Annotated in this window: 45 protein-coding genes and 1 pseudogene (2 of these 46 cut by a window edge); 32 read left to right on the top strand and 14 right to left on the bottom strand. The window is 67.3% G+C overall.

Translation table 11 applies throughout. The features are described from left to right. The 5 genes in view from IE157_RS01675 to IE157_RS01695 are tightly spaced (at most 40 nt apart) and all read left to right on the top strand, a layout consistent with a single transcriptional unit that may run on beyond the window. A protein-coding gene (locus tag IE157_RS01675) for a hypothetical protein (protein ID WP_131332413.1) crosses the window boundary here: on the top strand, window positions 1–242 show its 3' portion. 19 nt of this gene lie to the left of the window's left edge; the window shows 242 of its 261 coding nt (coding positions 20–261); its start codon lies off the left edge, out of view; the stop codon is at window positions 240–242. Between the two features lie 3 nt (window positions 243–245). Continuing rightward, the gene (locus IE157_RS01680) at window positions 246–1586 is read left to right on the top strand and encodes a glycosyltransferase family 2 protein (RefSeq protein ID WP_064846680.1); all 1341 of its coding nucleotides are present in this window, start codon (window positions 246–248) and stop codon (window positions 1584–1586) included. Continuing rightward, window positions 1583–2233 carry a family 16 glycoside hydrolase gene (locus tag IE157_RS01685; RefSeq protein ID WP_193518936.1) on the top strand — a complete coding sequence of 217 codons (651 nt, stop codon included), beginning with the start codon at window positions 1583–1585 and terminating at the stop codon, window positions 2231–2233. Before IE157_RS01680 ends, IE157_RS01685 begins: the two co-directional genes overlap by 4 nt. A gap of 40 nt (window positions 2234–2273) precedes the next feature. After that, window positions 2274–2822: a hypothetical protein gene (locus IE157_RS01690; RefSeq protein WP_193518937.1), complete on the top strand. Its 549-nt coding sequence runs from the start codon at window positions 2274–2276 to the stop codon at window positions 2820–2822. Window positions 2823–2827: 5 nt separating this feature from the next. Further along, window positions 2828–3475, top strand: coding sequence for a DUF2334 domain-containing protein (locus IE157_RS01695; RefSeq protein WP_318281329.1), 648 nt, complete (start codon window positions 2828–2830; stop codon window positions 3473–3475). 197 nt (window positions 3476–3672) lie between these two features. On the opposite strand, the gene IE157_RS01700 is transcribed toward IE157_RS01695, so the two are convergent. Both IE157_RS01700 and IE157_RS01705 read right to left on the bottom strand, forming a co-directional pair. After that, on the bottom strand, window positions 3673–5199 hold the full coding sequence (locus IE157_RS01700) for a catalase (protein WP_193518939.1): 1527 nt from the start codon (window positions 5197–5199) through the stop codon (window positions 3673–3675). Window positions 5200–5271: 72 nt separating this feature from the next. Next, on the bottom strand, window positions 5272–5775 hold the full coding sequence (locus IE157_RS01705) for a Fur family transcriptional regulator (protein WP_260856717.1): 504 nt from the start codon (window positions 5773–5775) through the stop codon (window positions 5272–5274). A 525-nt stretch (window positions 5776–6300) separates the two neighbouring features. Between IE157_RS01705 and IE157_RS01710 the strand changes: the two genes are divergently transcribed. From IE157_RS01710 to IE157_RS01735, 6 genes are all read left to right on the top strand, one after another. After that, window positions 6301–8289: a type I restriction-modification system subunit M gene (locus tag IE157_RS01710; RefSeq protein ID WP_193518940.1), complete on the top strand. Its 1989-nt coding sequence runs from the start codon at window positions 6301–6303 to the stop codon at window positions 8287–8289. Next, on the top strand, window positions 8286–9632 hold the full coding sequence (locus IE157_RS01715) for a restriction endonuclease subunit S (RefSeq protein ID WP_193518941.1): 1347 nt from the start codon (window positions 8286–8288) through the stop codon (window positions 9630–9632). The genes IE157_RS01710 and IE157_RS01715 overlap by 4 nt, the downstream gene beginning before the upstream one ends. Further along, complete coding sequence (locus IE157_RS01720; RefSeq protein ID WP_193518942.1) at window positions 9629–12778, top strand: type I restriction endonuclease subunit R; 3150 nt, start codon at window positions 9629–9631, stop codon at window positions 12776–12778. The genes IE157_RS01715 and IE157_RS01720 overlap by 4 nt, the downstream gene beginning before the upstream one ends. A 61-nt stretch (window positions 12779–12839) precedes the next feature. Next, the gene (locus IE157_RS01725; protein ID WP_318281253.1) at window positions 12840–14081 is read left to right on the top strand and encodes a heparan-alpha-glucosaminide N-acetyltransferase domain-containing protein; all 1242 of its coding nucleotides are present in this window, start codon (window positions 12840–12842) and stop codon (window positions 14079–14081) included. Window positions 14082–14200: 119 nt separating this feature from the next. Continuing rightward, entirely contained in the window at window positions 14201–14686 is a 486-nt protein-coding gene (locus IE157_RS01730) for a helix-turn-helix domain-containing protein (RefSeq protein WP_144940753.1), read from the top strand. A gap of 6 nt (window positions 14687–14692) precedes the next feature. Next, on the top strand, window positions 14693–15355 hold the full coding sequence (locus IE157_RS01735; protein ID WP_193518943.1) for a PIN domain-containing protein: 663 nt from the start codon (window positions 14693–14695) through the stop codon (window positions 15353–15355). A gap of 74 nt (window positions 15356–15429) precedes the next feature. On the opposite strand, the pseudogene IE157_RS01740 reads toward IE157_RS01735, so the two are convergent. After that, window positions 15430–15822 (bottom strand): annotated as a pseudogene (locus tag IE157_RS01740) (pyridoxal-phosphate dependent enzyme); the annotation flags it as partial. Window positions 15823–16748: 926 nt separating this feature from the next. Between IE157_RS01740 and IE157_RS01745 the strand changes: the two are divergent. The 4 genes from IE157_RS01745 to IE157_RS01760 are packed head-to-tail and all read left to right on the top strand — an operon-like array spanning window position 16749 to window position 21878. Next, entirely contained in the window at window positions 16749–17957 is a 1209-nt protein-coding gene (locus IE157_RS01745; protein WP_193518944.1) for a TAXI family TRAP transporter solute-binding subunit, read from the top strand. Further along, on the top strand, window positions 17954–20203 hold the full coding sequence (locus tag IE157_RS01750; protein WP_193518945.1) for a TRAP transporter permease: 2250 nt from the start codon (window positions 17954–17956) through the stop codon (window positions 20201–20203). The genes IE157_RS01745 and IE157_RS01750 overlap by 4 nt, the downstream gene beginning before the upstream one ends. After that, window positions 20200–21006: an enoyl-CoA hydratase/isomerase family protein gene (locus IE157_RS01755; protein WP_193518946.1), complete on the top strand. Its 807-nt coding sequence runs from the start codon at window positions 20200–20202 to the stop codon at window positions 21004–21006. The genes IE157_RS01750 and IE157_RS01755 overlap by 4 nt, the downstream gene beginning before the upstream one ends. Further along, window positions 21003–21878 carry a 3-hydroxyacyl-CoA dehydrogenase family protein gene (locus tag IE157_RS01760; RefSeq protein ID WP_193518947.1) on the top strand — a complete coding sequence of 292 codons (876 nt, stop codon included), beginning with the start codon at window positions 21003–21005 and terminating at the stop codon, window positions 21876–21878. The genes IE157_RS01755 and IE157_RS01760 overlap by 4 nt, the downstream gene beginning before the upstream one ends. Before the next feature lie 6 nt (window positions 21879–21884). Here IE157_RS01760 and IE157_RS01765 read toward each other — a convergent pair whose 3' ends face one another. Next, a complete protein-coding gene (locus tag IE157_RS01765; protein WP_193518948.1) occupies window positions 21885–22808 on the bottom strand; it encodes a LysR family transcriptional regulator in 924 nt (307 codons plus the stop codon). Between the two features lie 122 nt (window positions 22809–22930). Between IE157_RS01765 and IE157_RS01770 the strand changes: the two genes are divergently transcribed. From IE157_RS01770 to IE157_RS01785, 4 genes are all read left to right on the top strand, one after another. Beyond that, a complete protein-coding gene (locus IE157_RS01770) occupies window positions 22931–24205 on the top strand; it encodes a CaiB/BaiF CoA transferase family protein (protein WP_193518949.1) in 1275 nt (424 codons plus the stop codon). A gap of 72 nt (window positions 24206–24277) precedes the next feature. Beyond that, window positions 24278–25480: an acyl-CoA dehydrogenase family protein gene (locus IE157_RS01775; protein ID WP_085106248.1), complete on the top strand. Its 1203-nt coding sequence runs from the start codon at window positions 24278–24280 to the stop codon at window positions 25478–25480. 135 nt (window positions 25481–25615) lie between these two features. After that, a complete protein-coding gene (locus IE157_RS01780; RefSeq protein ID WP_193518950.1) occupies window positions 25616–27193 on the top strand; it encodes an ATP-binding protein in 1578 nt (525 codons plus the stop codon). Window positions 27194–27206: 13 nt separating this feature from the next. Beyond that, window positions 27207–27629 carry a helix-turn-helix domain-containing protein gene (locus IE157_RS01785; protein ID WP_193518951.1) on the top strand — a complete coding sequence of 141 codons (423 nt, stop codon included), beginning with the start codon at window positions 27207–27209 and terminating at the stop codon, window positions 27627–27629. 98 nt (window positions 27630–27727) lie between these two features. Here IE157_RS01785 and IE157_RS01790 read toward each other — a convergent pair whose 3' ends face one another. Continuing rightward, on the bottom strand, window positions 27728–29608 hold the full coding sequence (locus IE157_RS01790) for an FAD-dependent monooxygenase (RefSeq protein WP_193518952.1): 1881 nt from the start codon (window positions 29606–29608) through the stop codon (window positions 27728–27730). Between the two features lie 439 nt (window positions 29609–30047). On the opposite strand from IE157_RS01790, the gene IE157_RS01795 reads away from it, so the two are divergent. Further along, window positions 30048–31253, top strand: a complete 1206-nt coding sequence (locus IE157_RS01795; RefSeq protein WP_318281254.1) for a phosphatase PAP2 family protein — start codon at window positions 30048–30050, stop codon at window positions 31251–31253. A gap of 57 nt (window positions 31254–31310) precedes the next feature. Here IE157_RS01795 and IE157_RS01800 read toward each other — a convergent pair whose 3' ends face one another. Beyond that, a complete protein-coding gene (locus IE157_RS01800; protein ID WP_193518953.1) occupies window positions 31311–32126 on the bottom strand; it encodes an MBL fold metallo-hydrolase in 816 nt (271 codons plus the stop codon). Window positions 32127–32256: 130 nt separating this feature from the next. Here IE157_RS01800 and gluQRS point away from each other — a divergent pair, with 130 nt between their 5' ends. Beyond that, a complete protein-coding gene (gene gluQRS, locus IE157_RS01805) occupies window positions 32257–33186 on the top strand; it encodes a tRNA glutamyl-Q(34) synthetase GluQRS (protein WP_318281255.1) in 930 nt (309 codons plus the stop codon). Between the two features lie 112 nt (window positions 33187–33298). Then, window positions 33299–34837, top strand: a complete 1539-nt coding sequence (putP, locus tag IE157_RS01810; RefSeq protein WP_193518955.1) for a sodium/proline symporter PutP — start codon at window positions 33299–33301, stop codon at window positions 34835–34837. Between the two features lie 104 nt (window positions 34838–34941). Here the strand turns inward: putP and IE157_RS01815 are convergent, their stop codons facing one another. The 4 genes from IE157_RS01815 to IE157_RS01830 form a co-directional block, all read right to left on the bottom strand. Further along, entirely contained in the window at window positions 34942–35910 is a 969-nt protein-coding gene (locus tag IE157_RS01815; protein WP_193518956.1) for an L-lactate dehydrogenase, read from the bottom strand. A 331-nt stretch (window positions 35911–36241) separates the two neighbouring features. Continuing rightward, window positions 36242–37177, bottom strand: a complete 936-nt coding sequence (locus tag IE157_RS01820) for an HpcH/HpaI aldolase/citrate lyase family protein (RefSeq protein WP_193518957.1) — start codon at window positions 37175–37177, stop codon at window positions 36242–36244. 488 nt (window positions 37178–37665) lie between these two features. Further along, window positions 37666–40380, bottom strand: a complete 2715-nt coding sequence (hrpB, locus tag IE157_RS01825) for an ATP-dependent helicase HrpB (RefSeq protein WP_193518958.1) — start codon at window positions 40378–40380, stop codon at window positions 37666–37668. Window positions 40381–40416: 36 nt separating this feature from the next. Continuing rightward, window positions 40417–41430, bottom strand: coding sequence for a sugar phosphate isomerase/epimerase family protein (locus IE157_RS01830; protein ID WP_193518959.1), 1014 nt, complete (start codon window positions 41428–41430; stop codon window positions 40417–40419). A gap of 213 nt (window positions 41431–41643) precedes the next feature. On the opposite strand from IE157_RS01830, the gene iolC reads away from it, so the two are divergent. The 8 genes from iolC to IE157_RS01870 all read left to right on the top strand — a co-directional run bounded on the left by iolC (window position 41644) and on the right by IE157_RS01870 (window position 51685). Beyond that, window positions 41644–42618, top strand: coding sequence for a 5-dehydro-2-deoxygluconokinase (iolC, locus tag IE157_RS01835; RefSeq protein ID WP_239319160.1), 975 nt, complete (start codon window positions 41644–41646; stop codon window positions 42616–42618). Continuing rightward, window positions 42615–43547, top strand: coding sequence for a Cgl0159 family (beta/alpha)8-fold protein (locus IE157_RS01840; RefSeq protein WP_193518960.1), 933 nt, complete (start codon window positions 42615–42617; stop codon window positions 43545–43547). Before iolC ends, IE157_RS01840 begins: the two co-directional genes overlap by 4 nt. Before the next feature lie 17 nt (window positions 43548–43564). Beyond that, the gene (gene iolD, locus IE157_RS01845) at window positions 43565–45493 is read left to right on the top strand and encodes a 3D-(3,5/4)-trihydroxycyclohexane-1,2-dione acylhydrolase (decyclizing) (protein WP_193518961.1); all 1929 of its coding nucleotides are present in this window, start codon (window positions 43565–43567) and stop codon (window positions 45491–45493) included. 9 nt (window positions 45494–45502) lie between these two features. Beyond that, on the top strand, window positions 45503–47008 hold the full coding sequence (locus tag IE157_RS01850; protein ID WP_193518962.1) for a CoA-acylating methylmalonate-semialdehyde dehydrogenase: 1506 nt from the start codon (window positions 45503–45505) through the stop codon (window positions 47006–47008). A 249-nt stretch (window positions 47009–47257) separates the two neighbouring features. Next, window positions 47258–48172 carry a sugar phosphate isomerase/epimerase family protein gene (locus IE157_RS01855; protein WP_167318123.1) on the top strand — a complete coding sequence of 305 codons (915 nt, stop codon included), beginning with the start codon at window positions 47258–47260 and terminating at the stop codon, window positions 48170–48172. Window positions 48173–48291: 119 nt separating this feature from the next. Next, complete coding sequence (locus tag IE157_RS01860; RefSeq protein WP_193518963.1) at window positions 48292–49272, top strand: Gfo/Idh/MocA family protein; 981 nt, start codon at window positions 48292–48294, stop codon at window positions 49270–49272. Window positions 49273–49320: 48 nt separating this feature from the next. Then, window positions 49321–50202 (top strand): sugar phosphate isomerase/epimerase family protein, encoded by an 882-nt coding sequence (locus IE157_RS01865; RefSeq protein WP_193518964.1) that lies wholly within the window; start codon window positions 49321–49323, stop codon window positions 50200–50202. 25 nt (window positions 50203–50227) lie between these two features. After that, window positions 50228–51685: a sugar porter family MFS transporter gene (locus IE157_RS01870; RefSeq protein WP_193518965.1), complete on the top strand. Its 1458-nt coding sequence runs from the start codon at window positions 50228–50230 to the stop codon at window positions 51683–51685. A gap of 72 nt (window positions 51686–51757) precedes the next feature. Here IE157_RS01870 and IE157_RS01875 read toward each other — a convergent pair whose 3' ends face one another. The 4 genes from IE157_RS01875 to IE157_RS01890 form a co-directional block, all read right to left on the bottom strand. Then, on the bottom strand, window positions 51758–52969 hold the full coding sequence (locus tag IE157_RS01875; RefSeq protein ID WP_193518966.1) for a Gfo/Idh/MocA family protein: 1212 nt from the start codon (window positions 52967–52969) through the stop codon (window positions 51758–51760). A 184-nt stretch (window positions 52970–53153) separates the two neighbouring features. Further along, the gene (locus tag IE157_RS12765) at window positions 53154–53687 is read right to left on the bottom strand and encodes a sulfite exporter TauE/SafE family protein (protein WP_318281256.1); all 534 of its coding nucleotides are present in this window, start codon (window positions 53685–53687) and stop codon (window positions 53154–53156) included. A 237-nt stretch (window positions 53688–53924) separates the two neighbouring features. Then, window positions 53925–54815, bottom strand: coding sequence for a 5-deoxy-glucuronate isomerase (iolB, locus tag IE157_RS01885; protein ID WP_167318117.1), 891 nt, complete (start codon window positions 54813–54815; stop codon window positions 53925–53927). Between the two features lie 144 nt (window positions 54816–54959). After that, window positions 54960–55697: a GntR family transcriptional regulator gene (locus IE157_RS01890; RefSeq protein WP_167318116.1), complete on the bottom strand. Its 738-nt coding sequence runs from the start codon at window positions 55695–55697 to the stop codon at window positions 54960–54962. A 158-nt stretch (window positions 55698–55855) separates the two neighbouring features. Between IE157_RS01890 and IE157_RS01895 the strand changes: the two genes are divergently transcribed. Both IE157_RS01895 and IE157_RS01900 read left to right on the top strand, forming a co-directional pair. Beyond that, entirely contained in the window at window positions 55856–56806 is a 951-nt protein-coding gene (locus IE157_RS01895; RefSeq protein ID WP_064846661.1) for a 1,4-dihydroxy-2-naphthoyl-CoA synthase, read from the top strand. A gap of 10 nt (window positions 56807–56816) precedes the next feature. Next, window positions 56817–57671: the 5' portion of an AMP-binding protein gene (locus IE157_RS01900; protein ID WP_193518967.1), read on the top strand. Its footprint extends 366 nt past the window's final position; 855 of the gene's 1221 nt are visible here — the first part of the coding sequence; its start codon is at window positions 56817–56819; the stop codon falls past the right edge of the window.

Genomic DNA, 57671 nt, shown 5'->3' on the forward strand with positions numbered 1-57671 from the left:
CGTTCCTGCAGGGCGGCAGCCGCGTGCTGTTGATGATCGCCATGGTGCTGTTCCTGGCGTACCTGCTGTTCTTCCTCAGCACGGTGTCCATCGCGAGCGCCATCACCACGTGGCACCAGATCCGGCGCAGGCCCCGTCAGGCCGCGCACCCGCGCGAGATGGCGCCCGTGACCGCCGCCGAGGACCAGCCGTACCAGGAGCTGCCCGCGCGCGGTCGGCACGCGCTGAAGGTGAAGGGCTGAACCGTGATCCTGGTCTTCGGTCATCGTATCGACCTCATCCTGGTGCTCGCCGTGGTCCTCGTGGCCCTGAGCGTCCTGTACGGCATGTTCATCCTGGTGCTCTCCCGCTTCGAACCGCAGCGCTCGCAGCACCGTAGGGTGAAGATCGCCACCGTCCCCGGCCACCACAAGGTGGTCTTCGTGATCCCGTGCCTCAACGAGGAACGCGTCCTGCGGCCCAGCCTCGAGCGGCTCGTCGGCTTGGACCACCCGGACCTCCAGATCATGGTGATCGACGACGGTTCCGACGACGGCACGGCCGAGATCGTGCGCTCGTTCCCGGACCCGCGCGTGCACCTGTTCCAGCGCACCCTGCCCCACGCCCGCGAGGGGAAGGGCGAGGCGCTCAACGCCGCCATCCAGTACCTGCGCACGAGCGATCTGATCGCCGGGACGTCTCATTCTGACGTGGTCGTGTGCGTCATGGACGCGGACGGACGTCTGGACCCGCACGCCCTGGACGACGTCATGCCCCTGTTCAAGGACAACCGCCTGGGCGCGGTGCAGATCGGCGTGCGGATCAACAACCGCCAGCAGAACCTCCTGGCCCGGATGCAGGACCTCGAGTTCGTGCTCTACACCCACGTGTTCCAGCGGGGCCGCCGGCACCTGGGCAGCGTGGGACTCGGCGGCAACGGCCAGTTCGTCCGGCTCTCCGCGCTCGACGGGCTGGGTGTGTCCCCGTGGTCGCGCAGCCTCACCGAGGACCTGGATTTGGGCGTGCGACTGCTCATGGACGGGTGGCAGACCGAGTTCGTCTCCACCGCGTCCGTGCACCAGCAGGGACTCGTGGACGTCAAGCGCTGGGTCAAGCAGCGCACCCGGTGGTTCCAGGGCCACCTGCAGTCCTGGAACCTGGTGCCGTGGGTGCTGCGGGACCTCACCGGCAGCCGCCGGGCGGATCTCTTGTACCACCTGACGAGCCCGTTCCTATTGCTGCTTACGTCCTTCCTGTCCCTGGCGTTCGCCTTCTGGGTGCTGGACCTCGCGGTCGGGATCGTCACGGGTCACGCGGTGGTTTCCGGGTGGTGGCTCTCGTCCTACCTGATCGCGTTCGGACCCGCGCTGCTCTACGGGCTGGTGTACTGGTCGCAGGAACGTCACAGCGGTCTGAACCCGGTCAAGGCCGTGGGCCTGGTCCACCTCTACGTGCTCTACGCCATGCTGTGGTACGTGGCCGGCTGGAAGGCCGCGTGGCGCGCGGTGCGCGGCCACAACGGCTGGGCCAAGACGGAACGCGTGGTCGAGAACCAGGAGCAGGTGGACTCCTCGGCCCGGGAGCTCACGGTGGAGGCCCATGCATGAGGAAACGCGGCGTCGTCGTACTCGTCGCGACGATCGTGCTGGTGCTCGCGGTGATGGCCGTCATGAATAACCTGTGGCGCGTGCAGCCGTGGGCGGACGGGGAGGTGCACGGGCGCTGGCAGGTCATGTACACGGGCTACGGCACCGTGAAGGGCAACGACCGGCAGGTGCTGCTGGAACCCCACACGGCCGAGGCCGCCATCGTGACCCACGGGGCGCTCGTGCACACGGTGGAGGACTACGACGACGCCGACTTCGCCGTCACGGTGCGCACCGAGGAGCAACTGCGCCGTAATGACGAACCCAATGCGTGGGAAGTGGGCTGGGTGCAGTGGAACCTGCGTGACAACGACCACTTCTACGCGGTGGCGCTCAAACCCAACGGCTGGGAGATCTCCAAGCAGGACCCGGCCTACACGGGGGCGCAGCGGTTCATCGCGTCCGGTGGGGACCGGACCTTCCCGGTGGGCAGGGACTACCGGGTGGAGATCACGCAGGACTGGCCCAGGATGACGGTCACGGTGGACGGGACCGAACTGGCCACCGTCACGGACGAGGAGACTCCCTACCGAGGTGGCGCGATCGGGTTGTACACGGAGGACGCCAAGGTCCTGTTCCACGATTTCGAGATCATGGGGCAGGGCTGACGGGATCGTCCGCGCCGGGCTGGCGCGGGGTGCGCACGGCGTGCTCTTCGACAACACCGGTGCCGCCGCGGACGCCAACGCCATGCACGCGATCGCCACGGGCAACCTGCTCACACACTTCGGGAGGACCGAACTCAAGCCGGTGGCCGACTACACGGACGCCATGGTCGAGAACTACGACGCCGCGGTGTACATCGGCGCCGACCACCGCGTCCCGCTCCCCCAGGCCTTCCTGGACGACGTCCGCTCTACCGACAAGCCCGTGATGTGGTTGGGCCGCAACATCGAAGCCCTCGCGGGTCCCGACGGCGCGCAGAACGCCCAGTTCCGGGACAAGTACCGCCGGGACCCCCGCGCCGCGACCACGGTGGACAGTTCCAAGGTCACCTCGGTCGAGTACCAGGGCGAGAAGGTGCACCGGGAGACCCAGGGTGCCCCTGAGATCGTGGTCCCGTTCACGGGCACGAACGACAAGGTGGAGGTCCTGGCGACGTCGCAGTGCACCGAGCGCGGTAAGCCCGCCTCGTGCACGCCGAACGGTTCCCCGGAGGCCCCGTGGGCCATCCGCTCCGGAACCTCACCTATTTGACCGAGGTGCCCCTGGACTACATCGACGCGAACGACGTGTACCTGGTCTACACGGATCTCTTCTACGACCTCGTGGGTTCGGACGCCCCCGCGGTGAAGCAGGCCGCGGTGCGCCTGGAGGACGTGGGCCCGGAGTCCAACCCGAAGGACCTGCGCCGCGTGGCCCAGGACGACGTGGACGAGTGGAAGGACCGCCTGGACGCGGGACGCCCCGTGATGGAGCACGCCGGTCTGGGTGAGCCCACGATCTTCGAGACACCGCACTACGGCGGTTCCGTGAACTCGTACGTGGCCATGGCCCAGGAGTACGACGCGCGCTACGAACAGGGCGACTACTACGCGGGCATCCTCACGGGGCAACCCTCCGAAGCCGGTAAGTCCTACAGCCAGCAGTTCCCATTCACGGTGAGCGATATCTACGGCGGAACGGTGTACCCCGAGAACCTGGGCAACATCACCGAGGGCGAGCAGAACAACCATGCCGCCCGCACCCCGGAGTTCCTGGTCTCACGGGCCAATGCGAACCTGACCGTGCGCGAATCCACCGCGAGCTTCTTCTTCCACCCGTACCTGGACATCGAGTACCTCAAGAAGACGGTCACCGGCATCAAGAAGCTGGGGTACGAGTTCCGACCGGTCACGGAGCTGAAGTAGCGTCCGGGTCCGCGCCCCCGGGCGGGCACCCTGGACCCAGAACGCGCGAACACCCGGCCAGGATCACTGACCGGGTGTTCGCACGCGTGTGAACGTCAGGGGTGGGCGGCCCCCGGCGGCCGGGAGCCCGGCACGGTGGTCATCCCACCGCGCCCGGACCCACCGAACTCACCCGGGGTCCGTTCACCCCCGGAGCGTTACTCGCTGATCTCGGAGTTGCTCGTAGGGTCCTCGTCCACGCCCATGCCCGGAACCTCGGGGCTGGCGGCGTTGGACTTGACGGCCTCCTCGATGCGCTGACCGATGTTCTCGTCCACGTTCTTCCAGTACTGGAAGGCGTTGGAGAGCACCGGCTCCGCGACACCCTCGAGGGCGCCGGCCACGGTCTGCACGAACCGCGCGCGCTGCGCGTCGTTGAAGACCTCGCGGATCAGGGTGCCCGGCTGACCGAAGTCGTCGTCGTCCTGACGCAAGGTGTAGGCCTCGCGGACCAGAGCGCCGTCGTCCTCCCAGCCATTGTCCACGGGGCCGGTCTCGTCCGACCAGGAGTCACCGAAGGAGTTCGGGGCGTACACCCGCCGGGCACCGCTGTGGTGATACGTCATGCTGCCCTCGAAGTTGTAGGTGTGCACCTCGTTGATCGGGCGGTTGACCGGCAGCTGCTGGAAGTTGGTGCCGATGCGGTAGAGCTGGGCGTCCGCGTACGCGAAGTTGCGGCCCAGCAGCATCTTGTCCGGGGAATTGCCGGTGCCAGGAACCATGTTCGCCGGGGAGAACGCGGCCTGCTCGATCTCCGCGAAGAAGTTCTCCGGGTTGCGGTTCAGGGTCATGGTGCCGACCTTGTGCCGCGGGTAGTCCTTCTGGGGCCAGACCTTGGTCAGGTCGAAGGGGTTGAAGCGGTAGGTCTTGGCCTCCTCGTACGGCATGATCTGCCAGTACAGGTCCCACTTGGGGAACTCGCCGTTCTTGATGGCGTCGAAGAGGTCGCGGCGGTGGACGTCACCGTCGGCACCGGCCAGGCGCTCGGCCTCCTCGTTGGAGAGGTTCTCCACACCCTGCTGGGAGATGAAGGCCCACTTGACCCAGAACTTCTCGCCCTGCTCGTTGACGAGCATGTAGGTGTGCGAGCTGTAACCGTTCATGTGACGCCAGGTCTTGGGCAGACCGCGCTCGCCCATGAGGTAGGTGACCTGGTGTGCGGACTCGGGGTTGTTGGTCCAGAAGTCCCACTGCATGGTGCCGTCACGCAGGCCGGAGTCCGGCAGGCGCTTCTGGGAGCGGATGAAGTGCGGGAACTTCATGGGGTCGCGCACGAAGAACACCGGGGTGTTGTTGCCCACGAGGTCGAAGTTGCCTTCTTCGGTGTAGAACTTCAGGGCGAAGCCACGGACGTCACGCCAGGTGTCCGGGGAGCCCAGCTCGCCGGCCACGGTGGAAAAGCGAGCCAGCATCTCGGTCTTCTTACCCGGCTGCAGGAAGTCCGCCTTGGTCCACTGCGAGACGTCCTCGGTGATCTCCAGGGTGCCGAACGCGCCCGCGCCCTTGGCGTGGGGACGACGCTCGGGAACGTTCATCCGGTTGAAGTGCTGCAGGGTCTCCACCAGGTGGTGGTCGTGCAGCACGATGGCTCCGTCGCGGCCCGTGGTCAGCGAGTTGCGGTCGCTGACAGCGGGAATGCCGGCCTGGGTCGTGGACCCGGTGGCGTGCGGGGTGGGTTCCGTCATCGCGTACTCCTTGATGGGGTTGGGATGGGTGGGTGAACCGGTGACCCGGATGGGTTCCCGGAGCTCAGGGGTCTAGACGGGCACCGCGGTCGCACCGGCCCGCTGGGCCGAGCAGTCGGAACACACGCCTTGGTAGACGACATCGGCCACGTGGATGCTCATCCCGTGGGTCTCGCTGGGGGTCAGGCACGGTGCATGCCCCACGGCACAGGCCACGTCCTCGATGCGTCCACACACCGTGCACACGGCATGGTGGTGGTTATCGTCGACCCGGGTTTCGTACCGTGCCGGGGAGTTCGCCAGGTCCAGCTGGCGCAACAGTCCGGCGTCCGTGAGCGAGTGCAGCACCACGTAGATGGACTGCACCGTGATCTCCGGCAATGCCGTGCGCACGTCCGCGAGCACCTCGTCCGCGGTGGCGTGCTGGTGGCGCTCGAGCGCGTCCAACACCGCCAGTCGGGGCTTGGTGACCCGCAGTCCGGCCGCCCGGATCCGATCGGTCCACGGCACGGGAACGACGGCGCCGCCGCCGTTCTCCCGTTCCCCGGGCTGATCGGTCAGAGTGGTCGAGGTCATAGCTTCACTATGTCATGTTTTGAGTTACTCATCAAAAGGTTGCGGGGTGTGCCGGGTGGCGGGAGGGTGAACCCTCGGGGAGGGCGGCTTCCCCCTCCTCACCCTCTGGCGCCGCGGCAAACGCTCTCCACTACATCCATGCCGCGATCCGCACGGTTTTTCCTTGTTTTCTGGTCGTTCTGCACCACAGATGTTTCCACCCACTGTCCGGCGGCGCGTCCGTTCGCGCGGGCCATCGACGACGCCGCCCGCGGCCTCCGCGGCGCCGAACTGCGGGCGGCCGTACTACCTGTCCGGGTGCTTCACGGCAAGGTACAAACCCGCGAGCCCACAGAGAGTCTCCAACAGGGGCAGGTCACACTGTCACCAGTTCGTGCAACAGACCCATTTGGTTCCGCTGGTTGGCCGGCACCAGATCCGGGAACCTTCAGCTCACAAAAGGCGGCGAAGAGAACAGCTTCTCATTGCCCCCCTCGTAGACTGCACGGTAGACCCCCGCACCACCGAGTAAGGCAGCCACCCACCGTGTTCAACCACGCGTCCTTCATCTGGGGTGCCGCAGACATCCTGCGCGGCACCTACAAGCAACATCAGTACGGGGATGTGATCCTGCCGTTCACCGTCCTGTTCCGCTTGGACGCGGTGCTCGCCCCCAGCAAGGAGGATGTGCTAGAGGCCATCGGCCCCACCTACGTGGACACCGAGCCGCCCCTGGCGATGATCCGCAACCGCACCAAGCAGGCCGGCAACGAGCACACGTACAACTTCTTCAACCGCTCCCGCCACACCCTCAAGACTTTGCAGGGTGACCCCGACAACCTCGAGGAGAACCTGCGGGACTACGTCAACGCCTTCTCGGAGAACGTGCGCGAGATCTTCCAGAAGTACGAGTTCGAGCAGACCATCTCCGGCCTCGCCCAGCACGATCTGCTCCTGCAGGTCCTGCAGCACTTCACCAAGGCCAACCTGCACCCGGATGCGGTGTCCAATGAGCAGATGGGTCACATCTTCGAGGAACTGATCCGCAAGTTCGCGGAAGCGTCCAACGAGACCGCGGGTGAGCACTTCACCCCGCGCGAGGTCATCGACCTCATGGTCACGCTGCTGCTCCACGACGACGAGGATCTCACCACCCCCGGCATCGGCCGCGACGTCTACGACCCCACCGCGGGCACCGGCGGCATGCTCTCCGCCGCCGAGAACAAGATCAAGCAGTTCAACAGCGAGGCCTGGGTCAACCTGCTCGGCCAGGAGATCAACCCCGCCTCTTATGCAATCTGCAAGGCGGACATGGTGGTCAAGGGCCAGCCCATCGACAACATCGTCCTGGGCAACACCCTGACCAACCCGGCATTCGAGAACCGCACGTTCCACTACTGCCTGTCGAATCCACCGTTCGGCGTGGATTGGAAGCAGCACCGCAAGACCGTGGAGACCGAGCACCAGATCGCAGGGTTCGCCGGCCGCTTTGGCCCCGGCCTGCCCCGCGTCTCGGACGGCTCGCTGCTGTTCCTGATGCACCTGATCTCCAAGATGCGCGAACCCAGCGCCACGGAGGAGAACCAGTCGGCCGGCCGCGCGGCCATCGTGCTCAACGGCTCCCCCCTGTTCACGGGCGGTGCCGGCTCCGGGGAATCCAACATCCGCAAGTGGGTGCTCGACAACGACTACCTCGAGACGATTATCGGTCTGCCCACGGACATGTTCTACAACACCGGCATCTCCACCTACGTCTGGATCCTGTCCAAGGACAAGGCCCCCGAACGCCGCGGCAAGGTCCAGCTGATCGACGCCACCGGCATGTTCGTGAAGATGCGCAAGTCCGTGGGCTCCAAGCGCAAGGAGCTATCCGCGGACAACATCGCCGAGATCACCCGGGTCTACGAGGCGTTCGCCGAGTCGAAGCACTCCAAGATCTTCCGCACCGAGGACTTCTTCTACCGCACCATCACGGTCGAGCGCCCGCTGAAGGTCAACTTCGCGTTCACCGCCGAGCGCATCGAGCGCGTCATGGCCTCCAGGCCCGTCGCCAAGCTCCCCGACGACGACGCCGTCGCGCTCCGTTCCGCTCTCCACGCCCGGTCCCAGCGCGCGGCCGGAGAGGTCAGTACCAATAAGAGCGCGTTCACGTCGGAACTTCTCGACGTCCTGGCCGAGGCCGGGCTGCAGGTGAAGCCCGCGGTACTCAAGTCCATCGTGACCGAGCTGAGTGAGCGGGACGAGGACGGGGAGCTGCAAACCAACCGCGTCAGGGACCCGGAACCGGACCCCACGCTGCGCGACACCGAGAACGTCCCGTGGGACCAGGACATTCACGAGTATCTAGAGCGCGAGGTCAAACCCTTCGTCGCCGATGCCTGGATCGACGAGTCCAAGACCAAGGAGGGCGCGGAAATCCCCTTCACGCGCCACTTCTACGAGTACGTTCCGCCCAGACCCCTGGAAGAGATTGACCGCGATCTAGAGGAGGTCCTCGGACATATCCGTGCACGACTGGAGGAGGTCAAGGGGTGAAAACCAACAGCTTTAACGAAACTGTCACAACGCTTGCCGCCCACCGCGAGTGGGCCACCACGCCGTTGAAGTTCACATTCCGCCGTAGCAAGCGACTGGGAAATGGGTCCGAGCAATTGCTATCAATCTATCGTGACCATGGCGTCATCCCCAAGGACAGCCGTTCCGACAACTTCAACAAAGCATCAGACGACCTCAGCAAGTACCAGAAGGTTGATACCGGCGATCTGGTTGTAAACAAGATGAAAGCCTGGCAAGGATCGGTTGCCATCTCAGACCATACTGGCATCATCAGCCCTGCCTATTTTGTCTACCGTCCCACACTTACGACAGGCATGAACGCCAGATATTTGCACTACCTTCTTCGCTCAGGCCTCTATTTCCAGCACTACGGCAGCATTTCGACGGGCGTGCGACCCAACCAATGGGACCTCGATCCCGCCGCTTTCGAGCGCACCCTCCTGCTCCGGCCGCCCACCGCACAACAGGCCGCGATCGCGGACTACCTCGACCACGAGACCGCCGAAACCGATGCATTCATCACTGATCAATCCCGGTTTATAGATCTAATTGAAGAGCGAACGTCTGTACTTATCGAGACGATTATCACCGGCAAGCAGCTAGGCACCACTCTCCGTAAGGAGTCGGGGTCCGCTTGGATCGGTGAGATTCCGAATCATTGGGAGATGGAGCGGATTAGCTGGCTCTTCTCAAACGTTGGGTCAGGCACCACTCCGGCATCGGATGACGTGGATTCCTTTAATGGGACAATTCCCTGGGTGACCAGCAGCGAACTGCGAGAGACTGGCGTTTCAATTACGAAAAAATTAGTGTCGGATGAGGCAGTAAGGAAGTATTCTGCGCTTCGAGTTCATCCCGCAGGTTCCCTAATGATTGCGATGTACGGAGCTACGATTGGGCGGCTCGGGTGGCTCGAAGTTCCTGCAACTGTCAACCAGGCAATTTGTGTGTTTTCAGATTACCGTAAAGGCCCGTCCAGGTATCCGTTTTTTGCTCTTCTGGCTGCTCGCCGGCACCTTCTTACACTTGCTTCTGGTGGTGGCCAACCGAACATCAATCAAGACAAGCTTCGCTCACTCCGAATTCCCATCCCCCCAGAGCATGAGCAAACTGACATTGTACGTTCCCTCGACAAATCGCTCCGTGACGCAACACAACTTGCACGCGAGGCCAAAATACTCATTGACCTAGCCCGCGAGCGCCGTGCTGCCCTCATCACCGCGGCGGTGACCGGGCAAATCGACGTCACCGCTAAGAACAAGCCCGCGGCGGAGCAGCTCGAGGACGACGTCGCGCAGGGCCTGCACAGGGAGTACGCATGAGTGCACCGCATCAGGAAAAACCATTCCAGAAGGAGATCGCGGAGTACCTGGAGGGGCACGGGTGGTCCCACTCCCCCAACTCCCAGGGCTACGACAAAGAACGGGCGCTGTTCCCCGAGGACGTTCTCGGCTGGCTGCAGGACACGCAACCGGAGCAGTATGCCCGGATCGTTCCAGAGCATGGCGATGACGCCGCCCGAGCCAAGGGCGAGCGCCGGATTCTGGATCGCCTGGCATCTCAGCTGGGGCAGTCGGAAAAGGCCGGCGGTGGCACCCTCAATACGCTTCGTCGCGGTTTCTCGGTCCCCGGGGCGCAGAAGTTCAGCATGCTCACAGCCCCGCCCGCAGACAACCGCAATCCCCGGATCACGGAGCGCTACGCGAAGAACCGGGTGCGGGTGGTGCAGGAGGTCGGCTACTCGACGCGGAAGAGCGACCGGATCGACCTGGTGCTGTTCCTCAACGGGCTGCCCGTGGCGACCGTCGAGATCAAGACGAACTTCACGCAGTCGCTGCAGGCGGCCATCGAGCAGTACAAGACGGACCGCACGCCAGCCGGTGAACCGCTGCTGACCCCGCATAGAGGTGCACTGGTGCACTTCGCACTCACCGAGAACGACGTCTACATGACCACCCAGCTCAGAGGCGCGGACACATTTTTCCTGCCCTTCAATCAGGGGCATGACAACGGAGCTGGCAACCCGCGGTCGCAGGACGGCGTGGCCACGTCCTACTTCTGGGAGCACATCCTGGACAAGGACACGTGGATCACGATCCTCACGAAGTTCGTGTACGTGAACCACGAGAAGAAGACCGATCCCCGGACGGGGCGGGTCACCGAGTCCAGCCAGATCCGCTTCCCTCGCTTCCATCAGTGGCGCGCGGTCACCAAGCTCACCGAGGCCGCCAGAGAAGACGGACCCGGGCAGAAGTACCTCATCCAGCACTCCGCAGGTTCCGGCAAGACGGACTCGATCGCCTGGACCGCCCACCGCATGGCGTCCCTGCACACACCGGAGGGCGAGAAGGTCTTCGACACCGTGTTCGTCATTGCGGACCGGCAGGTGCTGGACCGCCAGCTCCAGGACGCGGTGGATCAGCTGGTCGTGACCACGGGAACCTTCGAACCCATCACCTCCGGTTCCGAGGGCTCCAAGACCGAGCGCCTGCTGGAAGCGTTGCGGGCGGGCACGCAGATCATCGGCGTGACCCTGCAGACCTTCCCGCACGCCCTCGCCAAGATCCGGGAAAAGGGCGGGACATTCGAGGGCAAGCGCTTCGCGGTGATCGCGGACGAGGCGCATTCGTCGCAGACGGGGGCCGCGGCGTCGTCGGTCAAGGACCTGCTGTACCGCAACGACCCGACCGCGGCGCAGACGGGCGAGGAGACCGAGCTGGAGCCGGGCGCGGACCAGGACGCCCTGGTCCAGATGGCCGCACAGGCGGACGACGGTCGTCGGATCAGCTATTTCGCGTTCACCGCAACCCCCAAGGCCAAGACCCTGGATCTGTTCGGCACCCCGGGCCCGGACGGTAAGCGACAGGCGTTCGACCTGTACTCCATGAAGCAGGCCATCCAGGAGGGGTTCATCCTGGATGTGCTCAAGAACTACACCACGTACGAGATGGCCGCGCGGATCGCCCTCAAGGGTGCGGACCCCGAGACGGTGCCCGAGGGCAGGACGGGGACTGCGGCGTCGTCGACCGAGGACGAGGTGGACGTGCGCAAGGGGACGCGCGCGTACATCGGGTTCGTGGAGCTGCACCCCACGAACGTGGATTCCAAGGTGGACGTGATCCTCAAGCACTATCAGCACACCGTGAAGAAGGAGCTGGGCGGGCGCGCGAAGGCCATGGTGGTGACGGGGTCGCGTGCGTCCGCGGTGAAGTACCAGCGGGCGTTCCAGAAGCACATCGAACGGGAGAAGCTGCCGCTGCAAACCCTCGTGGCATTCTCGGGCTCGCTGCCGGATCCGGATGTTACCGCGATCGGTAACACGGCCGTGCCCGAGGTGACCGAGGCGTCCATGAACCCGGAACTGCGCGGGAGGGACCTGGCCGGGGTGTTCGGGCAGGAGGACCAGAACATCCTGATCGTGGCGAACAAGTACCAGACGGGCTTCGACCAGCCGCTGCTCACCGCCATGTACGTTGACAAGCAGCTGTCCGGGATCGCCGCGGTGCAGACGCTGTCGCGGCTCAACCGGCGCGCGGACGGCAAGAAGAACACGTACGTGCTGGACTTCGTCAACGACCCCGCCCAGATCCTGGCGGCGTTCCAGGACTACTACGAGGACGCGCGCATCGAAACCGATTCGGACCCGGACCTCGTGGCCAAACAGATGACCAAGCTGGATGCCGCCAACATCTACACGCCCGCAGAGGTCGACCGGGTGTGGGCGGCGTGGTCGGACAGGAACGGCAAGCGCGGCGCGCTGACTTCGGCGCTGGTGCCGGCGGTCGAGCGGTTCACCAACCGCTGGTCCCGCGCCGTGTACGACGACGACGCCGCAGCGCGCGACGAACTCGACGAGTTCCGTTCCCTGCTGGGCCAGTACACGACGTCCTATGCGTTCTTCTCCCAGATCCTCAACTTCGGGGACACGTACTACCTCAAGCTCTCGGTGTTCGCGGACCTGTTGGCGCGACTGCTGCGCGAACAGCTGGACGGCGGCGAGCGCGAGACGGTGACGGCGGACGACGTCGTCCTCACTCACTACCGGCTGGAGAAGCAGCGGGACGAGGACCTGCAACTGGAAGACGGCGAGGCACGGGGCTTGCAGGGCATGACCGAGGCCGGTATGACCCGCCAGCAGGAACGCGAGCGGGCGGCCAAGGCCGAACTGGTGGAGAAGGTCAACAGATTCCTCGGAGGCCTGGATGCCAGCGACGAGCACAAGGTGAGCACCGTGGAACTACTGGTCCGCGAGGCCGCCGAGAACACGGACCTGCAGCAACAGGCGCGCAACAACACCAGGGCGGACTTCTCGCATTCCCCGCAGGTGCGTCTTGTGCTGGAGGATTCCGTATGGAATCAGAACCGCCAGTCCGAGGCGATCGCCAAGCGGCTCCAGGAGCTCCCACCCACCGATCTGGTGGAACTGGCCATGGCGTTCGATTTGTGGGAACGGTCGCGGGCAGGGTAGGGCTTATCCCTGAAAGCACGTGTTAGGGGGCCGCGAGGCCGGGGGGAACTCAGGAGGACGAGTGAATTCGACACGACGCGGTGGCACGGGGGACGTGGCAACCGCAACGGACGGGGCGCCGCGCAAGCGGCGACTGGTGGGGATCGATGCCGCCCGGGGGCTGGCACTGATCGGGCTCATGGCCATCCACCTGCTGCCCGCGTGGAACGAACAGACCGGGGAGGCCAGCTGGTCCTGGCGGTTGTTCTCCGGGCACTCGGCGGCCCTGTTCGCGCTGTTGGCCGGAGTGGGCCTGGCGCTGGGCTCCGGCGCCCGGCAACCACGCGAGGGGCGAGCCCTGACCGCTGACCGGGTGAGTGTCCTGGTCCGCGCCCTGCTGATCGTCACGGTGGGCATGACCGTCAACGCCGCGATGCCGGAGGACCCTCCCGCCTACAACATCCTGTTCTACTACGGCATGTTCTTCATCCTGGCCATCCCGTTCCTGCATGCCCGCCCCAAGACGCTGTTCATCTGGGCCGCCGGGTTCGGGATCCTCTCGCCCCTGCTGATGCAGCGCATGCTGGATGTCCTGCCGGAGTGGTGGTATTACAACCCCACGCTGCCCAATGTCCTCAGCAACCCCGCGGGCACGCTGTCTCAGCTTCTGCTGACCGGCAACTACCCGGCGCTGCCGTACATGACGTACCTGCTGGTCGGGATGGGGCTGGGCCGCTTGGATCTGCGAGCAGTGCGCACCCAGGTCCGCTTGGTGATCGTGGGCGTCGCGCTCACCGTGTTGGCCCAGCTCGTGTCCGCCGTGCTCCTCTACGGCCTCGGGGGCTACTCCGTATTGCAGGAGACATCGCGCTTAAGCGAGTCCACGCTCGACGAGATCCTGGTGTGGGGTACCGACTCGCTACCGACCGACACCGGGTGGTGGCTGGCCATCACGACCCCGCATTCCAACACGCCGCTGGCCATTGCGGCCAGCCTCGGACTGAGTCTGGCGGTGCTGGGGGTGTTCCTGCTGATCAGCCAGAAGATCGGGGACTGGCTCGTGCCGTTGTCCGCGATGGGATCGATGACCCTTACGCTCTACTCGGCGCACCTGCTGGCGCTGTCCCTCGAGCTGCATTACGACTCCCCCTACCTCTGGTACCTCGTGCACGTACTGGTGGCCGTCGTCTTCGCCGTCATCTGGCAGCGGACTCTTGGGCAGGGACCGCTCGAGCGGGTGGTCGCCTACTGCGCGAAGGGGACGCGCCGCCTCGTCGCCGGGCAGGGCGGCAATGCCACTCCTGGAAAGACCCGCAACTCCTAATTGGCGCCAACCTTGTCCCGCGGTACCCGCTCTGGCGTTCGACATATGGGAGCGGCTGCGGCAGAGCGAGGTGGAGTGATGACATTTTGAATATTTCGAATAGCCAGTAGGGTAGAAACATGACAACCGCCCCGCTGGATCGCTCAACTGTCGCACCCACCCCGGCTCATGAGGAAGAACTGAAAGCCCTCGCGGCCTTCCTCGAGGCCACGCCCTCGGCACAGGGCCGCGGGATCCCATACCTGGTGTCTCCGACCGGAGCCACACAGCAGATCCCCGCTGAGGTCTACTCCCTGCTCACACACGTCGTGGACGCGCTTGCCAACAACCGCGGCGTCTCCGTGGTACCGACCAACGCGAAGCTGACCACCCAGCAAGCTGCTGATCATCTGGGAATTTCCCGGCCAACACTGGTCAAGCTGCTGGAGCAAGGTGATATCCCGTTCACCAAGGTCGGAAGGCACCGCAGAGTCCTGCTGACTGATCTCATTGCCTATGAAGAACGTCTCGAGAAGACACGCCGCGAAGGTCTCCGACAGGCAACTCACGAGGCAGCGAACCACGGCACATACTTCGACATCCCGGCAGACCCGGCCACCCGGTAAATCCCCATGTCGTTCCCGGTGGTTCTCGATGCATGCGTGTTGATTCCCATGCCTATCGCAGATCTACTACTGCGTCTGGCCACGGCCAAGCAATTCAGGCCGCTTTGGTCGGATGAGATTCTGAACGAGGTAGAGCGCAATCTGGTGAAGAAGCTTCACAAGGACCCGCACAGCGCTCGCACACGCGTGAACGCCATGCGGGACTTCTTCCCCGACGCTCTGGTCGAGAACTACGAGAGCCTCGTGCCCGCCATGACCAATGACCCCAAGGACAGACATGTGCTGGCGGCAGCGGTCCGTTCAAGAGCCGAGCTCATCGTGACATCCAACCAGAAGGATTTCCCGACGACCGCCCTCAAGCCCTATGACGTTGCGGTGCGGTCTCCGGATGACTTCTTACTCGACCAGTTGGATTTGGACCCTTCAACCGTGGTCCGCATCGCCAAAGAAGTGGTGGTTGACATGCGGAATCCGACGATCACGTGGAATGGGTACCTCGAGGGTCTCGCTCGCGCCGGCTTGCCTCTATTTGTTACGGAACTCGAAAAGCGGACCGCAGGAGTCGACGAGAAGCCAGTTCCAAGGGACACCCCACAATGCGGACTCCCCATCCTCATCGTCCCGGCCGTCGCTACGCCGGCGCTCACCCCAGTTCCCCGCTCCCCATGAAGCCCTCCAACCGCTCCAGGTACGGGGCGATGTCCAGCCCCTCCCCCGCGAGCCACTCGTCCGATGGTCCGGGCGCTCCACGAAATGGCAGCGACCGCCGTGCAGCTCGATCAGGCGGATCTTGTCACGGCTGGTCCCCTGGGCCATGACGGCGATGAACGGCACCCCGATCAGCCGTGCAAAGTACGCCTCGGACACCGCCGTGGACCCGCTCGACGCCTCGATCACCGGCCGCCCCCTGCGCACCCACCCGTTGCACAGCGCGTGCAGGAACAGCGAGCGCGCCAGGCGGTGCTTGAGCGAGCCTGCGGGATGCGTGGACTCGTCCTTGTGGTACAGGTCCACGCCCCACTCCTCGGGCAGCGGCACCGATAGCAGGTGCGTGTCCGAGACCGGTTGCCCTCCGCCCGCACCTTCGCCACGGCCTCGGCGCACCATCGCCGGGCCTCCGCGTCGAAACGGTCGATGTCCTCCTCGGGCGCCACCGCCGCCAGGACGTCCGGCCCGTACGCCGCCAACCGTTCCCGGCACACCCCGCACGGGCTCAGCACGACGACGCTGCCATCCGCCCTGCGGTGCACACACCGAGGCCACCACCCTGAGGTCCAACCGGTGGGCGGCACAGTACGGTTCGATCTCGTGGCACACCTCGACCGCGGCATTCGGCATGTCCGGGGCGGTTCCGGTGACCACGGTGCCGTCCTCGAGCAGCATGGCCGCCGCACCGTGCTCCGACCCGTCCGGAAACCGGGTTTCGAGTAGTGCCTTGCACTCGGTCACAACGTAGTCCAGAGCGGAAGTGTCCATGGCCGGAGCCTATCGGGGAGCGCGCCGCACGGGTCGATTGGCCACTCGGCCAGAGTTGCCAGCGGTGCGACCACGTTCCGACGCCGGCCCGGCGGACGATCGAACCCTCGAACCGACCGAGGTGACGGTCGCACGGTGGAGCTGCAGCGGCGTCGTCTCCTCGCGGACCTGCGTGTCCACCAGGCCGCGATGCGACGTCGCGAGAGCGAGACCCCGCCCACTGCCTGACATCTGAGGCACTCTCGAGCCACCGGGTGCACTTTCAGGCGCGTCGAGGCCAGGAATACCCGCTGTTCGTGGCTTCAACGTGCCTCACAGTCCGGGGGCTGGCCAGAACGTGCCTCAAAATGCGCACGTTGGCCCAAACGTGCTCCAGAGTTCGAGGACTGGCAGGGACCCGCCGCCGTCACCGTGACGCATTGCCCCACCTGACCCTCGGCGATACTGGTTAGGCATCAATCGACCGGAAAGTGTCGTGGGTCACGCAATTGACGGTATGAATGTACCCACCGGTCGAACCGGCCCCCGCGCACCCTGCGGCGGCGTTGGGCCGGTGGGTCCATCGCATCACTCCCGTGGAGGCACCATGACACGAACCCTCAGCCGACGATCGTTGCTAGCCGCAGCGGCGTCGTTGCCCGTGATCGGGGGCCTGTCGGCCTGCGCGGGAGGCCCGCGCGCGACCGACCGCACGCATCAGCTGGTGTGGTCCACCTACGGCGTGGGCACCGGGACGTACAACGACCTCGCGGCGGTCGCGAACACCCTGACCCAGCGCACGGGACGGCAGATCCGGTTGATGACCTCGGACACCGGCATCGGGCGCCTGGCCCCGCTGATCAACGGCACGGCCCAGTACTCGCGCACCGGGGACGAGTACTACTACGCGTTCGAGGGCAATGACGAGTACTGTTCCGAGCAGTGGGGCCCGCAGGCGCTGCGCCTCGTGTGGACTCCCCCGGGCAACTACGGGGTGCTGGTGCGCAAGGACAGCGGCATCGAGACCGTGGCGGACCTCAAGGGCCGCAAGTTCCCCAAGCTGATCGCGAGCACGTCCATCAACCGCAAGATGGAGGCGATCCTCAACTACGGCGGCCTCACAGGCAAGGACGTCCAGATGGTGGACGTCACCTACAGCGGCCAGATCGAGGCGCTGAAGACCGGTCAGATCGACACCCTCTACCAGAACGTGGTGGGCGCCAACGTCTCCGAGCTGGCCTCCCAGTACCCCATCCGCTGGCTGAACCTGGGCGGCGGCACGCCCTCCCAGTACGCCACGTGGAAGGAGCTGGCGCCGATGGTCAAACCCGGCGAGTTCTCCAAGGGTGCGGGCCTGGCCAAGGGGGAGACGGCGGTGAACATGCAGTACACCATCCCGGTGGTCGCCCGCGCGGACCGCCCCGCGGACGAGGTCGCCGCACTGGTCGCGGACATGGACCGGTACTACCCGGACTACAAGGACACCACCCCAGACGCCCACCGCTTCGGCACGGACCAGATCCAGCTCACGCCCCTGGTGATCCCGTTCCACGACGCCATGGTGGAGTTCCTCACCAGCAAGGGCCGCTGGAGCAAGGACCTGCAGACCCGCCAGGACGCCCTGCTGGAGCGCGAGCGCCGCATGCACGAGGCCTGGCCCGCGTTCTGGCAGGACCACAAGGACCGTGAGGACCCCAAGTCCGCGCGCAAGGAATGGGTGGACTGGAAGAAGGCCAACCTTCCCGAGCTCCCGGACACCCCCGGCACCCTGCCCGGCACGTCGTCCACCACCGCACCCTCCGGAGGCCACGCATGAGCACCCCGTACCAGCCTGCCGACGCCGTTGGCTCCGCCGATGCCGTGACTCCCGCCGGCACCGCCGGGCCCACCACCGCCCCCGGACCGGCCATCGACCCCCGCACCGGCGCTCCGCTCACCGCCACGCACCCGCACGAGGGCGGCGACACCGCCCAGCCCACCATGCCCTCGGACGTCTCCCTGCACGACGCGAGCCCGCGGCTGACGCCGTTCTGGCGCACCCTGGTGATCGTGCTGACCGTGGTGGGCGTGCTGCTGACCATGAACCAGGTGTTCTTCTGGAACGTGGGCGGGGTGACCATCCCCACCAACTCGTTCCTGTACCTGCTGATCGCGGTGTTCGTGCCGATCGTGTTCATCGTGTCGCCCCTCCGCAAGCACGTCCCCGGGGCCGCGGTGCGGCAGCGCCGGGGTGTGCCCTGGTACGACGTCCTGCTGCTGCTGGCCGTGATGGGCACCAGCGCGTACTTCGCGGTGCACGGCATCGAGATCCAGGAGTACGGCTGGCAGTACATGGCCCCCACCCTGGCCACCGTGCTGAGCTTCGTGTTCTGGGCCCTGATCCTGGAGACCCTGCGCCGGGCCGCCGGTCTGGTGGTGCTCGTGATCGCGTTCCTGTTCTCCGTGTACCCGCTGTTCGCGGGGATCATCCCGCTGTCCTTCCTGCAGGGCATCTCCTACGACCTGCCCACCCTGGCCCAGGTGCACACCATGGGCGTGGACAGCGTGCTGGGCCTGCCCCTGCAGACCGCGGGCACCATCCTGGTGGGCTTCCTGCTGTTCGGCGTGGTGCTGCAGCACACCGGCGGTGCGGACTTCTTCCACGAGCTGTCCATGGCCGTGTTCGGCCGCTACCGCGGCGGCTCCGCCAAGGTGGCCGTGGCGAGCTCCGCGGCCATGGGCATGATGAGCGGCTCGGCGGTGTCCAACGTGCTGACCACGGGACCCATGACCATCCCGGCCATGAAGCGCTCCGGGTTCAGCGCCCGGGTGGCCGGGGCCGTGGAGGCCACCGCGTCCTCCGGCGGCTCCATCACTCCGCCCATCATGGGCACCGCGGCGTTCCTCATGGTCTCCTTCGTGGGCGTGCCGTACACGAGCATCCTGGTGGCGGCCACCATCCCCGCGATCCTCTACTACCTGGGCATCTTCCTGCAGATCGACGGCTACGCCGCCCAGCGCGGACTGCGCGGCACGCCCAAGAACCTGCTGCCGCGCGCCCGCCACGCCCTGGCCATGGGCTGGCCCTACCTCGGCGCCCTGGCCGTGCTCACGGCGCTGCTGTTCACCACTGACTCCGAGGCCCGGGTGCCGTACTGGGTGGTGGCCATCCTGCTGCTGATCGCCCTGGTCAAGCCCAGCGTCAGGTTCGGCCCCCGCCAGTGGGTGGACATGGGCGTGGACGTGGGCAAGACGCTGGCGCAGATCGTGGGCATCATCGCGGGCGTGGGCCTGATCCTGGGTGGGCTGACCGCCACGGGCGTGGCCCTGTCCCTGTCCCGCGACCTGGTGGCCCTGGTGGGCGACAACGTGGTGCTCATCCTGATCGCCGGCGCCGTGGTGTGCTTCATCCTGGGCATGGGCCTGACGATCTCCGCCGCGTACGTGTTCCTCGCCATCGTGATGGTCCCGGCCGTCACGGCCCTGGGCGTGGACCCGATCGCCGCACACCTGTTCGTCATCTACTGGGCGTCGGTCTCCTACATCACCCCGCCCGTGGGGCTCGCGGCCTTCGCGGCGGCCGGCATCTCCAAGGCCTCGCCCATGGCCACGTGCTTCTCCGCGATGAAGCTCGGCGCCGTGAAGTACGTGGTGCCGTTCGGCTTCGCGCTCAACCCCGCACTGGTGGCCCAGGGCGAGCCCGTGCACATCGGGCTGGCCTTCCTCTCCAGTCTCGTGGCGGTCTACGCGATCGCCGCGTCCATGGGCGGCTGGCTCACATTCGTGGAGCGGCAGCTGCCCATGGGCCTGCGGGTGGTTCTCGCCGTGGGCGGATTCATGATGTTCTTGCCTGGAGCCCCGGTCACGCTCATCGGTCTGGCACTGGTGGTCGCGGCCGCGGTGCTCGCGCGCCTGCGCCGGCCGCGCGCCGTCGTCGACCCCGAGACCGGGCAGATCACCAGGGTGCCGGAGGGAGCCGAGGTTCCCGACGCCGCCCGCGGCACGCACGGCGCGCACGGCACCGGCGGTGCCCCCGCGGGTGCGCACGCCCCGCACGAGAACACGAAGGAGAACGCATCATGAGCGCAGAGAACACCGACGTCCTGACCGTGGACGTCACGGACGGGATCGCCCTGGTCACCGTGAACCGGCCGGAGGTGCGCAACGCGATCAACGCGACCGTGCTGCGGGCCATCACCGAGACCCTCTCGCAGCTGGCCGAGAACGACGACGTGCAGGTGCTGATCTTCACCGGCGCCGGGGACAAGGCCTTCGTGGCGGGCGCGGACATCAACGAGCTCGCCGTACGCACGCCCAAGGACGGGCTGAAGGCCACCATGCAGGGCGTGTACGAGAAGGTGGAGCAGTTCCCCAAACCCACCATTGCAGCGGTGAACGGCTACGCATTCGGCGGCGGGCACGAGCTCGCCCTGGCATGCGACATCCGCGTGGCCTCCACGAACGCGCAGTTCGCGCTGCCCGAGACCGGGCTGGGCATCATGCCCGCCGCGGGCGGCACGCAGCGCCTGGCCAAGCTCGTGGGCCTGGGCCGGGCCACCGAGATCGTGCTCACCGGGCGACGTGTGAAGGCGGACGAGGCCCTGGACATGGGGCTGGTGACCCAGGTGGTGGAGCCGGACGAGCTGCTGGTTACCGCCCGCGAGACGGCGCAGGCCATCATGGCCAAGGGCCCGCTGGCCATCCAGCTGGCCAAGACCGTGATCCGCCACGGCTTCGACGTGGACCACCAGACCGGGATCCTGTTGGAACGCCTGGCCCAGTCCGTGCTCTACAGCAGCGCCGAGAAGGCCGAGGGAACCACCGCGTTCCTGGAGAAGCGGACCCCCGATTTCCACAGTGCAGCACAGAAGGACGTGAGCAAGTGAGCGAGAACCCCCTGAAGGAGATCCAGCACATCACCGTGATCGGTGCCGGGGCCATGGGCTCCCAGATCGCCATGGTCTGCGCCCTCGCCGGGTACGACACGGACGTGGTGGACATCAAGCAGGAGGCCGTGGACAAGGCCTCCGAGCAGCTGCACTCCCGCATGGACCGTGACGTCAGCAAGGGCCGGCGCACCCAGCAGGACGTGGACGCCGCGTTCGAGCGCCTGATGTTCTCCACGGACCGGGACGCGTGCGCCGCGCAGGCGGACTTCGTGATCGAGGCCGCCGTGGAGGACCTGACCATCAAGCGTCAGGTCTTCGCGGAGCTGGACGCGGTGTGCCCCGAGCACACCATCCTGGCCACCAACTCCTCGAACATCGTGTCCTCGCGCGTGGCGGACGCCACCCACCGGCCGGAGAAGGTGTGCAACGTGCACTTCTTCAACCCCGCGCTGGTGATGAAGTGCGTGGAGGTGGTCCCCCACGAGGGCACCTCCCGTGAGACCGTGGAGACCGCCATGGAGCTGGCCCGCTCGATCGGCAAGGCCCCCGTGGAGCTCAAGAAGGAGGTTCCGGGCTTCGTGGCCAACCGCCTGCTCGGCGCCCTGCGCACGGAGGCGCTGAAGCTCTACGAGGACGGGGTGGCGGACTACAAGGACATCGACGTGGCCGCCAAGACCGCCCTGAACCACCCCATGGGCCCGTTCGAGCTCATGGACATGGTGGGCATCGACGTGGTCTACCTGATCCGGCTGGCCGAGTACGAGCAGACCGGTGACCCCGCGTCCCTGCCGGCCGAATCCATCAAGGCGAAGTACGAGGCCGGTGACTACGGCCGAAAGACCGGCCACGGCTGGTACGACTACGAGTAGGACCCGCTAGGTTCCAGGGACCTCTGCGGCCTGGCCGCGGGGGTCCCCGTAGAGGTTCTGGGCCAGGCGCACCACGGCACGCAGCGCGGGGTTGGGGTCCGCCGCGCGCCACATGAGCTGCACGTCCAGGGGGCGCTGCGGCTGGGCGAGGGGCCGGAACACCACGCCGTCCGAGGCGACATTGTCCCGCACGGTGTCGAGGCTCAGGGCGCAGCCGATCTGGGCGGCCACGAGCACCGCCAGGGTCCACGAGTCCGGCGCCACCTGGGCCACGCGTGGCACGAAGCCCGCCGCTGTGGCGAGGGAGGTCAGCCGGTTCTGCAGTGCGGCCCCCGGACCCGAGGGCAGGATCACCCAGGACTCCTCGGCCAGCTGTGACATCTCCACCCGGGGCGCGTCCGCCAGCGGGTGGTTGCTGGGCAGCACCACCATGATCTCCTCGTGGCCCAGCACGGACGAGCGCAGCTCCGAGGGGATGAAGTCCCACCGACCGATGGCCACGTCCAGGGAGCCGCCCAGCACCTTCTGCATGGCGGTGTGGGAGAACTGCGAGCCGTGCAGCTCCAGGTGCACCCCGGGGCGGTGGGTGCGCACGTGGCGGGCCAGCTCCCCCACCTGCCGGTTGATGGACGCTCCCGCGAACCCGAGGCGCACGCGCCCGGTCTCTCCGGTCATGGACTTGGCCACCGCGGTGCGGGCCTGTTCCGAGGCCGCCACCAGCTCGCGCGCGGGCTCCAGGAGGGCCGCCCCGGCCGGGGTGAGCGAGACCTGCCGAGTGCTGCGCTCGAACAGCTGAGCACCCAGGGACTTCTCGATGCTCTTGATGAGCCGGCTCAGGGGTGGCTGCGCGATCCGCAGGTTGGCGGCGGCGCGCCCGAAGTGCAGTTCCTCGGCAACCGCCAGGAACGCCTTGGCTTCGTGGACTTCCATGGGCGGAGCCTACGTGATTGTTGCCACACGCGCATCAGTCCCCCGCTCTTCTTGTATTGGACAGAACCTAATGACGGTGATTGTGTGGGATGAAACACATTCCCCGTCCCAGTGGAGCGTTCATGTCCCTCACCCAGGATCCTGCGACCTCCGGGCCGCTCAGCGGAGTGGTCGTCGCGGACTTCTCCCGCGTGCTCGCGGGGCCTTACTGCACCATGCTGCTCGCGGACATGGGCGCCACCGTGGTCAAGGTGGAGAGCCCCACCGGGGACGACACCCGCGGGTACAAGCCGCCTAGCCGGGACGGGGTGGGCACCTACTACCTCTCCGTGAACCGCAACAAGCACTCCATCGTGCTGGACCTGCGCGATCCGGCGGACCTGGAGACCGCCTACGGGATCATCGACGCCGCGGACGTGTTCATAGAGAACTTCAAGCCCGGCGGGCTGGCCCGCTACGGGTTGGATCCCGAGGCCGTGGCCGAGCGGTGGCCCGGGCTCATCCACACGAGCATCACCGGATTCGGCACGGACCGCGGCGCACACCTGCCGGGCTACGACCTGCTGGTCCAGGGCGTCTCGGGCTTCATGTCCGTGACCGGCTCCGCGGACGGCCCACCCCAGCGGGCGGGCGTGGCGATGTTCGACGTCCTCACCGGGCTGCACGCCGCAGTGGCCATCCTGGGCGCCCTGCACGAGCGGGACGTCTCCGGCAGGGGCCAGCACATCCACCTGGATCTGCTCTCCTGCGCGCTGTCCTCCCTGGTCAACCAGACCACGGGCTACGCGGCGTGCGGCAACGACCCCCAGCGCATGGGCAACGACCACCCCAGTCTGTTCCCGTACGGGCCGTTCCCCACCGCGGACAAGGACCTCATCATCACGGTGGGCAACAACCCCCAGTTCCGGCGTTTCGTCACGGTGCTGGGCCTGCCCGAGCTCGCGGAGGACCCGCGCTTCGACACCGTGGAGAACCGCAACCAACACCGTGAGGAGTTGCGCCCGCTGCTCAACAAGGCGCTGTCCTCGGACACCGCCGAGGTGTGGGCGTCCCGGTTGCAGGCGGAGGGCCTGCCGTGCGCCCCCATCCTCACCATCCCCGAGGGCGTGGAGTACGCGGCCTCCCTGGGCCTGGACCCCGTGGTGCAGGTGGGCGAGGGCGACGAGGCCGTGCCCCTGATCAAGAACCCCGTGACCTTCAGTCGCACCCCGGTGCGCTACGACAAGGCCCCACCCGCCCTCGGTGCGGACGGCACCGATGTCATGGCCTGGCTGCGTTCCCGTCGCGCCGCCCACGACGACGCTCCCGCACCGGACCGCGCGGCCGTCGGTGCAGTGCCCGCCGCCGCGCACGACGGCGCCGCCGGTTCCCCGGGCGCGGCCCCGAACCGCGCGTAGCCCCTCCCCACACCAGAATCTCGCACCGCAGCGAGGCGGAGCCCCGCCTCCCGGCCACCGAAAGGACCCGTGATGAGCGAACTGCTCGAGAACCCCGACTTCTTCCTGCTGGACCAGGAACTCTCCGCCGAGGAGATCGCCCTGCGCGACCGCGTGCGCGCCTACGGCCAGGAGCACGTGCTGCCCGCGATCAACGCGTTCTGGGAGCGCGGCGAGCACCCCCTCCCCGCGTTCAAGGGCCTCGCCGACCTGGGGGTCGTGGGAACGTTCATCGAGGGCTACGGCTGCCCCGGACTCTCCCGCCAGGCCGCCGGGCTGGTGGCCCGTGAGATGGGCCGGATCGACGGCTCCGTGAACACGTTCTTCGGCGTGCACTCCAACCTGTGCATGGGCAGCATCTACATGCTGGGCAATGAGGAGCAGCGCCAGCGGTGGCTGCCCACCATGGCGAAGATCGAGACGACCGGTGCGTTCGCGCTCACCGAGCCCACCCACGGCTCGGACTCGGTGTCCCTGGAGACCTCCGCGCGCCGGGACGGGGACCACTGGGTGCTCAACGGGCACAAGCGGTGGATCGGCAACGGCCACGCCGCGGACGTGATCGTGCTCTATGCCCGGGACGAGGCGGACGGACAGGTCAAATGCTTCGTGGTGGAGAAACAGGAGGACGGCGAGTACCCGCAGGGCTACCTCCCCACCGTGATCGACGGCAAGATCGGCAAGCGCGCCATCAACCAGGCGGACATCGTGATCGAGGACCTGCGGATCCCCGAGGAGAACCGGCTGGAGAACTGCCACAGCTTCAAGGACGTTAACAAGGTGCTCAAGGCCACCCGCGGCGGTGCCTCGTGGGAGGCCGTGGGGCACGGCATGGCGGCGTTCGAGATCGCCGCGAACTACGCCCTGGAGCGTGAACAGTTCGGGATGCCGATCGCCAGCTACCAGCTGGTGCAGGAGCGGCTGGCCACCATGCTCTCGGACCTGACCTCCATGCAGCTGCTGTGCACCCGCATGGCGCAGTTGCAGGAGCGCGACCAACTCACGGACGCCATGGCCTCCATGGTCAAGATGACCACTTCCCGCAAAGCCCTGGCCATGTGCCGCACCGCCCGGGACATGCTGGGCGGCAACGGGCTGTTGCTGGAGTACCACATCGGCCGTCACCTCACCGACATGGAGGTGGTCTCCACGTACGAGGGCACCGACTCGATGCAGGCGCTCATCGTGGGCCGGGAGATCACCCGGATCTCGTCCTTCACGCGCACGCGCAGCTGACGGGTCCGGGCTGGTGGGTACGCCGTAAGGGTTCGTGAGTTCTGTTCCGGGCCTCGCCGCGAGAAGATGATGGGCATGGTTAACCGCGTAGGTAGTCAGTCCTTTGCGACGAGCAGTACCGCTTCGACCTCATTCGTGGGACGTCGCAGGGAACTGAAGGAAGCGCGGGCCACGGTGTCCCGCTCGCGGTTGACGACCCTCACGGGTCCCGGAGGCGTGGGCAAAACCCGCCTGGGGATAGAAGTCGGTCAGCGCTTGCAGACCCATTTCCGCGACGGTGCGTGGATGGTGGATCTGGGATCCCTCAACCCCGGTGCCCCCATCAGCCCGATAGTCGCCTCCGCCCTGGCCATTCAAGACCAGTCGAATCGCGGGGCGCTGGAACGAGTGACGGACTACCTGAAGGACAAGGAGTTGTTGCTGTTCCTCGACAACTGTGAACACGTGCTGCCCGGAGCCGGGGAGTTGGTGGACCGTGTCCTGGCCACGGCCCCGGGGGTGAGGATCCTCACCACCAGCCGTGAGCCCCTGAGCATGGCCGGCGAGGCGATCTATCCCGTGCCTCCCTTGGCGACACCCTCCGTGGAGGACGACCATGCGGTTCAGGACCTTGAACGCTTCGAATCGATTGCCCTGTTCGTGGACCGTGCACGGAACGTGGTGGGTGACTTCGCGATCACTCCCGAGAACCAGAGGGCCGTGATCGAGTTGTGCACGCGCCTCGACGGCATGCCACTGGCCATCGAATTCGCCGTTGCGCGGTTGCAGAGCATGTCCGTGACCCAGTTGCTCGATCGCCTGGACCAGCGCTTCCGATTGTTGAGCCGCGGGTCTCGCACTGCTCAACCCCGGCACCGGACACTCCAAGCGTTGATCGACTGGAGTTACGAGCTCTGCACCCCGGAGGAGCAGGTGCTGTGGCAACGGCTGTCAGTCTTTCCCAGCAGTTTCGATCTGGAAGCCGCCGAGGAGATCTGCAGTTTCGATGGTCTCGTCCCGGATCTCGTTCTGGACTTGTTGGATCGCCTCGTGGCCAAGTCCATCCTGCTCACCGAACGCAACGGGGAGGCAGTGCGCTACCGCCAGCTCATGACCGTGCGTGAATACGGCGCCGACCGGCTGAACGACGGCGCGGCCACTGAGCTGCGCCGTCGTCACCGGGATTGCTTTCTTCGCCGGGCGGAAACCATGGTCGAACAGTGGTCTACTCCGCGCCAGGGTGAGTTCATCCTGCGCGCTCGCACGGAACGCCCCAATTCCATGGCGGCATTGCAGTGGTCCGTAGCCACCCCCGGTGAGATCAACGCTGCTGCCCGCCTGGCGGTAGCGTTGCGTCACCACTGGGTGTCGGACGGTTACCTCAGCGAAGGACGTTTCTGGCTCGACCGTGTCCTGGGCGAGTACGACGACGCCCCGGAACGACACGAACGAGGATCCGCGTTGTGGGTGGTCGCCTGGGTCAGCCTGTTGCAAGGCGATCACGAAGCTGGCGCGGAATACCTCGCCGAATGCCGACGGGTAGCCACGGCCCTCGGGGACGACGGCCTGCTTGCTCACACGGAGCACTGGAGCGGTTTGTACGGCATCTTCACAGGGGACCTCTCCTCCGCGATAGTTCACTATGAACGCGCAGTAGCCGCCCACGACCGCGTGGGCGATCTGCACAGCCCTGACGACCGAACTGCTCTCGTGGGTTGCCGCTTCCACCCGTGATTTCCCGCGCGCCGTGGAACTCTCTGGCGCCGCGGCCTCCGTGTGGCGCAGTCTGGGAACCACGATCCGGGCGTTCGGGCCCCACATCGATGAGATTTCCCGGGCCTCCGCCAAGCGTGTCCGACAAGGACTCGAACCGGGAACGTCGGATTCCTCACCCTTCGAGCACAAGCGCTTGACCAAGGAGGAAGCGATCGCGGTGGCACTCGCCGAACCGCAGGACGCCGATCAGGAGACGGACATCCAACCGCTGACCCACAAGGAATGGCAGGTCGCTCAACTGGTGGCTCGGGGGCTGACCAACAGACAGGTGGCCGAAGAACTGGTGGTCTCGCCGCGCACCGTGGACGGCCACGTGGGTCGCATCCTCACCAAGTTGGACGTCACGACCCGCATGCACATCGCATCGTGGGTCGACGGCAGACGAGGAATGTAAGGCGCGAAGCACGAGATGCACTGGCGCCCCGGATCGAGAGGTCCGAGGCGCCAGTGTCAGCCGGTCAGCGCGTGAAGAAACGCTGGTGCGGCTGGGACTCAGACGTTGATCATTGCCGCGGAGCGCACCGAAGGAAATACGCCTGAGAGGAACTCCTCGATCTCCGCCGTGTCCCCCAGCGGGAAGATGCCGGCCACGTACTGGTCGGGGCGGACCACTACCACCGCACCGTCCGCGCTGATACCGCGCTCTTCGAAGATGTCGTGTCCCTCCAATGTGCCAAACACCTTCTCCATGTCCGTCAGTCGGAACGTGCCGGTTTTGGGCTTGAACGCCCCCGGCACGTCCGAGACATCGAATTCGGTGTGCCGCTGGCGGTGGATCAACTTGGTGTCGAACAGATCGGGAGACAGCGATCCTTCAGCCCAGTGGGCCCAATCCTGGAGGGTCTGGGAAACTCCCGGAGCTGCGTCGTCAGCGAAGACGTAGACACGCCACCGACCGTCCGCGAAGTGATCGTGCCCGATGTGCATGGGCACCAGATCGCACACACGGCCCGCCATGGCGGACTTGAAACGCCTACCGAGCGGGTATCCCTCAGCGAGTTCCTGGTGCTTGGTGTCCGCCGTGATCATTGATGGCTCGTACTCGGTGAGGTAGCCCGCGTTGAACTCGGCGTTCTTCGTGTAGAAATCCTCCAGTTCGTTGGGGTTCTCGAACTGGTCACTCGGCTGCGCCATGAGGGTGGACCATGCCTTGTCGAACTCGATCAGACGATGGGCGATGTCCTTGCGTTCCTCCGCGTAGGTGCGCAGCAGTTCCACGGGGCTGTTTCCGGAGAGCACGTGGCCCAGTTTCCACCCCAGGTTGAACCCGTCCTGCATGGACACGTTCATACCCTGCCCCGCCTTGGCCGAGTGCGTGTGGCACGCAGCCCCGGTGATGAACACGCGGGGGTCCTGGCTGGAGGTCTTCTCCGAGGCGCGGTCATCGAAATGGTCGGAAACACGGTGACCCACCTCGTAGATCGAGTGCCAAACCACGTTCTTCACATCCAGCTTGTACGGGCTCATGATCTGCTGCGCAGTGGCGATCACGTCCTCGAGTGGAGTCTCGCGCACGGAACGATCACCCTCCGCCACTTCACCCAGATCCACGTAGAGCCGGAAGAGGAACCCGCCCTCGCGCGGGATGAGCAGGATGGTGCGACCGGTCGAGGACTTGATGGTGCACTTCTTGCGAACGTCCGGGAAGTTGGTGTCCGCGTAGATGTCCATCACGCCCCACGCATGGTTGGCCTGCTTGCCATGCAGTCGATACCCCAGGGACTTGCGCACATTGCTCCGAGCGCCGTCCGCCCCCACCACATACTTGGTACGCACCTGAAGCTCTTGGCCCTCGTCGGGTCCGGCCGTGCGGCGCAGGGTCACCGTGATCGGGTATTCGCGGTTCTCTTCCTCGGGGGCGACTTCCATGTCCACGAATTCGTAGCCGTAATCCGGTTCCATCCGAGTGGGCGCGTTCTTCATGAACCGATTGAAATGATCGATGATGCGCACCTGGGTGATCAGCATCATGGGCCATTCGCTGAATTCTTCCGGCAATTCGCGGGTGCTCATCTCGCGGATGATACGTTCCGGGTCCTGGGGATCAGGCTTCCAGAACGCCATGTCCGTGATGGTGTGCGCTTCCTCGTAGATCTCGTGGGCGAAGCCGAACGCCTGGAACGTCTCCATGGTCCGGGAGTGCACGCCATCCGCATTGGCCAACGGCAATCGGTGTCCCCGGCGTTCGATCAACCTGGTGTTGACCTCTGGGAACCGGGACAGCTGTGCTGCGGTGATCGACCCGGCGGGACCGCACCCCACGATCAGCACGTCCATGGTGTCGGGCAACTCGGCGGGACGATCCACCCCCGAGCCCTGAGCGGGCATAGTCATGGGATCACCGGTTTGATAGCCATCTACATGAAACTGCATAATATCTCCTTGGAGGAATGGAATGACATTCTGTGTTTTGTCTCACACGATATGGATTTGACTCGGTAACTCACAAGCAGTTCAGCCGCTACAGACAACATCCGCCTCAAAAACTGGATCGACTATCATGAAATTGGCGTTGTCGTAAGGGTAGGACTACGTAATTCGACCATTCGGACGAAATCCATATTGATTAGTTACCGAACGCTTTTGATATCTGGCAGATCTCGCCGTCGGAACTCGCCCCAATGAGCACGCTAGGTCCGGATGTCGCCCCAGAACTCGTTCGCTCACTGAGGACCACCCTGGTGGCGCTCTCGGCCCGGGCGGCCCACCCCGGAACTCACAGCACCGTCCGGGCGGAACGTGTCACCATGGGGACGGGCCCGCCACACCCGGGTGGGCCCACCCGTCCTTCTATCGGTGAGGTAAGTCTTCCGTGTCCCACGCCCCCTCCCCCCGCGGCCCCGAGGCCCCCTACCCGCAGTTCGCCGGCCCACCGGCCGGGACCTCCGCCCGCTCGGTGACCACCCGGACCGTGGTCGGTGCCTTCCTCGCGCTCGCGGTGCTGTGGGGTCTGGTCATGCTCATCGCGTACGGCAGTCTGCACACGGTCACGGGTCAGGCACTCGACGAGGTCGCCCTGGCCCAGGCCAAGGCCGACCGCAATGTCTACTTCCCCGGCGCGGCCCTCGTCCTCGCGCAGTACGTTCCGGAGCTCGGGGCGGTGGCCGCCGGCGTCCTCGCGCTCGTGTGGGCCGTGCGCTACTGCCGTTGGACGGCCGCCGTATGTGCCGCGGGGGCGGCGTTCGCTGCAAACGTGACCACCCAGTTCCTCAAGCACGGCGTGCTCGACAAACCCGATTTGGGGATCCAGCAGATCGCGTCCAACTCGTTCCCGTCCGGTCACACGACCGCGGCGGCCTCCGCGCTCATGGCCGTGCTGCTCGTGGCGCCTCCCCACCTGCGGGCCAGGGCGGGGCGCTGGGGAGCCCTGATAGCGGCGGTCACTGGCATGCTCACCATCCTCAACGGTTGGCACCGTCCCACGGACGCCGCGGCCGCGCTGCTCATCGTGGGCGGGTGGGGCGTCGTGGCAACCCTCGTGGCACGCGCCGTCGACGCCGCTCTCTCCCGTACCGACGCCCGTCCCGGAGCGGCATCGCTCCAGTTCTACCGGCAGTTCCGAAAGAACCGTTCGCGTAGACGCCAGGACATCGAATGGAGCGAGGACCGGGGCGAGAGTGCCTATCTTCCACCGGCCCACGAGCGCGCCGAGCGGCAGTTCGCGGAACAGCAGCGTGGTGAGCAGGAGCGGGCGGCATCGTACCCGCAGGCTCAGCAGGGGTACCCGCACGCGCAGTACGGGCACCAGCAGCCCCAGCCGACGCGGTCGCAGCCCGCCCCCTACGGAGCGCCCGTGTACCGCCCGCGATTCCCCGCGCGACCCCGGTTGGGCACCGCGATCACCCTGACCGTGTTGGCCGCGGCATTGCTCGCGGCAGCAATCTGGTGGCCCTCCCCGACCGTGGCGGGCACGCTTGCCGGGCGGGTCACGCTCACGGCGGGGTACGTGGGCATCGCGGCGGCCGCGGCCCTGGGGTGGTCGCTCGTGGCGCGGCGACTGCGCGACACGACCCGGTGACGGCGGCCCGGTGACTACGAACGCAACTGCTATCGGACGTCCGGGAGTGACGACCGGCTAGATCGCCGCCAATCGGTCCAGGAAAACCCTGGCCACGCCGGCCTGGTACGGCAAGCGGTACATCGAGGCGGTGGACGGGCCCTCACCGGAGAGGCCCACGTCCCGAGCGCGCCGGATGGCCAGCTCCATGGTGTCCGCCTGCTGGGACACGAAGTTGCCGGTCACGGGCGAGCCGTGGCCCGGCACGAACACCCGGTAGCGTTCCAGAGTCGCGAGCGCGCGCAAGGACTCCACCCAGCGCTGGGGGTAGGCGTCCTCGAAGTTGGGGTCCGCCCCCTCCTCCACGAGATCACCGCAGAAGACGACGTCGTCCACGCCCACGCACACGTCGTTGTCCGTGTGACCGGGGCCCAGGAAGAACAGGGTGACGGGGCGTTCCCCCAGGTCGATCCGGGTCAGGGAAGGCCTGCGACCGTCCCCCGGAAGAGTGTTGGTGGGCATAATCAGCTGGGTGTCCATGCCCTGGCCCTCACCCATCTCGGGTTCCTGCGTGCTCACGAAACTGCGCTGGTATTCGCCGACCTCCGCCATCGCGGCCGCGCACGCCTTGTGCGCCCAGAACTCGGTGGCCCCGGCGCGCGTGAACACCGCGTTACCCATGTAGTGGTCGTAGTGCGCGTGCGTGTTCACCACGGTGAGCGGCAGCTCCGTGAGCTCACGCACCGCGGTCAGGATCTCCCGGCCCTGGCGAGGCCCCGCACCCGTGTCGATCACCAGGGCGCGCTGAGTGCCCAGCACCAGACCGGAGTTCAATCTCCAGTTCTCGGTGCCGATCACATAGACGCCGGGGCGCAACTCCTGGGTGCGTGCCATGGGGTTCACTCTATCGGCAACCCCGCACCCTCTACGTATCGCCGCAAGCCACCGGGGCATGGGGCACGACGCCGCTCCGGCCGCCCCGCGCGACGGGAACCCGCGGCGGGGCGGTGCTACTGTGTGCCGCGTGTTTTCGACCAACCCCGACACCCCCGTGACCCCGGCGGGCCGCTTCGCGCCGTCGCCGTCGGGGGACCTGCACCTGGGAAACCTGCGCACGGCCCTGGCCGCGTGGGGATTCGCGCGGGCCACGGGGCGCCGCTTCCTGTTGCGCGTGGAGGACCTGGACCGGGTCAAGAAGGGGGCCGCACAGCGCAACGCGGCGGATCTGCGGGCGATCGGCCTCGACTGGGACGGCCCCGTGGACCACCAGTCCGAACGCATTCCCCGATTCCTGGACCGCGTACAGGACCTCACCGAGGCGGGCCTCACGTACGAGTGCTTCTGCACGCGCAAGGAGATCCACGCGGCGGCCTCCGCTCCCCACGGCATCCCGGGCGCGTACCCCGGCACGTGCCGGAACCTGAGTGCGGCCGAGCGCGCGCGACGTCGTACCCAGCGACCCCCCGCCATCCGGCTGAGGGCGCAGACGCGGGAGTTCACGGTGCACGACCACTTCGTGGGCGAGTACACGGGAGCCGTGGACGACATGGTGCTCGTGCGCAACGACGGGACGCCGGCGTACAACCTGGCCGTGGTCGTGGACGACGCCGAACAGGGTGTGGACCAGGTGGTGCGCGGGGACGACCTGTTGCCGTCCGCTCCGCGACAGGCGTATCTCGCGGGGCTGCTGGGGCACCGGGTTCCCGAGTACGCCCACGTGCCGCTGGTGCTCGGTCCCGCCGGGGCGCGGCTCGCCAAGCGGGACGGCGCCGTCACGCTCGGGGAGCTCGAGGACATCGGGTACACGGCGCAGGACGTGCTCGCGTGGCTCGCCGGCACTCTGGGGATCGTCCACCCCGTGCGCACCGCCGCGGACGTGCTGGACCGATGGGACCCGAGCTCGTGGCGGCGCGAACCCGCGACCTTCACACCGTGGCCGGTGACGCGTCCGTAGGGCCTCCGGAGCGGTAGGGTTGTGAACTGTCTCACACGGCTCACATGGGATCTGCGTCACCTCCCCTATACAGTGGGCGCAGTCCAACGACCCCGTACCGGAAGGCACGAGCATGTCCGATCAGGCGTACCAACTCCTGGCAATCCTGGCGTATTTCATCGCCATGATCTGCATTGGCCTGTGGGCCAACAGCAAGACCAAGAACCTCGACGACTACATGCTGGGCGGGCGCAACCTCAAGCCCGGCGTGGCTGCGCTGTCGGCCGGCGCGTCGGACATGTCCGGGTGGCTGCTCATGGGTCTGCCCGGTGCGGTGTACCTCTCCGGGCTGGTGGAGGCGTGGCTGGCCATCGGCCTGACCGCCGGTGCGTGGGTGAACTGGAAGATCGTGGCTCCCCGGTTGCGGGCCTACACCGAGGTATCCCACAACTCGATCACCATCCCGTCCTTCCTGGACAACCGGCTCAAGGGCAACACCCGGATCCTGCGCGTGATCTCCGGTGTGATCATCCTGGTGTTCTTCACGTTCTATGTCTCCTCCGGCATGGTGGCCGGCGGTGTGTTCTTCCAGTCCTCGTTCGGCACCAGCTACCTCACGGGCATGCTCCTGGTGGCCGGGGTGACCGTGCTCTACACATTCTTCGGAGGCTTCCTGGGTGCGTCCTACACGGACCTGTTCCAGGGTCTGCTGATGCTGGGCGCGCTGCTGCTCGTACCGATCGTGGGCATCTTCCTGGTGGGCGGGCCCGGTGAGATGGCCACCCGGATCGAGAACGTGAACCCCGACGCGCTGTCCCTGTTCGCGGGCGGCACTGCGGTGGGCATCATTTCCTCGCTCGCGTGGGGCCTGGGCTACTTCGGCCAGCCCCACATCATCGTGCGCTTCATGGCGCTGCGCACCCCCGCGGACGCCAAGTCCGGGCGCCGGATCGGCATCGGCTGGATGATCCTCACGGTGCTGGGTGCCATCGGCACTGCCCTGGTGGGCATGGCCTACTACGGCAACCGCCCGGGCCAGGAGCCCACGGACCCGGAGGCCATCTTCCTGGACATGTCCCAGGTGCTCTTCCACCCGCTGATCGCGGGCCTCGTGCTCGCCGCCGTCCTGGCGGCCGTGATGTCCACGATCTCCTCGCAGCTGATCGTCTCCTCCTCCGCGCTGGTGGAGGACCTCTACAACCTGGCCGCCAAGCGCACCCCGTCCCCCAGAGCGCAGGTGTGGCTGGGCCGCGGTGGCGTGCTGCTCGTGGCCCTCGCGGCGGCCGCTCTCGCGTGGGAGCAGAACTCCACCATCCTGGACCTCGTGGGCTTCGCGTGGGCCGGCTTCGGTGCCGCCTTCGGCCCCGTGGTGCTCATGAGCCTGTTCTGGCGCAAGCTCACCAACGCGGGCGCCATCAGCGCCATGGTCGTGGGTGCCGCGACCGTGTTCCTGTGGCAGTACACCCCGTGGAGTGACCTCTACGAGATCATCCCGGGCTTCATCCTGGGTGGTCTGGTGGGCATCATCGTCTCGCTGGCCACCCACCGGGAGAACCCCGAGATCGACCGCGAGTTCGACGAGACCCTCCGCCTGGTCCACCACCCCGAGCAAGCCGATCCCACCGCCGCGGCCAAGGCGGCCGCCGGTGGCACCACCCCCGGGACTGTCTGAGTTCCACGGCCTGCGCCGCGGCGCAGACGGACGACGCCCTCGCACCGCACGGTGCGAGGGCGTCGTTCATTCCTGCGAAACCCGTTCCGCCGGGGCGCGCGGGCTCAGAAGCCGAGGTCGTGCAGCGAGGACCGCATGGCCCCCGCTGACGCGCGCAGCTGCTGCTTCTCGGGCTCGCCCATGGGAATGCGCAGCTGCTGGCCCACACCGGCGCCCCCCACCACGGACGGCACGGACAGGGCCACGCCGCTCACGCCGTAGTAGTCCTCCAGCACGGTGGACACGGACAGCACCGACTGCTGGTCCTTGAGCACGGCCTCCGCGATACGCACCCCGGCCAGGCCGATCGCGTAGTTGGTGGCGCCCTTGCCCTCGATTACGCGGTAGGCGGCGTTGACCACCTGGTCCTTGAGCTCGTCCAGGCGCTCGGTGGTGAAGGGCCGGCGCCCGTCCACCTCCCACTCGCTGAGCGGTACCTGACCGATGCTCGCGGAGGACCACACGGGGAACTCGCTGTCCCCGTGCTCACCGATGATGTAGGCGTGCACGCTGCTGGTGTTCACCTGCGCCTCGCTGCCGATCAACCAGCGCAGCCGGGAGGTGTCCAGCACGGTGCCGGAGCTCATGATCCGCTGGTGGGGAAGCCCGGTGATCTGCTGGGCCACCACGGTGAGCACGTCGCACGGGTTGGTCACCAGCACGAAGACCGCCTGCGGCGCCTGCTCCACCAGTTGCGGCATGAGCGACTTGAGGATCGCGGTGTTCGCACCGGCCAAATCCAGGCGGGTCTGCCCGGGGCGCTGCTTGGCGCCGGCGGTCACGAAGACGATGTCCGCGTCCTTGAGCACGGCGACGTCGTCCGAGCCCTCCACCCGGACGCCCGGGGCGAACATCTGGCCGTGGGAGAGGTCCAGTGCCTCGGCCTCCACCTTGGCGGTCTGCAGGTCGTAGAGGGCGATGTCCGTGGACGTGCCCCGGATCATCGCGGCGTAGGCCAGGGATGTCCCCACGGATCCCGCCCCCACGATCCCGATCTTGGTGCGGCGCACGGTAGTTTCGTTTGACGGGCTCACGGCTCATTCTCCATTCGACGCGCTCGGTCCGACCGCGCCCGCGGGGGACCCGCGAACCCGGATCAGCTGACGGGGACGGCGACGCCGTTCGGTGGCGTCCCGCGCGGTGGGCACCGCGCGGTCCCCACCCCATTTTCGGCCGCGACGGCGATGCCTGGCAATGAGCAGCCCACGTCGGGGCGGTGGTGTCCCGCGCCGTCGTGGGCTGCGCTCTTCGAGTGTGCTTCAACGCGGGCCCCCGGCCGACTTTCCAGACACTCCCAAGCCACGGCCACGTTTGAAGGCCACATTTGAAGGCGCTCCCGGGTCCGGGCCACACGCCCTGCCCAGGTCAGCAGTGGTAGGTGTCGGTGGGGGCCTCGAAGTGCATGTCGTAGCCCTCCGGCAAGCGCATCCCGAATGCCGATGCCAGCCCCAACACCTTGCGGGCCCGGGCCAGTCGGGGCAGGTCGGAACCGTTGCGGATCTGACCGCCCTCGGCCTCGAACTCCCCCAGGAACTCGGTGGCCCAGGACAGCTCGCTCAGGGACGGGGACAGGCCCTCGTTGACCGTGGCGGTCTGCTCGGGCATGAGGCACAGCTTGCCGGTCATGCCGAACTCGTCCGTGACGCCGGTGGCCTCGGCGAGCTTGGCACCCAGCGCGCCCACGGCCGGTCCGTCGATGGGCCCGGGCAGGTTGGCAGCACGCGAGGCAATGGTGAACTGCGAGCGCGTGTACGCCAGCGCCATGGGGTTCTCGCCGAAGCCCGTGTCACGGCGGTAATCGCCGATCCCGAACGCCAAGCGATACGTGGACCGGGCCGTGGCGATGTCCTGCAGGTTCTGCACCCCGCGGGCGGTCTCCACCAGGGCCACGATGCGGGTGCCGCGCAGTATCTCTGCGGTGCGGGTCACGTGCTCGGGGGACTCGGTCATGGCCAGCATCACGCCGTCCAGGCCGGGGACGTCCCTCAGCGCCAGGAGGTCGTCCTCCCACCAGGCGGTGCCGAAGCCGTTGACGCGCACCCACGCGCGGTTGACCTGACCCTCCTGGTTGCGGGAGCCGAGCCACGCGATCACGTTCTCGCGGGCCTGGGCCTTGTCCGCGGGTGCCACGGAGTCCTCGACGTCCAGTACCACGGCGTCCGCGGCACTCTGCGCGGCCTGGTCGAAACGGGACGTGTGGGAGCCGTTGACAAGCAGCCACGAACGGGCCAGCTCCGGGCCCACGGCGGGGATCTCGGTGGGATCGATGGTCATGGTGGTTTCCGCAGTGGTGGTGGTCATGAGAGTCACTTCGCGATCTGTGTCTGAGAACGGACACGCCCCCTCTGACCTCGGTGTCCGGGCACGTGCGGGCGGTGAGCCGCGGCTGCGCGGGTGCTCTCCGGCCCTCCCGTGCGGCGTGACGGGTGAGGTGGGGTAGCGCGGGCAAGCCGATCACACGGACCGGCCTGGACGATGAGGGGCCGGTGCGGGTCGTCTGCCAGTCGTGCTGCCCGGTGCTTCCGCGCCGTGAGGTGAACGGTCGGACCCAGGGCGCACGTGGTGATGCACTCCGGGGTGGGGCGAAACTTCACCGTAACGCAGCTCACAGCGGATCTCAAACGGGGTGTCCACGGCCGTCCCGTCCGCACCGCACCACCTCCGTGGTCAGGCTTCAGCAGCCTCCACCCACCTGCACCGCCCCGGCCCGGCGCAACCGTCCAAACCCCCACCGCCCGGGCCGCGCTCGCACACCGGGCCCGCGCTGTCCGCCCGCGCACGGGCCCCGCTCAGCCGTCCCGCCGCAGCGCGCGGGAGGTCTTGGCTGTGGCCACCGCGTTCCACGGGTCCTCGGGCCAGGGGTGTTTGGGGTAGCGGCCACGCATCTCGGCCCGGACCTGGGCGTAAGGCCCCGACCAGAAGGACGCGAGGTCATCGGTGATCGCGAGCGTGCTCCGCCCCGGGGAGAGCAGGTGGAACTGCACGGGCACACGCCCGGCCACGACGCGCGGCGTCTGCGCCCACCCGAAGCACTCCTGCAGTTTCACCGCGACCACCGGCGGACGGGCGGGTTCGTCCTCCGAGAAGACCGCCGGGTAGTCGATCCGGGCGGTGTTCCCGCTGGGAACCATGAGCCGCTGGGGGACCAGCTCGTCCAAGCGCGCCGCCTCCGGCCAGGGCAGCAGCCTGCGCAGCGCATCGACCACGCGGATCGACCGCAGCGACCCGCCACGCGCCACGTCCCGCAGTTCGGGGGCGAGCCATTCGGTCACGCGCTCGACCAGGGCGGCGTCGTCGACCGCGGGCCACGGCTCCCCCAGGTGACGACGCAGCAGCGCGAGCCGGGCGCGCAGGCCGCGGGCGGCGTCGTCCCACGGCAGCAGGTCCAGGCCCTCGGCGGCGAGCGCGGCGCGGATGGCGGGCACGGCGGCGTCCGGATCCGCGCGGACGGGCGTGGCGGAGAGCTCGATCGCGCCCACCGCACGCACCTCGCGGGTGCTCACGCGACCGTTCGAGAAGCTCGCGCGCGTCTCAGTGCGGGCAAGCGGACCGGCGGCGAGCTGCGCGTGCGCCAGGTCCAGGGGTGCCGCCGCACGTATCACCGCGCCGGTGCCCGCGGCAACCCTGCCCGCGGCGCGCGTCAGTTCGGCGACGGCCAGCCACTCGTGGTGACGCAGCGGGCTCCCGGCCTCCAGCCCCGCGCGTGTTCCGGAGGCGAGCAGCCACTGGTCCCCGTGGGCGTCCATCCGTCGGGCAATCCACTCGGGCCGCGCCAGGGCCACGACGACACCCTCCCGGACGTCGGCGGGCACGTCCGATTCCGGCCCGCGGGGCGGCGCGTCCGTGTTCTCCTCGGCTCCCTCCGCCGCACCGTCGCCCGCCAGCGCGGGGTGCGCCGCCATCCGTTCCAACCGCTGCGCCTCGCGGCGCCACCGAGCGGACTCGTCACCACGGGAGGAGCGCAGCCCGCGCACCAGCGCGGGGACGTCCGCGGCGGGCACGCGGACGCCGTCGGAGACGGCGGCGATGACCTCCGCCGCCGTTCTAGCACCCACGAGGTCCGCTCCGTCCAACAGGGCGCGACCCCAGCGGGGTTCCACCGGCAGGGAGACCAGCAGGCGTCCGAGGCCGGTGGCGCGGCCGTCCTCGGCTACCGCGCCGAGGCGCGTCAGCTCGGCTTCGGCGTCCGCGCGGGCACGGGGCGGCAGCGGGTCCGGCAGGGCCATCCCCTCACCTCCCGGTGAGCCCCACACGGCGAGCGCGAGGCACGCGGCGGTGAGGTCCGCCGTGCGCACCTCGGGAACGGAGTGGGCGGGCATGGCGCCCCAGGCGGCGTCGTCGTAGCAGCGCACCACCGTGCCCGGGCCCTGGCGAGCGGCGCGGCCGGCGCGCTGCTCGGCCGACGCCTTGGATGCCGAGACCGTGACGAGCCCGGAGATCCCGCGCCCGGCGTCCCGGCGGGGCTGGCGGGCCAGACCAGAGTCCATCACGAGGCGCACGCCGTTGACGGTGAGCGAGGACTCTGCGAGGGACGTGGTGACCACGATGCGCGGGCGCTCCCCCGGCGCGCGGCCCGCGACGGCGCGGTCCTGCTCGCGCGGGCTGAGCTGACCGTGCAGTTCCAGGACCTCGGCGTCGGTGAGGCCCCGCAGCTGGGCCGCCACACGGGAGACCTCCCGGGCGCCGGGGAGAAACACGAGGGCGTCCACGGTCGGGTCGGTGGCCACAGCGCGGGCATGAGCCGCCGCGGCGGTGCGGGCCACATGAGCCAGGAACGCGGGGGTGACACCCCGTTCGTCGAGGCGCTGCGGGCCCGGCGCCCACTCCACTGTGAGCGGATGCAGCGCGGACGGGCAGTCCACCACCGGAGCGGGCGCGTCCCCTCCCAGCAGGGCTGCAAACCGTTTCGCCTCCGCCGTGGCGGACATGGCCACGAGCACGAGGTCCTCCCGCAGCTGCCGCAGCTCCGCGAGCATCCCCACGAGCAGGTCCGACTCCACGCCCCGCTCGTGCACCTCGTCCAGCACCACGGCCGCGGTCCCGGCCAGTTCCGGGTTCTGCAGCAGTCGGCGCAGCAGGATGCCGGGGGTCACGAACTCCACCCGAGTGGCCTTCGACGTCCTGCGCTCGCCCCGCACGCTCCAGCCGACGACGCCGCCCGGCTCCGTCACCGTGAGCGCGGCCAGCCGGCGCGCGGCGGCCCGAGCGGCCACCCGGCGGGGCTGGACGACGACGACGCGGCCGGTGACGGGATCGAGCGCGGGGCCGGCCGTGTCCATAGAAGTGCGCGATCGACCGGCGGCCCCCGTGTCCGGGGGCGGTTCCGTGAAGACGCTCCCCGCGAGAACGAGGTTCACCAAGACGGGCGGCACCACAGTGGTCTTGCCCGTGCCCGGCGGGGCCTGGACCACGGCCACGCCGCCGCGCAAGGCTTCGCGCAACCGCGGGGCGGCCCGCGCAAAGGGCAGGTCCCTGCCGATTCGGTCCAGGTTGAAGAAGGGCATGGTCCCAGTATCACGGAGGGCCCCGACGCGTTCAGCTCAGCGCAGCCCGGCCAGCTCCGCAGCCTCGTGCAGGGTGTTGGTGGCCAGGCGCAGCCCATCCTGCACGGACATGGACGTGTCCTCGTGCTCGATGTTTACGCACAAGGTCTCGCCCGTGGAGCACTCCACCTCGGAAAGTGCGCGGAGGAACTCGGCCCAGTAGCTGGCGCCGTGCCCCACGCCGACGGTGACGAAGTCCCACGAGGAGTCCTGCGGCCACTCGTTGACGTACTCGTCCCCGCCCATGTTCGTGCGCTTCTCCTCCGGGGAGAGACGGCGAAAGCGCTCGTCCAGCATGCCCGCGATCTCGCAGTTCTCCCGGTTAATGCGGATATCCTTGGCGGCGGCGTGGAATGTGAGTCCCCCGAGCCAGCGTACGCACGCCACCGGGTCCATGAGCTGCCAGAACAGGTGGGAGGCGTCCAGCTCCACGCCGATGTTCGTGGCACCGATGCGGTCCACTAGGCGCTTGATCGTGGGCGGGTTGAACACGAGGTTCTGCGGGTGCAGCTCAAGGGCCACCTTCACGCCGTTCTCGCGAGCCAGGGCGTCCACCGGCTCCCAGAACTCCGCGAGCCGGTCCCACTGCCACTCCAGCGAGTCCAGGGCGTGGGAGCCCCATGTGTTCACGTTCCACGCCGGGTACTTCCCACCGGGGTCCGAGGCGGGCAGCCCGGACATGGTCACCACGCGGGTCTGCCCGAGGGCGGCCGCTGCACGGATGGACCGCTTGATGTCCTCGGCGTCCTCCGGGCCGATCGCGGGATCCGGGTTCAGCGGGTTGCCGTTGCAGTTCAACCCCAGGATCTCCAGCCCGCGGTCCTCGAAGCGCCGACGGTAGGCGTCCGCGGCGGCGTCGCTGCGCAGGATCTCGTCCACGGGAAGATGAACGGGCGGCAGGAAGCCCCCGGAATTGACTTCCATGCCGTCCAGGCCGAGAGCGGCCACCTGGTCCAGGGCGTCGTCGAGGGAAAGGTGGTGCAGGATCGCGTTGTAGACACCGAACTTCACGGCTGTGCTCCTCTCGGCCCAAAAATGGCGCCGTGGCGCCGTCCGGGGCTCGTACGGGTGCCGGCGCGACCGGGACGGTCGTGGCCAGTACGGTCCAGGCTAGAACACTTTTCGCACTTTGTCTGTACAAAAGTTTGACAGGACATATGTCCTCGGGTCAGACTGGTCACACACCGCGGATCACCCCGCACCATTCGACGGAAGGACCGGCCCGTGAGCCATGACCTGCTGACCATGGGGCGCATCAGCGTGGACATCTACCCCAACGACATCGGGGTGCCACTGTCGGAGGTGACCTCGTTCGGGAAGTACCTGGGCGGCTCACCGTCCAACGTGGCGGTGGCCGCCGCGAAGTACGGCCGCCGCACCGCCGTGCTCACCCGCACCGGTGACGACCCGTTCGGGAAGTACCTGCACACCGAGCTGCGACGCTACGGCGTGGACGACTCGATGGTCTCCCCCGTGGCCGGGTTGCAGACGCCGGCCACGTTCTGCGCGATCATGCCGCCGGAGGACTTCCCCCTCTACTTCTACGGCCGCTTCCCCACTGCACCGGACTGGAAGATCACCCCCGAGGAGATCGACACCGCCGCCGTGCGGGACGCCGCCGTCTTCTGGTCCACAGTCACGGGCCTCGCCCAGTCCCCCGCCCGCGAGGCCCAGCTGCACGCCCACGCCGCCCGGCCCCGGGATGAGCTCGACAAGGGCCAGTACACCGTCCTGGACCTGGACTACCGCCCCATGTTCTGGGACTCCGCGACCGAGGCCACCGAGCAGGTCCGCAAGAACCTGGCGTACGCGAGCATCGCCATCGGCAACCGCGAGGAGTGCGCCGTCGCCGTGGGTGACGGCTCCCCCGAGGAGCAGGCGGACCGGCTGCTGGAAGCCGGCGTAAGCACCGCCGTCGTGAAGATGGGGGCACAAGGCGTGATGGCCCGGACCGCCACCGAGACCGTGGTCTCCGCACCCATGCCCGTGGAAACCGTGAACGGCCTGGGCGCCGGAGACTCCTTCGGCGGGGCGTTCGTGCACGGACTGCTCTCCGGGTGGCCGCTGCAGAATGTGCTGGACTTCGCGAACGCGGCCGGCGCCATCGTGGCCTCGCGGATCGCATGCTCCGAGGACATGCCGCTCGAGCAGGACGTCATGGCGCTACTCGACGAGCGCGGTCGGGGGTTCCAGGCATGAGCACCCCGCCCACCACCTCCGCGCCCGTGACCCCGCCGGAGCTCGGCTCCACGGATCCCGCACGCTACGCAGACCTCACTCGGATCCGCCTCGAGGACCCCGACGCGGTGCAGCGCGCTGCGGATGCCCGCGTGCGCCACGCCCGCCCTGTCTATGGCACGCAGAACTTCATCGTCGCCGCGGACCACCCGGCACGCGGCGCGCTGTCGGTGCGCGGTGTGCCCGGTGCCATGGCCGACCGCCGGGACCTGCTGGACCGGTTGCGCACCGCCCTGGCGAACCCGGACGTCGACGGCGTGCTGGCCTCCCCGGACATCCTTGACGACCTCCTGCTGCTGGGCGCCCTCGAGGGCAAGCTGGTCTTCGGCTCCATGAACCGCGGCGGGCTCGCAGGGCTGGTCAACGAGATCGACGACCGCTTCACGGGCCACACCGCCCGTCACCTCAAGCGCCTGGGCGCGGACGGGGGGAAGATGCTCACCCGCATCCACTACGGGGACACCGCCACCGCGCAGGCCCTGGAGAGCACCGCCCACGCCGTGGACGCGCTCGCCGAGCAGGGGCTCTACGCGATGGTCGAGCCGTTCATCTCGGAGACCGTCGATGGAAAGATCCGCAACGACCTCTCCCCCGACGCCGTCATCACCTCCGCGGCCATCGCGTCCAGCCTCGGTGCCACGAGCGCGCACACGTGGATGAAGCTGCCCGTGGTCCCGGAGATGGAGCGCGTCCTCGCCTCGACCACCCTGCCCACCGTGCTGCTGGGCGGTGACCCCAGCGGCGCCCCGGAGGAAATCTTCCAGACCTGGTCCGAGGCCCTCGCACTGCCTGGCGTCCAGGGCCTCACCGTGGGCCGCACCCTGCTCTACCCGGAGGACGGCGACGTCGCCGGCGCCGTGGCCACCGCGGCCTCCCTGCTACGCAAGTGAAGGAAACGAGTCGACACATGACACAGAAGCTCTCGGTCGCCCAGGCCGTGGTGAAGTTCCTGGGCAACCAGTACACGGTGGACGAGATCGCGGGCGAGCGGTTCTGCGAGCGCACGATCCCGGGCACGTTCGGCATCTTCGGGCACGGCAATGTGGCCGGTGTGGGGCAGGCGCTGCGCCAATTCCAGGAGCTCGAGCCGGAGCTAATGCCCTACTACCAGGGCCGTAACGAGCAGGCCCAGGTGCACCAGGCCGTGGGCTACGCGCGGCACACGCGGCGTCGTCAGACCTTCGCGGTGACGACGTCGGTCGGGCCGGGTTCCACGAACATGGTCACCGGCGCGGCGCTCGCGACCACCAACCGGCTGCCCGCGCTGCTGCTGCCCTCGGACGTGTTCGCGACCCGCGCCACGGACCCCGTGCTGCAGCAGCTGGAGCGCCCGGACGCGTACGACGTCACGGTCAACGACTCATTCCGCCCGGTCAGCCGCTACTTCGACCGTGTGTGGCGCCCCGAGCAGGTGTTCTCCGCGCTGCTCAACGGCATGCGCGTGCTGACGGACCCCGTGGAGACGGGTGCCGTGGTGATCTCGCTTCCGCAGGACGTGCAGGCTGAGGCCGTGGAGGTCCCGGACGAGTTCCTGGCGCCGCGCGAGTGGCGCATCCGCCGCCCGGAGCCCGAGGACGTGGACGTGCGCGCCGCCGTCGAGCGCATCCGTGCCGCCCGCCAGCCCGTGGTCATCGCGGGCGGCGGTGTGGCCTACGCGTTCGCGCAGGACGAGCTGCGTCGCTTCGCCGAGGCCACGGGCATCCCGGTGGCATACACGCAGGCCGGTGTGGGCGTCATGGACTGGGACCACCCGCTGTGCCTGGGAGCCGTGGGCTCCACCGGGTCCACCGCGGCGAACGCGATCGTGCGGGACGCGGACCTCGTGATCGGCATCGGCACGCGCTACGAGGACTTCACGACTGCCTCGCGCACCGCGTTCCAGAACCCGGATGTCTCCTTCGTGAACATCAACGTGGCGAGCTTCGACGCATTCAAGCACGGCTCAACCGTGCCGATGGTGGCGGACGCCCGCAAGGCGCTCGCCGCACTGAACTCCGCCACGGAGGGCATCCGCGTGAGCAAGGCGCTGAGCGCCGAGGTCGCCCGCGAGAAGCAGCGCTGGGACGGGATCGCGGACGAGGCCTTCGCCGAGCGCTTCCGGCCCGTGATGTCCCAGAACGAGGTCATCGGCCGGGTCAACAAGGCCATGGACGAGCGCGACGTCGTGATCTGCGCGGCCGGCTCGCTTCCCGGTGACCTGCACAAGCTGTGGCGCGTCAAGGACCCGTACGGTTACCACGTGGAGTACGCGTACTCCTGCATGGGATACGAGATCCCCGGCGGGCTGGGCGTCAAGCGCGCCGTGCTCGACCACGGCGAGGACCGCGACGTCGTCGTGACCGTAGGCGACGGTTCGTACCTGATGATGCACACGGAACTGGTCACCGCGGTGGCCGAGGGCCTCAAGCTCATCGTGGTGCTGCTGCAGAACCACGGCTACGCCTCGATCGGCGCGCTGTCCGAGTCCCTGGGCTCGCAGCGCTTCGGCACCAAGTACCGCTACCTGGACGAGGCGGAGCACAGCTTCGACCACGGGGACACCCTGCCCATCGACCTCGCGACCAACGCCGAGTCCCTGGGCGTGCGCGTTATCCGCGTGAACCCCGGGGAGAACGTGGGGACGGACCTCTCCGAGGCCGTGGCCCGAGCCAAGACCCTGCCCGAGGGCTCCGGTCCCGTGCTGATCCACGTGGACACCCTCCTGGAGGCGGACGCGCCGTCCTCCGAGTCCTGGTGGGACGTCCCCGTCACGGGAGTCTCCGAACTCGCCTCCACCCAGGAGGCCTACCAGACGTACCAAGCCCAGAAGTCCACGCAGCGTCCGCTGCTCGGTTAGGAGAAGCACATGACCACTGAGATCCTGCACTTCATCGACGGCCGCGAGGTCCCCAGCGCCGGCGACGCCCGCCAGGACGTCTACAACCCCGCCACCGGGAAGGTAACCGGCAGCCTGCACATCGGCGAGCAGGACGAGTTGAAGGCCGCCATCGCGTCCGCGCGGAAGGCTGCCGAGTCCTGGAACGACGTTTCGATCGCCAAGCGCACGGCCGTGCTCTTCGCGTTCCGCGAGCTGATCCACGCGCACACGGATGAGCTCGCGGAGATCGTCACCTCCGAGCACGGCAAGGTCTTCTCGGACGCCAAGGGAGAGGTGGGCCGCGGCCTGGAGGTCGTGGAGTTCGCGTGCGGCATCTCCGAGCACCTCAAGGGCGAGTTCTCCGAGCAGGCCTCCACGGGCATCGACGTCTACTCGTTCCGCCAGCCGCTCGGCGTGGTCGCGGGGATCACGCCGTTCAACTTTCCGGTGATGGTCCCCCTGTGGATGGCTCCCGTCGCGATCGCCGCAGGCAACACCTTCATCCTCAAGCCCTCCGAGCGTGACCCCTCCGCCGCCCTTTTTATGGCGCGACTGTGGAAGGAGGCCGGACTGCCGGACGGCGTGTTCAACGTGCTGCACGGTGGCAAGGAGATGGTGGACGGCCTGCTGACCCACGAGGACGTGGACGCGATCTCGTTCGTGGGCTCCACCCCGATCGCCAAGTACGTCTACGAGACCGGTACGCAGAACGGCAAGCGCGTGCAGGCCCTGGGCGGCGCCAAGAACCACGCGGTCATCATGCCGGACGCTGACATGGACAGCGCCGCCGAGCACCTCAACGCGGCCGCGTTCGGCTCCGCGGGCGAGCGCTGCATGGCCATCTCCGTGGCCGTGGCGGTCGGCAACGCCGCTGACCAGGTGATTGCCAAGGTCAAGGCCCTGGGCGAGGGCGTCACTGTGGGCAACGGCATGGAGAAGGGCTCGGACATGGGCCCCGTCATCACCCCGCAGGCCAAGGAGCGCATCACGCGCATCATCACCGAGGCGGAGCAGGACGGCGCGGCTCTCGTCCTGGACGGGCGCGATCTCGTGGTCCCCGGCCACGAAGAGGGCTTCTTCGTGGGGCCCACGATCATCGACAAGGTCCGCCACGAGATGTCCGCGTACGAGGAGGAGATCTTCGGCCCGGTGCTCGTGGTGCTGCGGGTGGACTCCCTCGAGGAGGCCATCAAGGTCATCAACGCGAACCCGTACGGCAACGGCACCGCGATCTTCACGCAGAACGGTGCGGCCGCCCGCACGTTCCAGCGCAAGGTCACGGTGGGGATGATCGGCGTGAACGTGCCGATCCCCGTGCCGGTCGCGTGGCACTCCTTCGGCGGCTGGAAGAACTCGCTGTTCGGGGACCTGCACGTCTACGGTCCGGACGGAATCCGCTTCTACACGCGCGGCAAGGTGGTCACGCAGCGCTTCCCCGAGCCCGAGAGCATCTCCGGGGCGTCCTTCAGCATGCCCACGAGCGGGGACCACTGACCGGTCCGCTCCCCTGAAGCACGGTGCCCCGGTGCCCTCCGCCACGGCGGGGGCACCGGGGCACCTTTTCATCCGCCGTGAGACTCACCTCGGCCTCCCCTGGCCGGGGCCGTGAGTCACACGGGAGAGAACTTCCCCCGGGTGTCGCACATCACACCAATGATTGATATTATGTCCTAACATACGGATGAATAGCGGTCCCGGGCACCGAGGGCCCACGATCGACGACAACGAAAGCGTGGTTCCAGCATGAGCGAGAACGAGCTGATCATTGGCACCGCCCCAGACTCCTGGGGTGTGTGGTTCCCGGAGGACGAGAAGCAAACGCCGTGGCAGCGCTTCCTCGATGAGGTCGCGGAGGCCGGCTACTCGTGGATCGAGCTGGGCCCCTACGGCTACCTGCCCACCGATCCCGAGACCCTCGCGCGGGAGCTGAAGGCCCGGGACCTGAAGATCAGTGCGGGCACCGTCTTCACGGCGTTCCACCGCGGCGCGGGCACGTGGGACGAGGCCTGGGAGCCCGCCCGCCGCGTCGCCGAGTTGACGGCCGCGATGGACGCGAAGCACGTCGTCGTGATCCCCGCCCTGTGGCGGGACGACAAGACCGGTGAGGCCGTGGAGGACCGCACCCTCAACGAGCGGCAGTGGGAGGACCTCACTGCGGGCCACGACCGCCTGGGCCGCACGCTGCAGGAGGAGTTCGGACTGTTCCAGCAGTTCCACTCCCATGCCGACTCCCACGTGGAGTCCATGCCCCAGATCGAGAAGTTCCTAGCGATGACGGACCCCTCCCTGGTCACGCTGTGCCTCGATACCGGCCACGCCGAGTACGGCGGGGCCTCCTCCGTGGAGCTGATCCGCAACCACCCCGAGCGCATCGGCTACCTGCACCTGAAGCAGGTCCACCCTGACGTCCTCGCCCGGGTCCGGGCCGAGGACATGACCTTCAAGGACGCCACAGCCGCGGGCGTGATGTGCGAGCCGCCGCAGGGATTGCCGGACCTGCGCGAGGTGATCGAGCATGCCGAGCACCTCGGGCGGCCGCTGTTCGGGATCGTGGAGCAGGACATGTACCCCGTGGCCAACTTCGACGACCCCCTACCTATTGCATCCCGCACGTGTAACTACCTGCTCTCGTGCGGCTCGCGCACCACGGTGGCCTGAGCCCCGCGCACCCCTCCCGCGGCACGACGTTGCCGCACCAGTTGCTCTCGCAGCACCAGACCGCGAGCGGCACCACGTCGCCGCACCAGAAACTCTCGACAGAACGGAGCACCGCAGCAATGAGCGAGGACCTGAGAATCGCCGTCGTCGGAGCCGGCCGCATGGGTTCGGACCACATCGAGCGCATCCACCACCGCATGGAGCGCGCCCGGATCACCGCCATCGTGGACATCGACGAGACCAGGGCCGAGGCCGCCATCGACGGCATCGACGGCGCCCGCGTGTACACCGACTTCACCGGGGCCATCACCTCCGGCGAGGTGGACGCGGTGCTCGTGGCGACCCCCGGCTTCCTGCACGAGGACGTGCTGCTGCCCACCCTGGCCCAGGGGCTGCCGATCCTGTGCGAGAAGCCCTTGACCCCGGACTCCGCCTCCGCGTGGCGCGTGGTGCAGGCCGAGTCCGCGATCGGACGCAAGCTCATCCAGGTGGGGTTCATGCGCCGCTTCGACGCCGGCTACCAGCGCATCCAGCAGGCCGTGGCCTCCGGGGAGCATGGCGAGCTGCTCGCCTTGGACTGCGAGCACATCAACCCGGACGTCCCCGCCGGCTACACGGGCAGCAACCTCATCGACGACACCGTGGTCCATGAGTTCGACGGAGTGCGCTTCCTCACCGGCGAGGAGATCGCCTCCGTGCAGGTGCGCACGGGCAAAAACTCTTGCCACGCGACCACCGAGGGGCTGCAGGATCCCGCTCAGATCCTCATGGACACCGACTCCGGGGTGCGCGTCTCGGTGAACACCCACGTCACCGCGCAGTACGGCTATGCCGTGACCACTCGCGCTTCCTTTGAGGAGACCCACCTGAACGAGGGTGTGGACCAGGTGCACCCCGGTTTCGAGGAGAGGTTCGTGGACGCGTACGACACCGAGGTCCAGGACTGGATCGACGGCTGCCTACGCGGCGAGGTGGCGGGTCCGGACGCCTGGGACGGCTACGCCGCGGCGGTGTGCTGCGAGGCCGGCCTTCGAGCGGTCGCGGAACCCGGGACCACCGTGGCCGTGGAGCTCAAGCAGAAGCCGGAGCTGTACCGCTGAGCGGTCCGAACCAACACCGAGACTGGCACTGGCACTGAGGAGACCATCGTGAAAATCGCGCTCGACCCCACCCCGTTCCACTCCACGCACTCACTGCTGGAGTTCCCCCGCGTGGTCAAAGACCTGGGCTACGACTACCTGCAGATGACCCCGCACCAGGATTTCATTCCGTTCTTCACCCACCCCAAGGCGGATGACCAGCTGCTCGCAGACTTCTCGCGGGCTCTCAAGGGAGCGGACGTGCAGATCGCCTCCATCCTCCCGGTGCTGCGCTGGTCCTCCCCTGTGGAGGAGGAGCGCGAGGCAGCCGTGCGTAAGTGGAAACGCGTGATCCAGATCGCCGTGGACCTGGGCGTCACGCAGCTGAACACCGAGTTCTCAGGGCGACCCGAACTCTACGAGGAGTCGGAGAACAGCTTCTACCGCTCCATGGAGGAGCTGCTGCCGATCATCGAACGCGAGGGTCTCAATGTGGCGATCGACCCGCACCCGGACGACTTCGTGGAGCGCGGACTGGAAGCGTGGCGGGTGATCCGGGGCCTGAACTCCCCGAACATTGGCCTCACGTACGTGGCGTGCCACACCTTCCACATGGCGGACGACCCACTGGAGATCATGCGGGCGGCCGGCTCGCGGCTGCGCGTGGTTCACGTGGCGGACACCATGGATCACCACCGCTCCCACGGGTTGCGCTACATCACCAATCCTCCCGGCAACCCCGTGCGCGTCCACCAGCACCTGAAGATCGGTGACGGGGACGTGAACTGGGACAAGTTCTTCTCGGGTCTCGCGGAGATTGGGTTCCTGGACAACCCAGACACGGTCATGGTCTCCAGCGTCTTCGCCGAGAACGAGAACGCCCCCGAGGTCTCCCGCTACCAGTTGGAGACCATGCAAAAGAAGATCAACCAGGCCACCAGCGAGCGCTGACCGGCTGACAGGCAAAGGAGCCACCATGTCGCACCCACCCGCAGGCCACACGGCCGACAGACCCGGGACCAAGGAACTTCCCCCTCTGACAGAGGGCCCGCACACCAGACGTCTCGGCATGGTGGCCCTCGTGGCCACCTTCGGCGGGCTGCTCTTCGGCTACGACACCGGCGTGATCAACGGCGCGCTGCTGCCGATGTCGGAGGAACTGGGCCTGGATGAGAAGACCGAGGGCACGGTGACGAGCACGCTGCTCGTCGGCGCCGCAATCGGCGCCGTGTCGATCGGGCGTCTTTCGGACGGCTGGGGCCGCCGCAAGACGATCCTGCTACTGGCCGTCCTGTTCTTCCTCGGCACGCTGGCCTGCGTGTTCGCCCCCGGCCTGGCCGTGCTGCTGGTGGGTCGCTTCCTCCTGGGCCTGGCCGTGGGCGGCGCCTCCACCGTGGTTCCGGTCTTCCTGGCCGAGCTCGCCCCATACGAAATCCGGGGATCCCTCTCGGGTCGCAACGAGCTGATGATCGTGATCGGTCAGCTCGCGGCGTTCACCGTCAACGCCATCCTCGGCAATACGCTGGGTCACCTCGACGGCGTGTGGCGCATCATGCTCGCAGTGTGCGCCATTCCTGCGATCTTCCTGTTCTTCGGCATGCTGCGCATGCCGGAGTCCCCCCGCTGGCTAATCTCCAAGGGCCGCTACGACGAGGCCCTCGAGGTGCTCAAGACCGTCCGCTCGGAGGAACGCGCGGAGGCAGAGATGGGCGAGGTGGAGCGCGTCAGCGAGCTCGAGGCCAAGAAGCACGAGACCGGCATCTCCTCGGTACTCAAGAACAAGTGGCTGCTGCGCATCTTGCTCGTGGGCGTGGCCCTGGCCGTCTTCCAGCAGCTCACCGGCATCAACTCGGTGATGTACTACGGCCAGATCATCCTGCGCGATGCCGGCTTCGGCGCGGACGCCGCCCTGATCGCCAACATCGCACCGGGCGTGATCGCCGTGGTCGGCGGGTTCATCGCCCTCTGGATGATGGAGCGGATCAACCGTCGCGCCACGATCATCACCGGCTACGTCCTGGTGACCATCTTCCACCTGCTGATCGGGCTGTCCGCGGTTTTTTTCCCGGAGGGCAACGCGGCCCGTCCGTTCGTGATCCTGGTGCTGATCGTGTGCTTCGTGGGTTCCATGCAGACGTTCCTGAACGTGGCCACGTGGGTGCTGCTCTCGGAGATCTTCCCGCTGCACATGCGCGCGGTGGGCATGGGCTTCACGGTCTTCTGCCTCTGGATGGCCAACGCCGCCCTGAGCTGGGTGTTCCCGTCCCTGATCGCGGGTATCGGCATCAACGGCTCGTTCTTCAGCTTCGCCGTTGTCAACGCCGTGGCTGCCGTGGTGATGTGGAAGTTCCTTCCCGAGACCCGTGGACGCACGCTGGAGGCGGTCGAGGAGGACGTCACCACGGGCGCGATCTTCACCGTCCACAAGAAGTAACGCACTCCCCAGCACAGAAGAACGCCCGGCCCGCTGTCAGCGGGCCGGGCGTTCTGCCATGGGACGCGGGTATCAGCGGCCGATGGATACTTCCCTGCCGTCCTGCGCCGCAGAGGCCGCGACAGCCTGGATGATCTTGAGCGTGTGCAGCCCGTCCGCGAAGGACGCGCACGGCAGCAACCCACCAGTGTCCCCGAGCACCTGGCCGAGGAACGCACGAGCCTGGATCACGAAGTTCTCGTTGTAGTTCCATCCGTTGCCGGGAGCGTCCATCGCGCAGGAGTTCGCGAACAGCGGGGTTTGCGGGTTGATGAGCACACGCCTCGGCCCACGCGTCGTGTATCCGGCCTGCGCGTCGTCGTACTCGAACTCCGCTGGCCTGTCGATGCGCCAAGCTGCTTGGGCCCAAGGGCCGATCACCTGGTAGCTCTGACCATTCGGGGATCCGAACGCTACGCGGGAGATCGTGTAAGTTCCGATCGCACCGTTGGCGAAGGTGCATGTGAAGGTCAAAAAGTCTTCGTTCTCCACCGGCTCGACCTCGTCCGAAACCTCCGTGTGTGCATGTCCCACCACGTTGCCCACGGGCAAGGGACGCTCCTTGTGGATCGTGTCCATGAATGCCCCCCGCACGGTAGTGATCGGGCCGTTGAGGAACTCGCCCGTGTCGATCACGTGCGAACCGAGATCTCCGAGCGCGCCCGAGCCGGGTGCTCCCTTGTAGCGCCAAGACATGGGTGCGCGGGGGTCGCACGAGTAGTCGCACAGGTAGGTGGCGATGAAGTTGCTCACCGGGCCGAAGTCCCCGCTCTCCAACCGTTCCCGGATGGCGTTCAGCGCGGGCGTTCGGCGCACTGTGTACCCCGTGGCGGTTACGAGGGGACGCCCGGAGGAGTCCGTGCTCGCACCGTACTGGCGTTCGAGCTCCACCATGGCCTGCGCATCCTCGAGGTTGCCCGCCAGCGGCTTCTCGCACAGCACGTGCTTGCCGGACTCCAGCAGCCCCTGGGCGATCTCACGGTGCAGGGCGTTGCCCACCACGATGCTCACGGCGTCGATGCTCGGGTCCTCCGCAACCTGACGCCAATCCGAGTAAGTCTTCTCGAATCCATAACGACGCGTAGCGTCCTCACCGAGCGGGACATTTGCGTCGGCGATTGCGGCCAGTCGGATGCGCGGGAATGTGGCGTCATAGACACTGCCCGCCTGTCGATACCCGTAGGCATGGGCCCGGCCGGCCATACCCGCCCCGATGACCGCAACGGACAGTTCTTCTGTTCCCATGATTCCCTCTCTAGCTGATCTTATTGTCAGTATGTCCGAACAATTTTCCTGGCTGGCGTGGACAACGTCAAGACTCCGGGGAATGCGGATGTCGTACCGTAACTAATGTGGGACTGGTTGCAGGAGGATGACCGCCCCCCCACGAAGGCACCGCCTGCGGGACAGCACATGCTCGCTTCGGTTATCAAAGAATCAGGTACAACGCCCCGAGTACGGTGACGGCAACTACCGCCCGGTCAAAGGCGTGCTGCGCGATTCGTGCGAAGGCCCATTTCCCAACCAATGCGCCGAGCACCACCCCTGGCACGAGGACGGCATCCATTGCCAAAGTATGGGCCGTCAGGAGCCCCAGACACACGGAGATAGGCACCTTCAAAACGTTCATCGTCACGAAGAACCAGGCCGCAGTTCCCAGAAAAGCGCGCTTGGGAAACCGGGCGGCCAAGAAGTACATAGTCATAACCGGACCCCCCACATTCGCAACCATCGTGGTGAACCCGCCCAGTGTGCCGTAGCTCGCCGCCACAACCTTCGTCGCGGCATGGGATTCTTCACCACTGGGAGCGCTCACCTCTTTCTTGCGCCCGCGACGTTGCCACAGAGTGATCCCCATGAGCACGAGTAGGAGAAAACCGATGGAGCGCCGCACGGCAGAGTCACCCGCGACCGCCAGGAATGCTCCGCCGAGCGCAAGCCCCACGATCACCGCCGGCATCATCCGGACCAGAGTGGGCCAGTGCGCGTATCGTCGGTAGCTCCACAGGGCGAAACAGTCCCCACGAGCAGCAGCACGAGCAGCACCCCCGTGGAAGCCCTGGCCGGGAGAGTCGCAGCAAACAGCGCCACCGCCAGGGTGTTGATACCGGGCATTGCCGTTTTGGAAAAACCTACGAGAAAGGCGCCGCACAACAGCCCAACCCAGGCGAGCCACGTCAGGTCGGGAAGCACCTGGGAATCATTCGTCGAAGGGCAGCCGCGAGTCCACCTCGGCCTTGTCCCATTGCTGCCGAACCCAGCCGTGATGGGGATCATCGCTGATCAGCCACTCCCGCACGGGACCCGGGCCGGCCATCACATTGAGGTAATACATGTCGTAGCCGGGAGGGGCCATTGCGGGGCCGTGCCAGCCGTAAGGCACCAGGACGACATCACCTGTGCGCACCTCGGCGGTGATATCGATAGGCCGCTCGTCAGACGCGTAAACGCGCTGGTAGCCAACGGCATCAGTCGCCTCCGCCGGGGCCTCGGGAGACACACGGGTCTCGAAGTAGTAGATCTCCTCGAGTCTAGTCTCCCGCCCTTCCTTCTCCTCGTCGTGCTTGTGGGGAGGGTAGGAGGACCAGTTACCGGAAGGGGTGAGGACTTCGCACACGATGAACCGGTCCGCCTCGAGGGTTGCAGGGGTCCCGAAGTTGCGAACCTCGCGGGAGCAATTGCCCGCCCCTCGCAATTCGAGTGGTGCTTCGTTCTTGCGGATCAGTCGTGTGGGGTATTCGTTTCGGGCGGGCGCGCTCGCCACCGCCACGCGCGTACCGGGCTCAGCACGCAGCTCCACGGACTTACCCACGCCGGTGTACAGCACATCCGTGGGCCCGTGAAACACCGAGTCACGGCCGTTGAGGTTGTACATCTCACCATCCGCGAGCACCGTGACATCCCCCGTCAGAGGGATCACGATGCGTTCCTCGGCCGCAGCTTCCAGATGGACAGGAACCTCGCTGGCTGTCAAAGTTCGAAGCCCGGTGTGTTCCCATCCCTCGATCACCAGCTGCGAATCGTGGCCGCCGATCGAAAGATCCCACGGCGCCTGAGCCGCACTCCCTGCGGGATAGACCCATTCAGTCATCGGTCGTTCCTTCCGTTGCTGCGGTCCTCATTGCGGGGACCTTCATCAGTACTGCATTTGGCGGGCATAGTTCAGTTGGTGCTGCAGGCATCACGGGCAACACGGCCAGCGGTTGACAGAGACGCCGAGGCGCACCTGCCCGCGTCAAGCCGAGAGAGTCAATTCGAACGAGTACGAGTCGCCCCGATAGAGGTGACGGCCTGTTTCAACGCGACGACCGATGTCATCCGTGGCCGTGCGGGACATCGTCACAAGGGCAGCGCCCGCGGATGTTCCCAGTAGACCGGCCTGTTCGGCGGAGGCCACGGCGGCGCCTATCTTCTGCGTGGCCACACGGAAATTCACACCCTGACGGCGCAGGATCTCGTACAGCCCCATCCGCTCGAGTTCTTCGCGTTCCAGTGTGGCAATCGCCGGAGGCACCCAGTTCTCCATGATCGCGAGCGGCTTGCCGTTGCGATGTCGGAGACGTCGCAAGCGATAAACGGGTGCTGACACATCAATGCTCAGTGCTCGGGCGATTTCAGCTGGAGAGGGAACCTCCTCCAAATAGAGCACTGAGGTAGTGGGGTGAGACGCGTCCTGAGCGAGATCGTCATAGAGAGAAGTAAGCCGCACAGGCCGGCGCACTTCAGAGGCAACGACCTGTGTGCCTACGCCCCGTTTACGTACGAGGAGCCCGGAACGGACCAACTCGTCCATTGCTTTACGAACAGTAGGACGCGACAAATGCAGGTTCTTCGCCAGTGACAACTCGTTCTCGAGCATCGTCCCCGGCGGCAGTTCACCTTCCGTGATGGCGGATTCGATCCCGTGTACCAGCTGGTGATACAGAGGGACGGGCGAGCTCCGATCGATGGAGATGGTGGATGGAAACGACATGACTCTCCCACTGCAACCCGGATCTATTTGTCTCATTGTAAGTACATATTGGCAGTCGTGAACAGCCTTTAAGGAGAATTCCCCCCCCTGCGAGCTACCTGGTCGTTCCAACCCGCTCGTCAACGCACCGCCCCGGCCACCTGCCTAGAGTGGTACCCATGACCAACGCGCAGCTTCCCGAGCAGGTATCCGAGATCTTCGACCCGCAGCAGTGGCGTCCGGTGCAGGGCTTCGAGGACCTGCAGGACATCACCTACCACCGCGGGGTGGAACGGGACGGGGACGTGGTCAGGGATCTGCCGTGGGTGCGGATCGCGTTCGACCGGCCCGAGGTGCGCAACGCATTCCGTCCCGGGACCGTGGACGAGTTGTACCGCAGCCTGGATCACGCCCGGATGTCCTCGGACGTTGGCGCCGTGATCCTCACGGGCAACGGCCCCTCCGCCAAGGACGGCGGGTGGGCGTTCTGCTCGGGCGGCGATCAGCGCATCCGCGGCCGGGACGGCTACCACTACGCCGAGGGTGAGACCGCGGACTCCATCGACCCGGCCCGCGCCGGGCGCCTGCATATCCTGGAGGTCCAGCGTCTGATCCGCACGATGCCCAAGGTCGTGATCGCCGCGGTCTCCGGTTGGGCCGCTGGCGGCGGCCACTCGCTGCACGTGGTGTGCGACCTCACCATCGCGTCGAGCGAGCACGGCAAGTTCAAGCAGACGGACGCGACCGTGGGTTCATTCGACGCCGGCTACGGCTCCGCCTTGCTGGCCCGCCAGGTGGGCCAGAAGTTCGCACGAGAGATCTTCTTCCTCGCGGATGAATATTCCGCCGAGGACATGCACCGGATGGGCGCGGTCAACCGGGTGGTCCCGCACGCGGACCTCGAGACGACGAGCGTCGAGTGGGCCCGCAAGATCACCGCTCAGTCCCCGCAGGCCGTGCGGATGCTCAAGTACGCGTTCAATCTCCCGGACGACGGCATGGTGGGCCAGCAGGTCTTCGCGGGCGAGGCCACCCGCATGGGCTACATGACCGACGAGGCCGTCGAGGGCCGGGACGCCTTCCTCCAGAAGCGCGACCCCGACTGGTCCGCGTTCCCCTACTACTTCTGAACATCACGGCATGTCGGATTATCCGAATGATCCCGCGCTGCCGGGTGAGCCCGTGCCGGCACCCGAGGCGCGGGCGCTGCCGAGCGACGTCGTCACCCTGGACGGGCCCGTCCCCGGGGACCCACTCGAGCTCGTACCGCGCCTGACCGCAGCCCTGTCCCGACCGGGCCCTGCGGTGGTCGTGGCGACGTCCGGCTCCACCGGGCGCCCCAAGAAGACCGTGCTGAGCACGCAAGCTCTCACGGCCTCCGGTCGCGCCACCGAGCGTGCCACGACAGGCCCCGGTCAATGGTTGCTGTGCCTACCGGCGCACTACGTCGCGGGCATCCAGGTGCTGGCGCGCTCGGTGCTTGCGGGCACGCGCCCGGTCGCGATGCCCACCGAGCATTTCACCCCCGCCGCGTTCGCGGACGCCGCGCAGCGGCTCACCCATCCGGTGCGCTACGTCTCGGTGGTGCCTACGCAGCTGCAGCGCATTCTGGACCCGCGCGACGGCGCACCCGACCCGCGCGCCGTCGCCGCCCTCGCCCGCTTCGATGCCGTCCTCGTGGGCGGCTCCGCGCTGTACCCCGACCTCGCCGCGCGCGCCGCGGACGAGGGCGTGCACGTGGTGCGCACATACGGGATGTCGGAGACGTGCGGGGGCTGCGTGTACGACGACGCCGCGCTCGACGCCATCACCGCCGGGATCGTCCCCGACGGTGCACCATCCAGCGCCGTACCCGACCCGAACGAGCGCCGGGAGGGCCGGATCTGGCTGGGCGGGGCGGCCGTGGCCGACGGCTACCTGGACGATCCCGCCCAGACCGCGGACCATTTCCGTGTGATCGGCGGCGTGCGCTGGTACCGCACGGACGACCTCGGT

The organism is Kocuria marina (assembly GCA_014652975.1).
In the GTDB taxonomy this organism is placed as follows: Bacteria; Actinomycetota; Actinomycetes; order Actinomycetales; family Micrococcaceae; genus Kocuria; species Kocuria marina.

Coding starts and splice junctions, on each gene's coding strand:
- IE157_RS01685 (WP_193518936.1), top strand. CDS start 1,583: ATGAGGAAACGCGGCGTCGTCGTACTCGTCGCGACGATCGTGCTGGTG.
- IE157_RS01700 (WP_193518939.1), bottom strand. CDS start 5,199: ATGACGGAACCCACCCCGCACGCCACCGGGTCCACGACCCAGGCCGGC.
- IE157_RS01705 (WP_260856717.1), bottom strand. CDS start 5,775: ATGACCTCGACCACTCTGACCGATCAGCCCGGGGAACGGGAGAACGGC.
- IE157_RS01720 (WP_193518942.1), top strand. CDS start 9,629: ATGAGTGCACCGCATCAGGAAAAACCATTCCAGAAGGAGATCGCGGAG.
- IE157_RS01730 (WP_144940753.1), top strand. CDS start 14,201: ATGACAACCGCCCCGCTGGATCGCTCAACTGTCGCACCCACCCCGGCT.
- IE157_RS01735 (WP_193518943.1), top strand. CDS start 14,693: ATGTCGTTCCCGGTGGTTCTCGATGCATGCGTGTTGATTCCCATGCCT.
- IE157_RS01745 (WP_193518944.1), top strand. CDS start 16,749: ATGACACGAACCCTCAGCCGACGATCGTTGCTAGCCGCAGCGGCGTCG.
- IE157_RS01750 (WP_193518945.1), top strand. CDS start 17,954: ATGAGCACCCCGTACCAGCCTGCCGACGCCGTTGGCTCCGCCGATGCC.
- IE157_RS01755 (WP_193518946.1), top strand. CDS start 20,200: ATGAGCGCAGAGAACACCGACGTCCTGACCGTGGACGTCACGGACGGG.
- IE157_RS01765 (WP_193518948.1), bottom strand. CDS start 22,808: ATGGAAGTCCACGAAGCCAAGGCGTTCCTGGCGGTTGCCGAGGAACTG.
- IE157_RS01770 (WP_193518949.1), top strand. CDS start 22,931: ATGTCCCTCACCCAGGATCCTGCGACCTCCGGGCCGCTCAGCGGAGTG.
- IE157_RS01775 (WP_085106248.1), top strand. CDS start 24,278: ATGAGCGAACTGCTCGAGAACCCCGACTTCTTCCTGCTGGACCAGGAA.
- IE157_RS01790 (WP_193518952.1), bottom strand. CDS start 29,608: ATGCAGTTTCATGTAGATGGCTATCAAACCGGTGATCCCATGACTATG.
- IE157_RS01800 (WP_193518953.1), bottom strand. CDS start 32,126: ATGGCACGCACCCAGGAGTTGCGCCCCGGCGTCTATGTGATCGGCACC.
- putP (WP_193518955.1), top strand. CDS start 33,299: ATGTCCGATCAGGCGTACCAACTCCTGGCAATCCTGGCGTATTTCATC.
- IE157_RS01820 (WP_193518957.1), bottom strand. CDS start 37,177: ATGACCACCACCACTGCGGAAACCACCATGACCATCGATCCCACCGAG.
- hrpB (WP_193518958.1), bottom strand. CDS start 40,380: ATGCCCTTCTTCAACCTGGACCGAATCGGCAGGGACCTGCCCTTTGCG.
- IE157_RS01840 (WP_193518960.1), top strand. CDS start 42,615: ATGAGCACCCCGCCCACCACCTCCGCGCCCGTGACCCCGCCGGAGCTC.
- iolD (WP_193518961.1), top strand. CDS start 43,565: ATGACACAGAAGCTCTCGGTCGCCCAGGCCGTGGTGAAGTTCCTGGGC.
- IE157_RS01850 (WP_193518962.1), top strand. CDS start 45,503: ATGACCACTGAGATCCTGCACTTCATCGACGGCCGCGAGGTCCCCAGC.
- IE157_RS01855 (WP_167318123.1), top strand. CDS start 47,258: ATGAGCGAGAACGAGCTGATCATTGGCACCGCCCCAGACTCCTGGGGT.
- IE157_RS01860 (WP_193518963.1), top strand. CDS start 48,292: ATGAGCGAGGACCTGAGAATCGCCGTCGTCGGAGCCGGCCGCATGGGT.
- IE157_RS01870 (WP_193518965.1), top strand. CDS start 50,228: ATGTCGCACCCACCCGCAGGCCACACGGCCGACAGACCCGGGACCAAG.
- IE157_RS01875 (WP_193518966.1), bottom strand. CDS start 52,969: ATGGGAACAGAAGAACTGTCCGTTGCGGTCATCGGGGCGGGTATGGCC.
- IE157_RS12765 (WP_318281256.1), bottom strand. CDS start 53,687: ATGATGCCGGCGGTGATCGTGGGGCTTGCGCTCGGCGGAGCATTCCTG.
- iolB (WP_167318117.1), bottom strand. CDS start 54,815: ATGACTGAATGGGTCTATCCCGCAGGGAGTGCGGCTCAGGCGCCGTGG.
- IE157_RS01890 (WP_167318116.1), bottom strand. CDS start 55,697: ATGTCGTTTCCATCCACCATCTCCATCGATCGGAGCTCGCCCGTCCCT.
- IE157_RS01895 (WP_064846661.1), top strand. CDS start 55,856: ATGACCAACGCGCAGCTTCCCGAGCAGGTATCCGAGATCTTCGACCCG.